The organism is Actinoplanes sp. NPDC049118, from assembly GCF_040648555.1.
GTDB lineage: Bacteria > Actinomycetota > Actinomycetes > Mycobacteriales > Micromonosporaceae > Actinoplanes.
Genome location: NZ_JBEZDY010000046.1, coordinates 1 through 40,700, shown reverse-complemented (window position 1 = coordinate 40,700; position 40,700 = coordinate 1). Strand labels below are relative to the sequence as shown.

At 68.1% G+C, this 40,700-nt stretch carries 30 protein-coding genes, 2 tRNA genes, 1 rRNA gene and 1 pseudogene; 14 read left to right on the top strand and 20 right to left on the bottom strand.

The genetic code is table 11. The features are described from left to right. The 3 genes and pseudogenes from AB0B58_RS40795 to AB0B58_RS40785 form a co-directional block, all read right to left on the bottom strand. Positions 1 to 610: pseudogene (locus AB0B58_RS40795) on the bottom strand (hypothetical protein); the annotation flags it as partial. A 1,509-nt stretch (positions 611 to 2,119) separates the two neighbouring features. Next, complete coding sequence (locus AB0B58_RS40790) at positions 2,120 to 2,566, bottom strand: hypothetical protein (RefSeq protein WP_360236230.1); 447 nt, start codon at positions 2,564 to 2,566, stop codon at positions 2,120 to 2,122. A gap of 41 nt (positions 2,567 to 2,607) precedes the next feature. Further along, positions 2,608 to 4,146, bottom strand: coding sequence for a hypothetical protein (locus AB0B58_RS40785; RefSeq protein ID WP_360236227.1), 1,539 nt, complete (start codon positions 4,144 to 4,146; stop codon positions 2,608 to 2,610). 549 nt (positions 4,147 to 4,695) lie between these two features. On the opposite strand from AB0B58_RS40785, the gene AB0B58_RS40780 reads away from it, so the two are divergent. From AB0B58_RS40780 to AB0B58_RS40760, 5 genes are all read left to right on the top strand, one after another. Beyond that, positions 4,696 to 5,283 carry a hypothetical protein gene (locus AB0B58_RS40780; protein ID WP_360236224.1) on the top strand — a complete coding sequence of 196 codons (588 nt, stop codon included), beginning with the start codon at positions 4,696 to 4,698 and terminating at the stop codon, positions 5,281 to 5,283. A gap of 883 nt (positions 5,284 to 6,166) precedes the next feature. Further along, positions 6,167 to 7,117, top strand: a complete 951-nt coding sequence (locus AB0B58_RS40775; RefSeq protein WP_360236221.1) for an NBR1-Ig-like domain-containing protein — start codon at positions 6,167 to 6,169, stop codon at positions 7,115 to 7,117. A 203-nt stretch (positions 7,118 to 7,320) separates the two neighbouring features. Continuing rightward, positions 7,321 to 8,181, top strand: a complete 861-nt coding sequence (locus AB0B58_RS40770; protein WP_360236218.1) for a peptidoglycan-binding protein — start codon at positions 7,321 to 7,323, stop codon at positions 8,179 to 8,181. 55 nt (positions 8,182 to 8,236) lie between these two features. Continuing rightward, the gene (locus tag AB0B58_RS40765) at positions 8,237 to 9,121 is read left to right on the top strand and encodes a peptidase inhibitor family I36 protein (protein ID WP_360236215.1); all 885 of its coding nucleotides are present in this window, start codon (positions 8,237 to 8,239) and stop codon (positions 9,119 to 9,121) included. Between the two features lie 129 nt (positions 9,122 to 9,250). Continuing rightward, positions 9,251 to 10,162: a peptidase inhibitor family I36 protein gene (locus AB0B58_RS40760; RefSeq protein ID WP_360236212.1), complete on the top strand. Its 912-nt coding sequence runs from the start codon at positions 9,251 to 9,253 to the stop codon at positions 10,160 to 10,162. A 385-nt stretch (positions 10,163 to 10,547) separates the two neighbouring features. Here the strand turns inward: AB0B58_RS40760 and AB0B58_RS40755 are convergent. From AB0B58_RS40755 to AB0B58_RS40725, 7 genes are all read right to left on the bottom strand, one after another. After that, positions 10,548 to 10,639 (bottom strand) — tRNA-Lys (locus AB0B58_RS40755). A 103-nt stretch (positions 10,640 to 10,742) separates the two neighbouring features. After that, the gene (locus AB0B58_RS40750) at positions 10,743 to 11,615 is read right to left on the bottom strand and encodes an IS5 family transposase (protein WP_360236210.1); all 873 of its coding nucleotides are present in this window, start codon (positions 11,613 to 11,615) and stop codon (positions 10,743 to 10,745) included. A 126-nt stretch (positions 11,616 to 11,741) separates the two neighbouring features. Continuing rightward, complete coding sequence (locus AB0B58_RS40745) at positions 11,742 to 12,449, bottom strand: hypothetical protein (RefSeq protein WP_360236207.1); 708 nt, start codon at positions 12,447 to 12,449, stop codon at positions 11,742 to 11,744. A 984-nt stretch (positions 12,450 to 13,433) separates the two neighbouring features. Further along, positions 13,434 to 13,772 (bottom strand): hypothetical protein, encoded by a 339-nt coding sequence (locus AB0B58_RS40740; protein WP_360236204.1) that lies wholly within the window; start codon positions 13,770 to 13,772, stop codon positions 13,434 to 13,436. After that, positions 13,765 to 20,130 carry an RHS repeat-associated core domain-containing protein gene (locus AB0B58_RS40735; protein ID WP_360236201.1) on the bottom strand — a complete coding sequence of 2,122 codons (6,366 nt, stop codon included), beginning with the start codon at positions 20,128 to 20,130 and terminating at the stop codon, positions 13,765 to 13,767. Before AB0B58_RS40735 ends, AB0B58_RS40740 begins: the two co-directional genes overlap by 8 nt. Before the next feature lie 227 nt (positions 20,131 to 20,357). Further along, on the bottom strand, positions 20,358 to 23,531 hold the full coding sequence (locus AB0B58_RS40730; RefSeq protein WP_360236198.1) for a LamG-like jellyroll fold domain-containing protein: 3,174 nt from the start codon (positions 23,529 to 23,531) through the stop codon (positions 20,358 to 20,360). A 167-nt stretch (positions 23,532 to 23,698) separates the two neighbouring features. After that, positions 23,699 to 23,935 (bottom strand): hypothetical protein, encoded by a 237-nt coding sequence (locus tag AB0B58_RS40725; RefSeq protein WP_360236195.1) that lies wholly within the window; start codon positions 23,933 to 23,935, stop codon positions 23,699 to 23,701. A gap of 96 nt (positions 23,936 to 24,031) precedes the next feature. On the opposite strand from AB0B58_RS40725, the gene AB0B58_RS40720 reads away from it, so the two are divergent. The 3 genes from AB0B58_RS40720 to AB0B58_RS40710 all read left to right on the top strand — a co-directional run bounded on the left by AB0B58_RS40720 (position 24,032) and on the right by AB0B58_RS40710 (position 26,737). Then, on the top strand, positions 24,032 to 25,600 hold the full coding sequence (locus tag AB0B58_RS40720) for an Ig-like domain-containing protein (protein ID WP_360236192.1): 1,569 nt from the start codon (positions 24,032 to 24,034) through the stop codon (positions 25,598 to 25,600). 196 nt (positions 25,601 to 25,796) lie between these two features. Next, positions 25,797 to 25,988: a hypothetical protein gene (locus AB0B58_RS40715; protein ID WP_360236189.1), complete on the top strand. Its 192-nt coding sequence runs from the start codon at positions 25,797 to 25,799 to the stop codon at positions 25,986 to 25,988. 101 nt (positions 25,989 to 26,089) lie between these two features. Then, positions 26,090 to 26,737: a tyrosine-type recombinase/integrase gene (locus AB0B58_RS40710; RefSeq protein WP_360236233.1), complete on the top strand. Its 648-nt coding sequence runs from the start codon at positions 26,090 to 26,092 to the stop codon at positions 26,735 to 26,737. On the opposite strand, the gene AB0B58_RS40705 is transcribed toward AB0B58_RS40710, so the two are convergent. Next, a tRNA-Lys gene (locus tag AB0B58_RS40705) sits at positions 26,699 to 26,770 on the bottom strand. The two genes, AB0B58_RS40710 and AB0B58_RS40705, sit on opposite strands and share 39 nt — an antisense overlap. Positions 26,771 to 27,044: 274 nt before the next feature. On the opposite strand from AB0B58_RS40705, the gene AB0B58_RS40700 reads away from it, so the two are divergent. Next, a complete protein-coding gene (locus AB0B58_RS40700; RefSeq protein ID WP_360236186.1) occupies positions 27,045 to 27,713 on the top strand; it encodes a hypothetical protein in 669 nt (222 codons plus the stop codon). A 22-nt stretch (positions 27,714 to 27,735) separates the two neighbouring features. On the opposite strand, the gene AB0B58_RS40695 is transcribed toward AB0B58_RS40700, so the two are convergent. Next, positions 27,736 to 28,356 carry a 3'-5' exonuclease gene (locus tag AB0B58_RS40695; RefSeq protein WP_360236183.1) on the bottom strand — a complete coding sequence of 207 codons (621 nt, stop codon included), beginning with the start codon at positions 28,354 to 28,356 and terminating at the stop codon, positions 27,736 to 27,738. Between the two features lie 25 nt (positions 28,357 to 28,381). Beyond that, complete coding sequence (locus tag AB0B58_RS40690; protein ID WP_360236180.1) at positions 28,382 to 28,900, bottom strand: AAA family ATPase; 519 nt, start codon at positions 28,898 to 28,900, stop codon at positions 28,382 to 28,384. 55 nt (positions 28,901 to 28,955) lie between these two features. On the opposite strand from AB0B58_RS40690, the gene AB0B58_RS40685 reads away from it, so the two are divergent. Further along, the gene (locus tag AB0B58_RS40685; RefSeq protein WP_360236177.1) at positions 28,956 to 29,435 is read left to right on the top strand and encodes a hypothetical protein; all 480 of its coding nucleotides are present in this window, start codon (positions 28,956 to 28,958) and stop codon (positions 29,433 to 29,435) included. A gap of 73 nt (positions 29,436 to 29,508) precedes the next feature. Here the strand turns inward: AB0B58_RS40685 and AB0B58_RS40680 are convergent, their stop codons facing one another. The 4 genes from AB0B58_RS40680 to AB0B58_RS40665 form a co-directional block, all read right to left on the bottom strand. Continuing rightward, on the bottom strand, positions 29,509 to 31,083 hold the full coding sequence (locus AB0B58_RS40680) for a hypothetical protein (protein WP_360236174.1): 1,575 nt from the start codon (positions 31,081 to 31,083) through the stop codon (positions 29,509 to 29,511). 234 nt (positions 31,084 to 31,317) lie between these two features. Continuing rightward, on the bottom strand, positions 31,318 to 32,376 hold the full coding sequence (locus AB0B58_RS40675) for a PIN domain-containing protein (RefSeq protein WP_360236171.1): 1,059 nt from the start codon (positions 32,374 to 32,376) through the stop codon (positions 31,318 to 31,320). A 24-nt stretch (positions 32,377 to 32,400) separates the two neighbouring features. Continuing rightward, on the bottom strand, positions 32,401 to 33,942 hold the full coding sequence (locus tag AB0B58_RS40670; protein WP_360236168.1) for a sodium:proton antiporter: 1,542 nt from the start codon (positions 33,940 to 33,942) through the stop codon (positions 32,401 to 32,403). 18 nt (positions 33,943 to 33,960) lie between these two features. Next, positions 33,961 to 35,490 (bottom strand): calcium-binding protein, encoded by a 1,530-nt coding sequence (locus AB0B58_RS40665; RefSeq protein ID WP_360236165.1) that lies wholly within the window; start codon positions 35,488 to 35,490, stop codon positions 33,961 to 33,963. Positions 35,491 to 35,710: 220 nt separating this feature from the next. Here AB0B58_RS40665 and AB0B58_RS40660 point away from each other — a divergent pair, with 220 nt between their 5' ends. Beyond that, on the top strand, positions 35,711 to 36,040 hold the full coding sequence (locus AB0B58_RS40660) for a hypothetical protein (RefSeq protein WP_360236162.1): 330 nt from the start codon (positions 35,711 to 35,713) through the stop codon (positions 36,038 to 36,040). Then, positions 36,037 to 37,122: a Gfo/Idh/MocA family oxidoreductase gene (locus AB0B58_RS40655; RefSeq protein WP_360236159.1), complete on the top strand. Its 1,086-nt coding sequence runs from the start codon at positions 36,037 to 36,039 to the stop codon at positions 37,120 to 37,122. The genes AB0B58_RS40660 and AB0B58_RS40655 overlap by 4 nt, the downstream gene beginning before the upstream one ends. On the opposite strand, the gene AB0B58_RS40650 is transcribed toward AB0B58_RS40655, so the two are convergent. Next, the gene (locus AB0B58_RS40650) at positions 37,119 to 37,709 is read right to left on the bottom strand and encodes a TetR/AcrR family transcriptional regulator (RefSeq protein ID WP_360236156.1); all 591 of its coding nucleotides are present in this window, start codon (positions 37,707 to 37,709) and stop codon (positions 37,119 to 37,121) included. The two genes, AB0B58_RS40655 and AB0B58_RS40650, sit on opposite strands and share 4 nt — an antisense overlap. Before the next feature lie 148 nt (positions 37,710 to 37,857). Here AB0B58_RS40650 and AB0B58_RS40645 point away from each other — a divergent pair, with 148 nt between their 5' ends. Together AB0B58_RS40645 and AB0B58_RS40640 are read left to right on the top strand one after the other, a co-directional pair. Beyond that, positions 37,858 to 39,243: an FAD-linked oxidase C-terminal domain-containing protein gene (locus AB0B58_RS40645; RefSeq protein ID WP_360236153.1), complete on the top strand. Its 1,386-nt coding sequence runs from the start codon at positions 37,858 to 37,860 to the stop codon at positions 39,241 to 39,243. 100 nt (positions 39,244 to 39,343) lie between these two features. Continuing rightward, positions 39,344 to 39,673, top strand: a complete 330-nt coding sequence (locus AB0B58_RS40640; RefSeq protein ID WP_360236150.1) for an STAS domain-containing protein — start codon at positions 39,344 to 39,346, stop codon at positions 39,671 to 39,673. On the opposite strand, the gene AB0B58_RS40635 is transcribed toward AB0B58_RS40640, so the two are convergent. Beyond that, positions 39,670 to 40,443 (bottom strand): hypothetical protein, encoded by a 774-nt coding sequence (locus AB0B58_RS40635; RefSeq protein WP_360236147.1) that lies wholly within the window; start codon positions 40,441 to 40,443, stop codon positions 39,670 to 39,672. The two genes, AB0B58_RS40640 and AB0B58_RS40635, sit on opposite strands and share 4 nt — an antisense overlap. Before the next feature lie 169 nt (positions 40,444 to 40,612). Then, a 5S ribosomal RNA gene (gene rrf / locus AB0B58_RS40630) occupies positions 40,613 to 40,700 on the bottom strand; the annotation flags it as partial.

The following is a 40,700-nucleotide window of genomic DNA, read 5'->3' as shown; positions in this document are numbered from 1 at the left end:
AGCTCGTCTGACTGGTGTAGTAGTGCGTCACCTGCTTGGTCGTCCGGCTGACCGTGGAGTCCTTGCCGTCTCCCCACCACACCCGCACCTTGCTGACATCGCTCGGAATGTCAGCAAGGGTCACGGTTGCAGGGTCGCCGATCCACACCTGCTTCTTGACGATCTTGAAAGTGCCGGGCATCTTCACCACGGTGACCGTGGCCGTCTCCGCGAAGACCCCGGACGACGAGTTGCCCGCCCGGTCGGTGACCCGGACGGTCACGGTGTACGAGCCGGGGTTGAAGAACCGGTGCCACTGCGACTTCTCGTCGCCGTCCAGGTACGAGAAGTCCCCGTCGCCCCAGTCGACGTACTGGCGGATGTCCTGCTGCGCCGAGACGTTGTCGGACACCTCCAACGCGGTCAGGGTCGCGCCCTGGCCGTCCCAAAGGTTGGTGAAGTCGAGCTGGTAGCGCCCGACCGGCGCAGTGGTGTCCGGCTCGTCGGCCGCCACCACAGTCCTGGTAGGCGATGCGGAGGCCATCGCGGGCGCGCCGGCGGCCATCACCGCGGCGGCACCCAGGGCCACGGTGATCAGCACCGACAGCGCACGGTGATGCAGGGGTCGCATGGTTCTCCCGAGAGCGTCACGAAGGGGATGCCGGGCGGACCTGCCGGGCCACGGCGTCCCGACGGTACAGAGGTCGATCAATGCGGCTCAAAGGGGAGTGGCCCGCTCGGTACCGCTGCTGCAGCGCCATCCTCGGCTGGTTCCTCGAAGCGGTCGGTATCACCACGGCGAGCACGAGAAGCTTGCTCGAACACGCGATCGGCGGGTTCTTTGACGCCACCGGCGACTTCGACCGGCTGTTAACACGCGGGCATCCGCACCTGAACCGTCCGGTCGGGTTGCGCGCACCTGCGCCGCCAACGCGCTCCGTGCGAGGTCAGACGAGGTGTGGGCGGTCGGTTGCGGCCGGCGCGGTTGCTGGCGTTGCTGTACTTCACTGTTGTACTTCGCCTTCACCGCCGCGACGCAGGGGACGCCAGCCCCAACGGTCGAGTGCCGCCAAGGCGCCATGCCATGCGGCCTCGGTGAGTTGCTTCGCGTGGACGTCGCACAACACCAGGCGCACCGCGAGGTCTTTGACGGCTAGGCGAAGCCTGATGCCCTTCTGGTACTGCTCGATCGGCGATAGCGGCTCATCGCTCCAAGCCTGCCCTTGGGTGGCGGGCCGATCACTCAGTATGGATGACTGACTGCCCGCTCGTGCCCGTCCCCGGCACTTGTTGACCACGGTTACTGGCCAGCCAATGGCCCGGATGGCGGGGTGACCCCGCGAGCCGCACGACTTGACGACGTATTAGGCGGCAAACCGTGGGCCGGACTCGTCTGGACCCTGGATCGGAGACCGGGGGGTGTTAATCCCGTGTTGCTCATCCCGCCATCGAGGGTGCCGATGTAAGAGTCATGTCTGCCGCGTGTCGCCTACTGCTCGTCGGAGTTGCCGTATTCGCCGGACTGCCAACGCTGTCGGGCTGTACCGAGCCGAAGCCCGTGCCGACTCCCGCGGTATCCACGTCTCCCAGCGGCTTCCCCTCGCCGTCGGCATGGACTTGGACGGAGTCGCCACCAGAGGGCTCGGCGACGGGTCCAGGGGCAGATGGCACCAATGGAGTGCTGCCGCCGGACAACGTCGTGGTGCCTGACTGAAAATCGGAAGGTCGGCGGTTCGACCCGCCCCTGGCCACCAAGCCTCTCGCCGGGCTTGAGCGTCGCCCACCTGCGGAAACGCACGGTGGGCGTTCTGCTGTCCGGGCATTGCGACGAAGCCTGGCGGAGCCCTGAGATGCAGCCGGCGTCCGCCGGATCACCGTCCGGGATGCCCGGCGCACACAGCGGACACGCACTGTCATCGAAAATGCAATGCGATCTCGATGACACAAGATCGAGAGTGAAGCTCTGGCCTTGCGCTTTGGCAGCTGCCGGTCTGTGACTGCAACCGTTAGTTGGCCAGCCTGCAAAGGATAAGCTGGCGAGCAGCGTCGGCTTGCAACGCTGAGCTGGCCAGAGTTGCAACGGCTAGTTGGCCGCCTTTCGACAATCGATGGTGTCGCCGCCGAGCGTGTGCACCTGCTACTACTCCTTCATTTCCGCGTAGAATCCGCCTTCTCCGTCGGTGATCCTCAGCTCGCCGGACGCGGGCAGGGTCAGGAACCCGCAGCCCTGAATCAGCTCGCCGCCGCCGGTATCGGCTGATTCGAGATAGCAGAGCAGGTGTGCGCCTTCCTTGGCGGGTAGGACGAACTCGCCGTCATCGTCGAGGGAGGCGACCACGCCGCCGGCCTGGGTCACCTGGTCACGACTGACTCGCGCAGATACGTCCTTCGGGTTCTGCTTGTCGATGGGGTCGTTGCCGGTGGTGCTCCACAGGCCGTCGACGGCTGTGGCCGGTACGGCGATGATCCAGCCCTCGTCGATCGGCGACTCGCCGCGCCCGGTGTCGTCCAGGGCGACGGCCGTGCCGGTCAGGCCGTCGGCGGGCGGGTCGGTGCATGCGGCCAGCAGCGGTGCGAGCAGGAGCATTGCTGCCCGCACCGCTACGGATGTCCGGGATCGGGGCCGGCTCATTTCAGGGTGAACTCCGCTTCGTACGTGGACCCGTCGACCAGGGTGATCCGGAAGACCTGGGTGGTTGCCGCCCATGTCTTCGGAGTCTGCACGTTGAGGTGCCAGTGCGGACCGGACTTGACCATCTTGTAGCTCGCACCGTCGGTCAGGAACCTGGCCGACTTGACGGTGCCGGCGTTCACGCCCGGACCGGAGATCGACCACTTGAGCGGGATGGTGCTACCGGCCTTGATGCTGGTCGGCCCCGGAGTCACTACCGGCGACTCGAAGCCGCCGAAGGTGTACGCAGAGAGCACGGTGATCCGGACCGTGGCCGTGCTCGTCTGGCCCGCCGAGTCGCGTGCGGTGACGGTGATGACGTGCTCGCCCACGCTGAGCTGGTCGGCGCGCCATGGCAGCCGGGCGCCGGTGCCGAGCAGGCCGTCGCGGTCGGAGGACCACTGCACGGCGGCGCCGTCAAGGAGACCGTCCTCGACGTCGTTCGCCTGGGCGGCGAACGGAATAGCCTGCGCTGCGGTGAACGATTGTCCCTGGCCGGGGGTGAGTACATCCACCGCGGGCGCCAGGTCGACCACCACCGGCGGCGGTGCCACCCGCTGCACGGTGATCCGGACCGTGGCCGTGGTCTGCTGGTTCGCCCCGTCCTCTGCCGTGACGGTGATGACGTGCTCGCCCTCGCGGAGCTGGTCGGCGCGCACCGGCAGTCGAGAGCCGCTGCCCAGCCAGCCGTCGCGGTTCGAGTTCCACTGCAGCGCGCCGCCGTCGAGGGAACCGCTCTCGACATCTCTCGCCTGAGCGACGAACGAGATGGCCTGCGCTCCGGTGAACAGCTGCCCCGCGCCGGGGCTGAGCACTTCTACCGTGGGCGCCAGGTCGGGCAGCGAGAACGTCGAAGAGGCCGCGGCCGTGCTGCGGACCCCGTCGCTGGCGATCACCTTGAGCTGGGCGTTGGTGCTGCCGGGCAGCGACCACCGCGGAACGGACACCGACGATCCGGTGATGTCGACCGCGACCACCTGCCAGGAGGTTCCGCCGTCGGCGCTGTACAGCACAGTGTTGGCCAGCGCGGGTGAGTCGGCGTCGCGCGACGACCAGGAGATCGTCAGCCGGTCCGTGGAGCCCGAGTTCGGGACACCGACCGAGACCGTCGGCGCGGCCGTCGTGGCCGCGACGGTGGCCAGCGTGCGACCGTCGGCGCGGAGCTGTACTCGGGCCGCGGTGGCCAGGTCCGCGGGGACGACGACGTTGAACAGCGAAGCCTGCGGGCCAGCCTCGGTGCCGTCCGGCCCCGTGTCGGCGTCCTGGTGCCCGGGGGTGAACCGCACGCTGTGCAGCACCGTGCCCGCGGCGTTCTGCAGCAGCAGTTCGTGGCTGCCGTTCGGGTCACTCGGGGTGGGGGCCAGGTCGACCGCCAGGGCCGGCTTGAGCTGCGCGCCGCTTGCGGCCCGTGTCGTCGGCGGCCGCCGCCGGTGTGGCGGCGACCAACGGCGCCGTCGTCGCCAGCGCGCACACGCCGGCAGCAAGCACTCGGGCAAGGCGTCTCTTACCTGTCACAAACCGCTCCGATTCTCGGCAGACACACTGCGGCGAGGAAGCCCGCCGACCAAAGGCGCGGCACACCCACGTCAGGGCACAGCAATCCGCACGAAAAAACGGTACGAGTCGGGCCTATGCATTGGTTCCAGGCAAGCTCAAGGTGACCTCAAGACCCAGCACGTAGGGCTACCACGGGCTGTTGCAGGCCACGGACGCCGACAGCGCCACACTGCGCGAGTACCTAAGGACCGCGCCGTCAGCAACAGGGGCTCTCGCGGCCACAGTGCTGCTGCGGTACCCACCGGCGACTCGATGATCCGCTGCGTGCGACACTCCGCGTGCGGGCGACCTGGCCCGCTTCGTCGAAGAGCCACGCTCTTTCCCATGGCCAACTAAGCGTTGCAGTGGCCGACTAACCGTTGTGGTCACACGGTCGACCGCTCGGGCATGGTGATCATGCCGATTCACAGCGCTCACACGGCCGATTGATCAACCGAAGTCGCATTCGGTCGTTTTTGGGGCGCCCAGGATCCCTATATCGTAGGAATATGCAGCTCACAGCGCTGCGGTGTGTCATCGGCGGGATGTTTGTCTTTTCGCTCACCGCTCTCTCCGGATGTGTCGGGTTCGTGGCCGAGTCGTCCGACATCGACCTAACACAGACATGCGCCCTGACTGCTTTGGAAGCCGCATCCCCGGCTGTGCACGACCCTCAGGTCACGACGGCACATCATGTCGTCATGAAGAGCGGGCAGATCGAGAGCGACGTGAAACTGTCGAACAGCCCCGAGAACGCACACGTCACCTGGACAGCAATGAAGGTCGGCAAGGTTGACGACGTTCTGCGGCTGCTTCCGCCCAAGGTCAAGCAGGCGTTATCTACCAACGCCAGTCCCGGCAGCGAGCAGGTGGCGGCATTCAAATCCAAACAAGGGCTCAAGGACGGCACGTTCATCGCCTATGCAGCGATCCGGCCCGTGACGGTCGAGTTCACGGGGAATTGTGCTGACGGAGACCCCACCAGCGGAACCCTGATCGCCTGGACCGACCCCGACATCGGGGTCGTCAGGTGCGAATCTGCGCCCAGTGCCGAAGCCTCAGCGGGTGGCCGAAACGCCCAGGCCGAATACTGCTGATTCAGCCACGCCAGCTGGATCAGTGACTCGCCGAGCGGGCTTGCCGGTTGGTCGACAAACCTTCGTCGAAAGCTGCGACCTGGTTACGCAGTCTGTAGGCGGCGGGGTCGAATGTCGGTGGCCAGCCACCGTTTCGTCCTTTGCGCCGCCGGTTGGCGATCTGGTCGCGTGGATCGTCGTAGTGATGTGTTTGTCCCGCAGGACCTTGCGGTTGGCCCGTGACGAGTACGCCCGGTCGCGGTTAACGAGATCGGACGCTTCCGCGGCCGTCCGGGCACTGGCGTGGCGACGCGAACCTGTTCGAGCAGCGGGATCAGTTGCCGGGTGTCGGCGGCTTGCCCCGGTGTGAGCCACGAGGCCAGGGATCGGCTCCGACCGTCGGCCAGGGTATGAAACTTGTGGTCACCCGCCTGGGACCGTCCGATGCTTCGCGTGCCTGAGTCTCGGCAACGGTCAGCCCCTTTGGCCGCGACGGCGGCATGCTGGTGGGTGCGCACGACGGTGGCGCCGACCTGGGCGTTCCAGTCGATGTCCGTCTCACCCAGCAGATCGCGTTGATCACCTGCCGGTGATCACGCCTTTGACGGCCCGAACCGGCCGGGCCGGCCGCAGCGGCGCCAGCACAGCCCATTCCTCGCTACTCAGATCACCTCGCGCCACGCCAGGTCCAACGATCGACACTCATGATCGCCACCCATCATCTGCGAGACAGAACCTAGCGGCAGAGATGGCCATAACAAATGGCCTGGCCCGGATCGCTGCGGGTCGGGCTTTCATGATGTGCCGTGCATTCACGCGATCACATCGATGTCCGCTGAGGCCGTTCGGTACCCTCTTACACGCTCTGACAACGCCCGACGACGGCGTCTGACCTGGGGGATGAATGGAAGACCAGCGTGCTGCCGCCGAAGGGTTCGCCGAACAGTTGCGGGACCTGCGGACTGCGGTGGGCGATCCGTCATTCCGGAAGATGGCCGGGCGATCGGGCCGGATTTCGCACACGACGCTGCACGAGGCCGCCGCCGGGACCAGGTTCCCGTCGTGGGAGACCACCCGCGAGTTCGTCCGGGCCTGTGAGGCGGACGAGGCCGAGTGGCGGCGCCGATGGGAGGACGCACAACGCCCGGCGACGGTCCACACTGTCCCGGCCGGCGCCCTGACGCCGGTCGTCACCGACTCCGTTGCCGTGGTGGTGACGGACGTCGCGGCCGCCGAGAAGTCCCCCGCCGCGTCCTCGGAACTCGCGCCGATGGACCAGAGCGCGCTGCGGGCCGCGGACCACACGCAGGCGGCGGACGAGACCACGGGTACGCGACAGCGCCGGTTGCCGTGGCTCGTCGCCGCCGCAGCGGTCGCGGCGATGTTCGTCGTCCTGGGCATCGCCGTCCGCGGCCACTCGGCCCCGGACGGCTCCGGCGCGGCGGCCTCGCCGTCATCCGCTCCGGCGCCGTCACCGGCAAAGTCGTCGGACACGTTGGTCCCCGGGGACTCGAGCAAGTTCATCGCCGACGTCACCATCCCCGACGGCACGAAGGTGAAGGTCAACGCCCGCTTCGTGAAGGTGTGGGCGATCGCGAATGTGGGAACGGTCGCCTGGCAGAACCGCTACCTGGCGCCGATGATCCCCTCCGCGGACGATGACGGTTGCCGGGTGCCGGATCGGGTGGCGATCGGCGACACGCCGCCCGGCGAGCAGGTGATGATCAGTGTTCCGGTCACCGCGCCGAGCCGCCCCGGGAAGTGCTGGGTCCCCTGGAAGATGGTCGACGAGCACGGCCGGGCCTTCTTCCCCAGCCGCCGGCCGGTGTACTTCTTGGTCACCGTCACCGCCTGAGCGCGCCGCAGCGCCGGCCCGGCCGGTGTCAGAGTGCGAACGCTCGATGTAAGTCCAGGGTTCCGCCAAAGCTGACAACGCCGCATCCGTCCAGGTCAGCGACGGTCTGGCGGATCTGACAGTACATCGGGCTACCGAACAGTAGGCCCCTTCTCGCAGGGTTGTGTCCGTTCCCAACGGACTACCTACGAGGAGGATCGACCATGCGCCGTCCCTGGTTAGCCGTCGGGCTCGCCGGGCTCTGCGTGGCCGTCGGCGTCCCGACCCATGCGTGGGCCGCGACATCCGACGCCACAGGGCAGTGGACCGTCGCCACGGCCGCGCGGCCTGTGGTGGACATGGAGGCCACAGTGCTGGCCGCCCAGATCGACCCCCGCCGCGCCGACCACACGCTGACCCCCGGCGCGAAGAGCTCCGTACTCGCCGTCGAGCAGGCGCTCGATGCCAAGAACCTGCTCGACGCCCGCTGGGTCGACGGCTACTTCGGCACCGAGACCGTCTCGGCGTACGGGGCCTACCAGCGCTCGCTCGGCTACACCGGCCTGGACGCCAACGGGCTGCCCGGCACGACGTCGCTGACCAAGCTCGGGCAGGACCGGTACACGGTCACCCGCACGATCGGGACGGGCGCGAAGGTGCAGCGCGACGGGTACGTCGTCAATGCCCGTACCCAGGCGATGCTCACCGAGGCCGAGAGGCTGCTCGGTTACAAGGTCGTACTCGATCAGGGTTCCTACAACCCCGGCGGCGACCCGACCTCGGCCGGCACCCACGACGGCGGCGGCGTCGTCGACATCTCGGTCACCGGCATGAACGCCACCAAGCGCACCGCGGTCGCCAAGGCGCTGCGCCAGGTCGGCTTCGCCGCCTGGGTCCGTGACCCGAGCCAGGGCGACTGGCCGTGGCACATCCACGCCACGGCGATCAACGACACGGACCTGTCCAGCCAGGCACAACACCAGGTCGGCGACTACTACCTCGGCCTCAACGGCCTGGCCAACCGCGGAGCGGACGACGGACCGAAGGTCACGATCCGCACCTGGGAGCAGTACCAGCGCGGGTAGTGACCCGCACCCGAACCAACCCCTCGATCAACAACATCGTCCACGAGAGGACACCATGAACATCCGTAAGGGCCTGGCCGTCGCCGGCGCCGCGCTCGCCGTCGCCACCTCCATCCTGAGCTTCTCCTCTCCGGCGTCGGCGGCCGGCCGGGACGGCAACTGCGACAGCGGCGAGTTCTGCCTCTACTACAACAGCGACAACGAGGGATCGATCTCGGACTTCACCGGTTCGGTCGATGACTACGGCGCCGAGCAGCCCGAGTGCTACGACTTCAAGGGCGACGGCGCCGGCAAGGGCAAGTGCGTCAAGAACGAGGCAGCCTCGGTCTGGAACAAGAGCGACAAGACCGTCCGGATCTACTTCAACAGCGGCTTCGGCGGCTCGTACCAGGACTTCGCGGCCGGCGCGAAGGGCAACCTCAACGCCACGCTGAAGAACAACAACGCCTCGCACGAGTTCTCGCCGTCAGCGCGCACGAACATGTCGTACGCGTTGTACAAGACCAGTGGCGGCTCGGTCACCTGCGCTTTCGACGGTTACGAGAGCACACCCGGCCGGCACGAGGGCATCGACATCGCCCGTAGCGTCGGCTCGAACGTGCACGCCCTGGTGTCCGGAACGGTCACCTACGTCGCCTTCGGGAGCACCGGTGGCAGCGGGCTGTCCACGATCGCCGTCTACAACGCCTCGGCGAACAAGACGGTGATCTACCTGCACACCTCGCCGAAGTCCGGCCTGAGCGCCGGCGATGCCATCTCCAAGGGCGAGCTCCTCGGTGTCGAGTCGTGGCGCGGGGTGTCCTCCAGTTCAGCCGCACACACCCACATCGAGGTCCGGGCCGGACGCCAGACCCACGCCGCCAGGAGCGTCAACGACCCCACGCTGGAAAACGCGGACCCGACCGCGTTCTGGAACTCCCAGGGATACAACGAGAAGTAGAGCGCGGCGGCATGACCGGCCCGAACGATCGTCCGAGGTCGGCCATGCCTCCTGCTGCCCGACCCATCCCCCACATACTTCATTTCTGATCGAAAGCCGTGATTGACCATGTTGAGAAGAGTTCCGGCCGTGCTGGCCGTCCTGATGGCGGCGCTCGTCGGCGTCGCGGTGGCACCGGGCGCGGCGTCCGCCGCCGACCGTGACGGCAGCTGCGACAGCGGCGACTTCTGCTACTACTACAACAGCGACCAGGCCGGCTCGGTCTCCGACTTCACCGACACCCAGGAGGACTACGGCGCGACCCAGCCTTCCTGCTTCGAGTTCAAGGGCGACGGCGCCGGCAAGGGCGTCTGCGTGAAGAACAACGCGGCATCGGTGTGGAACCGCACCAGCAAGACGGTCCGCGTCTACTTCAACAGCAACCTCAACGGGGCACACCAGGACTTCGATGCCGGCGAGAAGGCCAATCTCAACGCGACGCTGAAGAACAACAACGCCTCGCACGAGCTGCTGGGGTCGTCGACGAACCCGACGGGCTGCCAGACCGACGGCACCAACACCACGCTGCCCAGCACGATCCTGGTCTACCGGGCCAGCCAGGGAAGGGTGGACCGGGTGGACTTCAAGACGTACGTCAAGAACGTCCTGCCGAACGAGTGGATCGGCAGCTGGCCGAACGCGTCGCTGGACGCCGGAGCCGTCGCGGTGAAGAACTTCGCCTGGTACTGGGCGCTCCACTCGACCCGCAAGACCTCGGGCGGGCAGTGCTTCGATGTCTACGACAACACGAACTCCCAGGTGTACAAGCCGGGGTCGGCGCAGACCGCGACGTCCGCCGCCGTCGACCGCACCTGGTCGAGCCGGATCACCCGCAGCGGCAAGATCTTCGAGGCGCACTACTGCGCAAACACGACCGCGTGCCGGCCCGGCTGGGTGGACGGGGACTGGATGTCGCAGACCGACTCGGCCAACCAGGCGCGCCAGGGCAAGAACTTCCGGGAGATCCTGCAGTACTGGTACCGCAACGTGGCAGTCTCCTGACCGTCACGCTTCATGGGGCCGCCCGCCGAGAACCCTCGGCGGGCGGCCCGCTCGCGTCCATGGCACGTCTCGCCTCGATGCGGCCCTGGATGTCGGCGTAGGTGAGCGCGAGCGGATCGTCCACGACGAAACGCCCTCGACTGGCTCAGCATTGCCGCCGTGCAGCGCCTTCCCGGCGAGGCGGGCGTAGACGTGGCCGACCTGACCGAGGTCCGCGCACGCAACCGGCTCAGGATGAGCGTCAGCACGGCGTAGCCTGATCCTCGTCGCACCTGCGGCCCGGCTGCGACGCTTCGCCGTCGAGGTGCTGCACCACCCGCGCGATCCACCGACTATGCATCGATAAGACATCGTTCTATATTTGCAGGTCAAAGACCGATTACCGTGGGCCGCCGGGGATTCGAACCCCGAACCTAAGGATTAAAAGTCCACAGAGGACGATCTGCTGAATCAAGGGAGTCGGGTGACACCCGGCCCTTGACCTGCGCGAACGCGAATCCCGCAGCGAGAAGTTCCATCCAATGTGGACTGCAGGTGTTCCGTGGGTGCTCGTCTGTCTGAGTGCCCGTCTGGAAACCGTTCATGGTCGATGGCGGGCCAGTCGGCGGCTCATGATGATGATCATTGACCATTGCACGATCGCGGCGTGGTGTTCGGGTAGGCGTTCGTAGTCACGCACGGTGCGTCGGCATCGGCTGATCCAGGACAGGGTCCGTTCCACGACCCAGCGCCGGGGTAGGACCTGGAAGCCGATCTGCCCGGCGAGTTTCGCGACGATCGTGACGGTGACGCCGAGTGCGGCGGCGAAGTCGACGAGGGTGCCGCTGTAACCGCTGTCGGCCCAGGTCATCGTCACCTTCGGCAGATGGTGTACGGCCCAGAGCAGGATGCGGCCGGCGTGGCGATCCTGCACCGAGGCGGCGCTGACCGCGACGACGAGTAGCAGACCGATGGTGTCCACGGCGATGTGGCGTTTGCGTCCGTTGACTTTCTTGCCGGCGTCGTAGCCGCGGCTGGCCCGGGCGACGGTCTCGGCGGCGCGGACTGACTGCGAGTCGATGATCGCCGCGCTCGGCTCGGGCAGGCGGCCGGCGACGGCGCGGGTTTGGTCGCGCAGGGTGTTGTGTAGGTGGTTGACGGTGCCGTCGGTGCTCCAGCGGGCGTGGTAGTCGTAGACGGTCTGCCAGGGTGGGAAGTCTGCGGGTAGGGCCCGCCAGACGCAGCCGTTGTGGGCGAGGTAGCGGATCGCGTCGACGATGTCGCGGCGCGAGTGCACCGGCCGGCGCCCGCCGCGACGACTCGGGTGCCCGGCCGGTATCAGCGGGGCGATGACCTGCCATTCCGCGTCGGTGGTGTCCGACGGATAACGCCGGACCCGGTTGCTGGGCAGGTGCTCGGTGGACAGAGTGGGGGTCGGGGATGCGCCGGCTCCGCCGACCAGGTAGAACGTCATATAGGGCCTTGAGGGATCGAGCGTGTTTGGTGTGGTTACCTGCGCTTCTACCTCAAGGCCCTACCCATGTCATTCAGACGCGCCGCACCGCCCACCCATCGACAGACTCAAGTTTCCAGACGGGCACTAAGGTTTGACTAGTCCACGTACGAGCTCCAGCAATCGCGCGTTGGCGGACTCGCTAGCCGAGCTCCTGACGCCAGGGCAGAGTAGTAGCTGCTCTTGGCCGCTGCGGTAGTCCTCGTGCAGCACCGCCAGTGTCGACTCCGCGTTGATCCTGACATCCCGCTCGTCCCAGGTGCGCACCACCGCGAACGCCGCGGGCAGAGTCGTCGCCGGGTCCGGGATGAGGACATGCCGCGGGTCGGTCGGCAGCCGCTGCCGGGAGAGATCCACGCCGGCGCGGAAGCTGCCGCCCAGCATCACCGCGTCCCGCAGGTCGTTTCCCACGATCTCGTTGGGCGTCAGGGGCGCGGTGTAAGACCGGTAGCCAGCCCCGGCGATGGTCAGCTCGGGCAGGTCGCCGCTGAACACGCAGTCGACGAAGTCGCCGTCGTTCGAGATCCACTTCCGCATCACGACATTACGGAACGTACAGCGCTCGAAACGCAGCAGAGCCAGCATCGTGCGGGTGAACCGGGAGCCGTCGAAGGAGCAGTCCCGGAATACTGTCGGCGTCGGTCCGACGCCGAGCTTCGCCACGGCGGCTCTGATGTTTTCGAACCGGCATCGCTCGAAGGTGCTGACCCCGACGGTCCATGATGCGAATCGTCGTCCGCTGAAGTCCTCGTCGCGGTGGGTCTCGTCGAGCATGGTCACGTGTTCGCCGGCCATACGGTGTTCCACCTATCCCATCGCTGCTTCGTTCTGCATACGGCCCATCTCACCCAGCATCGCATGGTACTGGGCATTAGACATCCCGTACCGGACATAGGTGGTCCGCAAATAGTCGGGATTCCTGGCCGCACGACCCATGTGTTTAGGGACCTCACCCACGGTCGTGACTTCGATCTTGGCGCCATTCCGCGTATCGGTAAAGTCTGGGTCCGTACCAAGATCGGTGTTTCCGGCTCTTCGGTTAGTAGGTTTCGGCGGCCGGCCAGCGGTCACCGAACGTGATGGCGAAGGCGTTCAGTACGGGCTTCCATCGCATCGTCCATCGGGCGCGGCCAGCCCCGGTCGGGTCCAGGCTGCGGGTCACAAGAGGCGACGAAACTAACGCGGCCTTCACCCCCGTACGACGTCGAGGGCAGACAGAAGAGTCTCTCCGTTGACCCATCCCCAGCCTGAAGGCCAGCTGCCGTGGCCCCAGGCGCCATTTCGATCTCGTGTCGCCGGTCGGCCGGATCGTTGAGTAGTAGCCGATTCTGCGTGGTGTTCAGTGCCAACGCGATTGTGGCAAAATCATCCAAGTCAACACGGCGCACACCCGTCTCGATCTTATTGACGGTAGTCTCCAAGCATTGGTCGCCCCAATGCGTCAAGAAGCGCCGCCAACTGGGCACCGGTAAGTCATGACCCCTCGGCCAGACCACGATCGCGGTGCTGTACCTGCACCGCCAGCGGTTGCTTGCTCCACCGTGGGACGGCCGCAGCCGCTCCTCGGACAGGGACAGCCAGCACTCCGGCCACCGCTTGACCCGTCCACGCCTTCGCCTCCGGCCCGGCAGCTCCAGGACGTCGGCCAGCCCGTCCTCAGCCGCTGCCGGGACATGAATCCCAAGGAGGACTCTCAATCCCAAGAGTCGGAGTTCAACTCCGGCGACCACCAGCCTGCAGTGGCCCACGGTTCGGCGATCTGCGCACATCGTCCAACCGTCAGTCCTCTGGGCCGATGTCGTCGAACGTATAGCTCACTTCGTTGGCTTCGATGAGTCCGCGAACAAGGTCAACGATCTCCACGACCCCGCCCCGCTGCACGATGACGAGATCGTGTGCTTTGAAGTACCGGCCGCCGAGACTCTCCCCAGAGGTCTCGTGATTGCGCATAATACGTTGCACCGCAACAATTGTCATGATGCTGGCGCTGTACCTTGCACCGTCCGGGTAGTTGACCTGGACGTCCAGGTTGTCCACAGTGCGCTCGTCGTCCTCCGCCCCCAGGAAGAGCATGAGCACAACATCGCCGATCATTACCTTACGGATGGCATCACCCACCGTAGAGCTCCTCCAGGCGGCGGATCACCTTATTTTGATTCTTCTTGTCAGACTTTCCGACGATTTGAATGCTGTCGTCAGTACTGCGGAAGTAAAGCCGGCCGCCATTCTGACCCCGCGCATAACTCACATCGGTACCTTTCAGCGCCTCGGTCCCCTTGCCAGGGTTCATGTTGCCATTGCTGAGCTGCTCGAAGAGATGGTCGAAGTCCTTCTGGACTTTCTGGTCCTTGGCGGCCTTCTCCGCCTCTCGGACAAGCATTGAATCCTCATCGATTCTCGAGGACATCTTGTTCACCGGCGTCCGGGAGGCCTTGACCTTTCCGGAAATCCTGCCGCTACCGGTCGCTTGATTGTTCCAGTGTAGATCGTCGAGGTGATCGTTCAAGTTTCTTGCGCCGTGCCCGACGGCCAATGATCCGCCGGCGACGCCGGCGACGCCGAGGGCGAGGGCCGGTACGGCCACTGGGGTAGCGGCGCCACCGGTTCCGCCTGAGACGACGAAGCTTGCGAGGATGACCGGAGCGCCGAGTTCGATGGCAAAGGCCCCGCCTTCGATCATCGCGAGGTCGATGGCGATTTTTGCGAGAGTGTCCTGGTTCTCGTGGACCCATTCCATGGAGCGTTGCCAGCCGTTGCAGACGGGTGCGAACCAGCCGCATTTCTCTTTCTGCTCGACGACCGGTACCGCTTGGACGACATTGCCGCTGGAGGATCCGGCGCCGTTGTTTCCATTGCCCTTGTTCCCGCTGCCCTTTGTCCCGCCGGGACCGCCGGTGCTTCCGTTGCTGGTGCCTTCGTTGCCGGTGCAGGCTACGCCTCCGCCGGTGGCGCAGTCGGCCGAGCCGAGGGTGAGTCCAGATGGGTCGCTGAAGCTGATGGGGCTGTTGTTGGCGTAGGAGTAGGCGTTCCACTGTTGTGGGTCGGCGAGGTCCATGATCGGGTCGGCGGAGATGAAGCGGCCCAGGGTGGGGTCGTATTCGCGGGCGCCGAGGTGGGTCAGGCCGGTGTTGTCCCGGGTTCCTCCGACGAAGCCCTTGTCTCCGGCCCACGTCGTGGGTTTGGTGCCGCGGTCCTCGCCGAACGGCATCGTGCGTCGCCGGTTGACGGTTAGGCTCGCGTCGCTTGTGACGGTGGCGGTGGCGGTGCCTTCGTGGTCGTTGACCATCCAGGTCAGCGCGCTTGGGGTGCGGACTGCGATGGTTGAGCCGGCGTGGCTGTAGTAACGGGTGCCCACCGCGTTGCCGGTCTTGGGCTTGCGGATCTCGAGGCCGCCGGGCAGGTAGAGGGTGGCTCCGGTGGGGTCGCGGCGGATGAGCCGGCCGCCGTCTGTGTCGTAGGTGTAGCTGGTGACACCGGTGCTGTCGGTGCTGGTGCTGAGCTTGCCTTCGTCGTTCCAGGCGAGTGCCTGGCTTCCGGTTCCGGCGGTGCCGTCGGCGGCGCAGACGTTCGCCGCGGTGCCGGTGGGGCGGCAGAGCGTGTTTCCGGACGCGTCGTAGGCGAACTGCTGGGTGACGCTGCTGCCGCCGGTTGCGGCCACGGAGGTGACCGCGTGGGGCTTGCTGCCGGGGCCGCCGCCTGAGGCCGGGTACGCGTAGGTGCGAGTGGTGCTGGTCGTCTGGTGGGCGACCTCGGTCTTGCGGTTGCCGGAAGGGTCGTAGGTGTAGGACCGCCAGTACGACGCCGGTCCGCCTACGGCAGCGGCGGTGACCGTGGCCAGGCATGTCGCGGCCGCCTGTGACCAGGCTTCGGTCAGTTGCTTGAGGTGGTCGTACTGGAAGCACTGGGTGTCGGCGGCCTGGCCGCCGTCGGGGGTGTCGGTGATCGACGTGATGGTGCCGGCGTCGTTGTGGTTGTAGCTCAGGTTGTAGATGTCGTTCTTCAGTTCCGGGACGGCGTTGAACGTCTTCTTGCGGCCGGTCGCGTCGTCGTAGCCGTAGGTCAGTGCGACGCGGGCGCCGTGTTCGCCGAGGTTCTGTCCGATGAGCTGGTCGAGCTGGTTGTAGACGATCTCCTGGGCGTAGAGCTGCTTTCCGAACAGCCCGTCGGGCAGGCCGATCTCGTTGAACAGCGTGGTGACCGTTTCGGCGGGAAGGCCGGCGACGGCGGGGGTGGTGATCTTCTCCAGGGTGCCGTTGGGCCGGTAGCCGAGGGTCTGGGTGTAGGTGCACGGGTTGGCCTCGCCGGAGATGCACAGTCCGCTGTCGGTGCTCGGGACTGTCACCGAGGTGCCCTTGGGCCGGCCCGCGGTGTCGTAGCCGGTGGTCGCGGTGACGTAGGCGGAAGCGTTACCCGCGCCGTCGTATTCGTAGCGGGTGGCGCTGGTCAGCTTGCCGACGCCCTTCGGGAGGGTGTCGTAGACCCATTCGTTGAGCTTGCGGCCGTCCGCTGCGCCCTGCCGCACGGTCTTCTTGCGGCCCAGGTCGTCGTAGGCGTAATACAGAGCCTTGCCGCGTGCGTCCTTGTTCCAGCTCAGCTGACCTGTGGCGTCGTACCCGCTGGTGAAGATGCCGGTGTCAGGGTCTTCGGTGTAGACCTTGTGGCCGCGCAGGTCGTAGCGGTACCTCCAGGTGTTGTTGCCGGGTCCGGTGACCGAGGCGAGCTCGTCGCGGTTGGTGTATCGGTAGGTGGTGCGTTCGAAGAGCGCGGCGTCGTCGCTGCCTACGTTTGCCGGGTCCTTGTACTGACGCAGCTCGGCGAGGTTGCCGCGGGGGTCGGTGATCGAGGTGGTGGCGATGCCGCCGTTGGGTGGGGTGACGCTGGTCCGCTCCCCTGCGTAGCCGGTGTGGGTGCGCCACGCCTCATCACCGGCGATCTTGAAAATGGCGTCGGTGATACGGCCGGCACCGTCGTAGACGTTCGCGGTCAGCGCCGGGATCTCGGGACGGCGTACCGGGGTCACCAACGTGGTGTTCGGGGCCGTGTTGTCGATGTCGTAGTACGCGCTGCTGGCCCAGTCGACCAGGCCGCGCGAGTTGTAGACGGTGTCGACCAGGGCCCGGCCACCGGCGAGGGTCTGCGTCTGGGTCTGGCGCAGCCGCAGCATGCCGTCGTACAGCGCGACCGTCGTGCGGTAGTACCTCGTCCCGGCCGGCATCAGATTCTTCGTGATGACCGAGCTCGGGGCGTCCTTGCTTAGCTTGTAGGCGTAGCTGACCGACGGGTCGTTCTTGAACGTAGCCCGGTCGCGTCCGGGCGCCCACACCGCCAGCAGCCGGCCGTCGCCGTCGAATGCCGACTCGGTGACCAGGCCGTTGGTGTCGGTCACCTTGACGGGTACGCCGAGCGCCGGGTTGAACGTCTGCGTCGCCGTCAGCCCCAGGGCGTCGGTGACCTTGGTCTGGGTCACCGGGCCACCGGATGCCGGGGTGAAGTCGGTCTTGGTCACGTGCCCGAGCGCATCGGTTTGCCGGACGGCGCGGCCGATGGCGTCATAGCCGGTGCGGCTCGCATCGACGAAGACCGGTGTTGTTCCGTCGAACCGGTCGACCTGGACGACGCGGACGGGCAGGCCTCGGGTGGGCGCGGCCCCGTAGGTGTCGGGGTCGTCGTAGTAGGTGCGGATGTCGTTGAGCACGTCCTGGGTCGTGCTGTCCGCGCCGCATCCGACGCCGACGGCGACTTTGCGCTTGACCCGGTCCAGCATCCACGCGTCCGCGTTGCGGGCGTACTCGGTGCGGGTGCAGCGGTCGTCGCCAGCGTTGGCCTCGTCGCCGAGGTCGTTGACCTCGGCGACGAGGTTGTCGTCGTTGACCTTGGTGACGGTCTGGGTCCAGCGGGTGCCGCCGGTCGACAGCTTGGTCCGCCTGCGTTCGGTCTCGACGTGGGTGCGCCAGGCCTTCAACGGCCCGGCGGTGGCTGTCGGCCCCTGCGCCACCGGGGTGCTGAGGGTTCCTGAGATCCACTCGGTGCCGTTAAAGTCGATCTGCTCGCGCAGCATGCCCGTGAAGGCTTCGTGGTCGGTGACCTTGCCCCCGAAGGAGTCCTCGACCTGCACGGCGCGCGGCGTGCCCTTGGGCGGCAGCGCACCATCGACGGGTTGCGGGTCGCCGTTCATCCCGCGGAAGTAGCGGTACTCCGTGCGGGACTGCACCTCGGATTCGAGACCGGTACGGATCTGCACCCGGCCGTAGCCGCGGAACTGACCCCAGGTGCGCTTCTTCGGCTTCACCAGGGCCGAGTTGTCGTACGCCCACGCCGGCGCGTCGAGGTAGTCGTAGTTGGTCTGCTGGTGTTCGAAGCCGCCGGTGTTGTCGTACACGTCGACGCGGGTCACGACGTACTTGTTGAACCAGTCGATCTTCGAGTCTTCGCCCTCGGCGGCGTAGTACTGCGGGAAACACCGCTTGGTGTTCGCCCACGGCTTGGGCAGCGTGATGGTGTCGCACTCGGGCTTGGAGTAGGTGACGCCGATCTGCGCGCCGGACTCGGTGGTGATCGACTGGACCCGGTTGCGGAACAGGCTCGAGTGACCATTCGGCGTGTTCACCCGGTTGGGCATCACGTCGGCGTTGGGGTTGAACACGACGGCCGGGTCGGTGACCGCCGGACCGCCGGCGCTGGTCACGTGGCCGGTGTGTTGGACGCTCTTCAGCCACATCGGCGTGCTCTCGTTACCGCCCGCCTGCAGGTAGGCGTGCTTGAGGGCATAGCTGTCGACGGTGGTGTAGTCGTCGCCGCTGCCGGAGTAGACCTGGGTACGGACCTTGTCCAGGCGCACGTTGGTCCAGAACGTCGGGGAGTACTGCGTTTCACACGGTGCCTTGTCGCAGTACTGGTCCCACGGCGTGTCCGGGAACCGCTTCGCGATCGGCTTGCCCTCGCCGGTGCGGCACTTGCCGATGCAGCGGTCGGCGGTGTCGAACAGGACCCGGTTCACCGGATGCACCGTGGCCGCGTCGTCGCTTCGGCTGCCGTACTCGGCCTTGACCAGGTGCCCGGCCCGGTCGTAGGTGGTCCGCTTGTCCTTGTCACCCTCACGCGCGTACGCGCCGGATTCTTTGGCGTAGAAGTAGGTGATCGTGTTGCGGTTCGGGTCGACCGCGTAGTCGAGGTTCCAGCGCCAGGCCCGGGTCACCCGCGACTTGGCGAAGTCACTGTCGTAGCCGGGATCGCTGGGGTGGTTTCCGAAGACCGGGAGCGTCCAGGTGGACTTGGTGTCGTAACCGGATGAGGTGCCGCCGGTGGCCTTGCCCCGGCCGAAGTAGTACTGGGTGCCGTCGACCGTCGTGACGCGCCAGTAGGTCTTGTCCTCGTCGCCGTTGTCGACGCCGCCCTTGAGCTGCTCGATCCGGGAGCCGTCGTCCGCCACGCCCCGATAGCGCACGTTCGTGTCGCCCGGCCCGCTGTCGGTGCCCGCATCCTTGACCAGCTCGGTCGACGCGCCGTTGAAGGACATGGTCGCGTTGTCGTCGAACCAGCACTGGTCGTCGCCGACCACGTCCTTGTTGTTGGGCGCCTTACCGTCCTGCTCGCCTCGGTCGTCGGAGCACGAGCGGTAGCTGCGTTCGATGTAGCCGGGTTCGAGGGACCAACCGTCACCGATCCACGAGCCCTGGGTGTTGTTGCCCGAGGTTCGGCCGTCGATCGACGCCGACGAGTAACTCAGCTTCAGGTCCGGCGCCATGCCACCGGGCGGCGGCGGCGTCTTGATCGGGTACGACCACGCGAACGCACCGTTCTGCTGCGACACCTGCCACGTCGACGCCGCCGTCAACGTGGTCGCCTTGTAGTCGCCGTTCTCACCCGCTGGCGCCGCCGCCAGCGCGAACGAGGACACGGCGCCAGCCGCGGCCAGCGGAACGGTGGCGGTGACCGTACCGGCGCGCGTGTTGTTCACCGACCGGACGGGCTGACCGTCGGCGAGCCGCACCAACCGCAGCCTGCTCAACGCGTCGCGGCCGAACATGCCCGCCACCGAGCGGTAGTCGACCGCGAGCTTCGCCTGACCGGCCTGCTGGGCGCCGTCGGCACGTGCGACGCGTACGACGAGACCGCGAACCCCCAGCGCGCCCGCCTCCGCACGGCTGAGCGCGCTCACCCGCACCTTGCTCACCGCACCGTCACGACCGGCCACCGCCGACCGCGAAACCGCGGCCGGAGCCGTGACGGAGACCCGCAGCTTGCCGACTTGTACCGGCGCTGCCGACTGCGCAGTCAGCGCGACCGTCTGCGCACCGGCCGGAACCTCCGGATCCGGCGGCAGGTCCGCCTCGGTCAGCTCCCGGGACTCCGCGGTGTACTCCGGTAGCGGCTTCGCCACCACCGGCGCCACCTTGATGCCCTTGACATCCGTCGGGGTCGTGGCGGCCCCGGCCGCGGCCGCCGGGGTGGCCGGCAGCTGCCCAACGACGCCCACAGCGAGCACCACGGCGAGCAAGGCCCGCAGCGGTCGGACGCCTGCGGCGCGGTCACGCCGAGCGGCACGCACATTAGCGAAGTTCGCCGTCACACCAGTCTCCTTCAGCCGCATGCCGCGGCAGTCCCCGTGCACCGGCCCGAACCGGCTCAATCATTCGAATACACGTCGGTCGCGGCGTCACCGGCCCCCATCGCAGACCCGCGACGGGGCCGATCCGGTCAGCGTCAGGCTGCGGGCAGGTCCTCGGCCTGCGCCTTCTCAGCGATCTCGTGTTTCGACCAGACCCGTGGAGTCGCGTGTACTTCGTCGACCTCGCCGACCCACCGGTCACTCGGGCCGACGTTCCAGCCGCGGCCGATCGCGAACCTGCCGGTCGCCTCCCAGGTCGCGGTACCGGCCTTCTCCGCCAGTACCCCGTCAGCCGTCGGGATGCCGTTGACATAGAGCTGGATCCGGTTGAGGGCGGGATTCACGATGCCGACCAGATGCACCCAGGCACCGGCCTCGACATAGCTGGCGGTGCAGGCGTCGGTCGTCGCGGCGGCTGCGACGTCGGCGGCGGCGACCGAGAAGCACCAGGCGGGATCGTTGACGCCGTCGGCGTCGACATCCCGGTCTGTGCGGTAGCCGAGCTTGAACATCGAGGTGTTCACGCCGTCCTGCGAAACCGCCACCTGATTGCCCGCCGGCAACGGCGCGGGCAGGTCGGCCTGCTCATCGTCGGGCGGGGTCTGCTCCTCGTCGGGGTTGTCACCGGTTCCAGGATCCGGTTCCGATCCCGGGTCGGTGCCCGGATCGGATTCGTCCGTGGCCGGCGGCGCGGGCAACCGCACCCAGGCCGCGACGGTGAAGCCCGCCGGGGCCAGCGTGTCGAACACCGTCGAGGATGTGCCGAGCTCGCCGGCACCGGCGAAGGTCGCGGCAGACTCGCCGCGCTTGCCGGCCTCCGACCAGGTCACCCCGGCGCCCGACACGGCGGCGGGACGGTTGTTCTCCGGCGCCGACGCGGCGGCCGTTCCGGCGCCCTCGTCGAGCGACCAGTACCAGGCCTCGCCGACCGGCCGCACCTTGAACACGTAGTCGACGGCTCCGGACACGTTGCCGGCGGTGTCGATCGCCTTCACCCGCAGCGTGTTGACCAGGTCCTTGCTCGGCGTGAGCGTCCGCTCCAGCACACCGCTGGCGGGCGGCGATACCTGCGTCTCGGTACCGCCGTTGAGCGAGTACGAGTAGGTCTTCACCGCGTCCGTGGAGGTGCCGGGCCGGAAGATGAACACGCCGGGCACACCCGGCCCGCCGTTCCAGCCTGTCGTCGGGTACTTCTCGCTGGTGACCGTCGGATTCTTCGGGTTCGCCGTGTCAACCTTGAAGCCGAACCAGTCCGAGTACGAGCCACAGAGGTAGCTGTCGCAGGCCTTACCGCGCCAGTAGTACTGCCCGTCCGCCAGATCGGACTTCAGGGTCCAGCCACGCTGGCTGTTACTGGCAACGCCGGTGACCGTGGTACCCGACGAGGCCTTGCGGGTCGTCTTGTCGGCGGCGTAGACCTCGTACTCGTAGCGCAGCGTGCCGCCGTCGGCGTCCGCGGCCTTCATGCTCAGCGTCGGCCGCTTCGATGAGGTGACCGCGGTGCCGTTACTGCATGCGGCGTAGCACGGGCTGAACGCCAGGCTTCCCGGCTTGCCGGGGGTGTGGTTGTACTCGACGTCGAGGTACGCCGAATCGGGCACCAGCTTCTTCCACTGGTAGTCGTCCGACTCGCTCTTGGCGCGAAACGCGAGGGTGATCGTCCCGAGCCCCGCCCTCGCACCGTTCTGGAAGTCGTCGCGGACTGCGGTCTGGGCGAACCTCACCTCGTCGTTGCCCTTCGGGCAGGCGCTCTTGTTCGCGGTCGCGTTGACGGAGCCCAGGACCTTCCAGGTTTTGTCCTTGGTGCTGTTCCAGGTCACCGCCGCCGACTTGTCGACCCAGTTGGTCCGCCACAACTGGAACGGCGTCGGCGAGCAACTCGCGCTGTGCCGCACGTTGACCAGCACGTGCGCCTTCTTGATGGTCGCGCCCTTGAGCTTGTTCACGTCGAACTGCACGATCGTGCGCCAGTCGTCGTCCGAGGAACCCTGCCAGAGCTGCCCGACCCGCATGTCGCCCCGCGTGGAGCTGTCACTCCAGTACGACTTGGTGGGGTTCTTACGGCTGACGTGCGTCCAGATCTCCTTGCCTCCGTTGAAGCCGGGGTCGATCGACACCGGATACACGGTGGCGGGATCGGTCAGCATCGCCTGCGACGGCACCACCGTCAGCGAGTCACCGTCCAGATGGACCGGCACGTCCTCGATCCGCCGCGGCTCCGGGTCCTGCGGCAGCACCGCTGGCGGCGGATCCGCGCCGAGGACCCGCGCCTTCTGCGCCGCGACCATCGCCGCCTGCTGCGGCTTGTCCCACATCCGGGCGCCGTCGGACACGAAGACCGGCTCACCCGACGGCGTCACCGCCTTGATGAAACCGTCCGCGCCGCTCTGCACCGCCACGCCCTGAGTAGCGAGGCCGAAGCGAAGCGCCCGCAGATCAGGATTGTCCGCGGCGGTCGGGGTCTTGACGACCAGAACCTCGCTGAACGAGTCGACGTAAGCGCTCAGCCGCAGGTCAACGCCGGGAAGCACCTCCCGGTAGGTGGCCGTGCTACCGGAGAGCACGGGCTTGTGCTTGCGAAACGGGCTCGGCCAGGACATGGCCAGCGATCGCCCATCCCGCACGACAGTCAGCAGCGGACCGCCACCCCCGTTGGAGAACCGCACGTCCAACGTCGTCGCCTCCGGCACCACGACACCGTCGACGACCTTCAGATCCGGCTTCACCGGGACCCACTTCGCGCCGCGCCGCACGCGAATCGGGGAGGCGTGCTGCCGGGACCGGAGTGTGCCGTCGGGCAACGCGAAGGTCTCCGACGACTCGGTCCGCTCGCCCAGGATCTCCACCGGCTTGCGGCTCTTCCATGCGAGGCGCATCGCGGTGGCCTGGTCCGCCGCCTCGGTCGGATCCGCCGCGGGCACGGCGACCGGCGGCCGCGCGGCCGACGCCGGCTGTGCGATGAACGCGACCGCGGCCACGATCGTCATCGCGGCCACCGAGGCCGCCAACGGACGAATCACGCCGGTCACGGACAGGGCGAAATGGCGGCCGTACGGCCGCCGGGCGTGCGTCATCAACATCCCCCGTGTTCTCAGCGCTGCCCCGAGGAGACAAACACTCCCCGGCAAAGTCGCCGACCAGCGAAACGATATAGAGGACGGACGATCACCCGCAAGGCGGTTCGCCGCCGAGCCACGAATGTGAACAGACACACGCATCAACTCGGCCGGTCCGGGGCGTGGGTCCGCGAGAAGCAGCGGGCCGCCCACGACCTACCCGCCTACCCGGCGCTTCGTCGACATGGAACCGCAGCCAGACGCCGACGCACCGCACCAGCCGGCTGCAGGGGCGACCGCTCCTCCTCGAGGACCTGGCGACTTGCCAACGCAGCTGACGGCGGAGCCCGCTCGCAGCACCCTTCCCTACCGCCGCCCCCTCAAGCTTGTGAAGCCGCGCCCAGATTCAACCTGAGCCGGGCGCGCGACCGCAGCAATGCCGCCGTCGCAGCGACGGCGCTGTGCGCCAGCTCCCGAAACACCGTCCAATACATGTCCGCAGTCTTGACCGCGCTGGAGTGCCCCAGGTCGTGCTGAATCGCCTTCAGCTCGACGCCCGCCACACCCGCAAGGCTGGCCGCGCCGTGCCATAGCCGGCGGCAGCTCCAGATGCGCACCAGGGCACGGAATCGGTGGGTGAGCCGTCCGGCCGCACCGGCCGCCCATCCTGATGGGTGAACAGGTAGCAGCCGCGGCAGCCATCTCTGTCGTCGGTGAACGAGCAGGTCGGGCGAGCGGGATCGACAGTTGATAATCAACTCACGTATCGTCCGGGCGGCAATCACGACTACGGGGGTCCGGGCGCTATGGGCAGACTTCGTCTCATCACGACAGCCGGGTTGCTCGGCTCCTTGGTCATGTGGGGGCCGGCGCCCGCCTTTGCCGCCGACCCGCCCGTCGACGTCGCCTCACCGGTCGTCACCTCCACCGGTCTCGTGGACGGCCAGGTCGTCGGGCGAGGCCAGCGGCTTCGTCCGAGCTGGGCGGACGACACCGGCGTTACTCGGGTGGAGGTCGTCCTCAACGGCGCGGTCCTGCGGAGCTACCTGCCGGGTCAGTGGGACCAGGGCGTTTACCTGGCGGTGCCCGCCAATCTGCATGACACCGAGGCGGACGTCACCATCCGGGCGTTCGATGCGGCGGGCAACCAGGGCGAGGCGACGAGCCGTGTCCGTGTGGACACCCAGGGCCCGAACGCCACCCTGTCGCCGCCGTTCGAGTCCTTCATCGGCGGGGTGGTCACCTTCACCGCGACCGACGTGTCGAGCGATCTCGCGCAGATCGTGCTGTTTGACCACGCGAGCGGCCGGGAGGTGGCGAAGGCCACGGCCGCACCGTGGTCCATGACGTGGGACACGACCGGGCGCACCGGGGACACCCACGTCCACTTCGAGCTCACTGACAAAGTCGGCAACGTCTCCTTCGCCTACGGCTTCTACGGCATCGACAACACCGGGCCGACCATCTCCGGGCTGCAGTTCCCGCAGCAGGCGGATCACGCCGTCGTGGACGGACGCATCAGCGGCAAAGCCCGGCTGACCGCACTGGTCGACGGCCCCTCACCGCTCGACAGGGTCGAATGGTGGGTAGACGGGACGTTGCGTTCGACGTATCCCGTTCCCTCATCGGGGTCCTACCCGACGCCCTATTTCGACTGGGACACCGGCCTGGCCAACGGCACCGCCCTATTGGAGGTCCGCGCCCACGACATCCTCGGGCACCGCGCGACGGCGACGCGCAACATCGTCATCGACAACACCGGCCCGACGATCACCTCGATCACCCCAGCCAACCGGGCTCTCGTCCGAGGCGGTCAATTCAAGACCACCGTGAAGGGCGCAGACCCGTCCGGCATCCGCGAGGCGTATCTGCTGGATGCCACCGCCGTGAACAATGCGCCCTTCACCGTGTTCGCCTCCGCCGGCAAGGACGGACCGCGCACGCTGACCTGGACACTCACCGACCGACTGGGTAACCAGAGCACCGCCAAGCGGGTCGTCATCGTCGACAACACCAAGCCGAAAGTGAAGATCACCAAGGCACCCGGCAACGGCGCGAAGGTCAGCAAGACGGTCAAGGTCACCGTCTCCGCCACCGACCGCAACGGCATCAACAGGGTCGAGCTGCTGATCAACGGCAGGGTCATCGCCACGGACACCAAGGCGTCATACGCCTTCTCCGTCAACCCGAAGAAGTACGGCAAGAAGATCAAGATCCAGATTCGCGGCTACGACAAGGCCGGCAACGTCACGAAGACCACCACCCGTACCTGGCGCCGCTGATCGCAGCCTGAGGATCGAAGCGTGACGCTTGTGACGGTCCGCGTCGCAAGCGTGATGTCTCCTGCCGCGAAGCGCCGTCGGTCAACGACGCCCGCCCAACGGCAGCACTCCGGCCGGGCTGCCCCGCTCGCCGGCCACCCTGCAACGCATCCGGGCAACCCTGCGCGCCGCCTACAACGCCGCGATCCGCGAAGGGATGATCACCGACAATCCTGCCCGCCGGGTCGAGATGCCGGCCGGGCGCCAGCCCCAGGCGGTGGTCTGGACCGAGGGGCGCGATGAGGAATGGCACGCCGACGGCGTCCGCCCCGGCGTCGCGGTCTGGCTCCCGGCGCAGCTGACGGAGTTCCTCGCGTTCGTCGCAGAGGATCCGCTCTACCCTCTGTAGTGGCTGATCGCCCTCCGCGGTCTGCGCCGGGGTGAGACCGCCGGTCTGCGCTGGTACGACGTCGATCTCGACGCCCGGCAGCTGACCGGCGCACCGTCACCGTGCTCCGCGCCCACCTGCGCCGCCAACGCGCCCACTACCTGCTCACCGGCCGCACCTGGCGGGCCTCCGGGTACGTGTTCACCCGCCCGGACGGTCTGCCGTTCCACCCGAACCACTTCACGAGACGCCTTCGCTTCCTGACCGACCTGTGCGGCCTACCACCGGTCCGGCTGCACGACCTGCGCCACGGGGCGGCCAGCCTCGCCCACGCCGCCGGCGCCGACCTCAAGACCGTCCAGGGCCAACTCGGGCATGCCAGCATCGTGCTGACCGCCGACACCTACACCAGCGTGCTGCCCGCCGCCCAGCACAAGGCCGCCGAAGTCACCGCCCGCCTCATCCTCACCACGGCCCGCAACGCCCACGCCAGGATGACCGCCAAGAACCGGCGCCGTCGGCCCGGACCACCGCCGCGGCTCGCCCAGACGTCCACCACACCACCCCGCGCTAACAACGCTGCCGGCGGCAAATCCGCAGGTCAGGGGGCCTCAACAAGGCAACGCGACACTCAAATGCGTACGAAACGGTCCAAGCGACAACGAGTGACCAACAAGCGTCCACGCACCACACCGGACAGCCGGACGGCGGGAAACCACAGGTCAGCAGGGTGGGCCGCCGGGGATTCGAACCCCGAACCTAAGGATTAAAAGTCCTCAGCTCTGCCATTGAGCTAGCAGCCCGCGGGCATCAGATTACCCGACGAGATCTGCCGGGGCTGGGCAGTGGCGTGCACCTGGACACGCCGGCGCACGCCGCCGTCTTCGGCCTGCACCGATATCGGCCTGGCCGACCCGGTCGACGTCGAGGCGATGGTCCCGCCGTCGGCTCCGGCACCCTCGCGCATTTCGGCGTCATCGCCGGACCTGATCGACTACCCCTCGCCGGGCGAAGCTCCCGCAGGTGCTTGCGAAGGCTGCTCATGTAGGCGCATCGGCCGCCGATGAGCCGTACGACATGAGGAAGCTGTGGATTTGCGCGGGAGCCGCCTGCGCGCTGGCACTCGGCGGGTCGTCGGCGTCCGTACCGCCCGTGACCGAGATCTCCGACGCCCCGAGCTCTGTCGCCCTCGGCGATCCGGCCGCTCTCTTTGATCTAGACGGTTTTCAAGGCCTGGTTGTCTCCGACGTCATGGTCATCAGCGACCCTGATGAGCAGTGCACCCCGCCTCCACCCCGTGCGAGCATCCCGGCGACCGCTCGCCTTGGTGAGGCGATCGCCTATAACAGCTTGCGGTACACGATCAGTTCGATCGGTGTGGCCGGCAGAGACGACGACCGGGTCTGGTTGGTCGTCCGCGCCCAGGTCGTCAGCTCAGGATGCGCAGGATCGGCCAGCCTCTGGGACTTCCTCTTCACCGACGCCGGCGGCGCGAGCTATAAACCGAGTCCTCAAGGCCGACGGGGCGAGTTCACCTCGTACGTCATCCCGGCCGGCGGTTGGGCAACCGGGCTCGTCTTCTTCGACCTGCCTGCCACCGCGGTTCCTGGTGGCGCGGTCGGCTTCCGAGAGTCGATCCTTCCCATCTCACTCACGGGTCGCACACCCGATCGGCCGTACGGCCTCTGGCCTGTTCCGGCGTCCCCTTCCGCAGCCCGAAGCCCAGACACGTATCCGGCGAACTGAGGCGTGGCGCACCGTTCACTGCTCACCCGGTGACCGGCTGTCCCCGGCGGGCGAGTTCGACGACGATTGCGGCGATGTTCCACGCGTCGTCGTCGCCGCGGTGGTGGCGTCCCTCCAGTGGCAGGCCGGCCTGGGCGAGGGCACGACTCATGCCGACCCCTCGGCGTAGGCCGAACGCGGTCGCGAACCGTTCCTTGACGTTGATGTGACGGCTGCCGAACGGATACCCGACGCCACCGACGCACTGGCGTTCGAATTGACGCCGGTCGTACTCGCCCCAGCTCGCCCAGGTCCGGTGGCGTCCGCGCAGCTCGTCTCGGACACTGGCGCACGCCGTGTCGAAGTCCACACCGCCGTCGACGTCGGCCTGGGTGAGCCCGGTCAGCTCGGTGCAGAACGCGCTCACCCGCGACCGGCGTGGCCGGACGAGGATGCGCCGCCGCTCGATCCGTCGCCAGTCATGAGTGTCGACCACGCAGACACCGATCTCGATGATCTCGCTCGACTCATCGCGCGGCGGGCTGTCAGCCCAACAGGTTGCCTCAACATCGACGATATTGAGGAACCGTTCGAGGTCCTCATTCACGGGTGAGGACTTTAACGGTTCGTTCCCATCGACGCGCCCGAATTCGCGGGTCGCCACTTGCCGTAGATACCGAGTGCCCGCCTCAGCTCTTGACGACGTTCGCGATCTGCAGGGCGGCCTGGGCGGGCGTGAGGTGGGTGGTGTCGACGACCTCGGCCTCGTCATGTAGCCACGTGCGGGCCGCCTCGGCGTAGGGCTCGAGGTATTTGAGGCGGAACGGGGAGGGGACGGCGTGTTCCGCCTCGATACGTCCGCGGAGGGTGTCCTGGTCGGCGTGGAGGACGAAGTGCCTCACCGGGATGGCATGTTGGGCGAGGCCCGTGCTGATCTCGCGCCAGTACCGCTCGACCAGGACGGTCATGGGCATCACCAGGGTGCCGCCGGTGTATTCGAGTACCCGGCGGGCGGTCTCGACGACGAGTTGCCGCCACGGTGGCCAGTGTTGGAAGTTGTCCGTCTCGGGCGGCCCCGGCGTGATGTCCATGAGTGTCTCGCCGACCTTCTCGGCGTCGAACACCCGTGAGTCCGGGATCAGTTGCCGCACGATTGCACCGATCGTCGTCTTGCCCGCGCCGTGGGTGCCGTTGAACCATACGATCATGGGCCCCGACGCTAGCGCTTTGCGGGTCGCGGGTCGCCTTGGCAGAAAGGACGCCGTGACGATGAAGCACATGGCACCCCTTGCTGATCTTGCGCGGTGCCTTGATGTGCCGGTGCCCGAGGACACTGACGACGAGCATCAGCGGTGGACCCTCTACCAAAGGGCGATCGGCTGCGAGGCGTGCCATCCGCAGTTGCTTGCCGCCGTCCTTCTCGACCCGGATGACGTGCTGGTCGCGGCCGTGGTGACCCAGATGATGGAATGGGTCGAAGCGCCTGGGCGCGAGCGTTGGATCGCATCGGTCCGCACCGAGAAGGACCGGCGGTATGCCTCCCGGCGCGCCGGCGAGGTCGACATTCTGCGTTTACAGGGCGCCATCCCAAACCTCGACCGGGAGTTGCTGGCGACCTGGACCGACTGGCTTCAGATCAGACTCGCAGAGACCACCACGGTCGTGGGCACCCTCGACCAGCTGGCACGGCACGGCAGAACGAAAAGGATTCGACGGACAGCTGCACAACGGCTAATGGAGTGACACATCAACGTTCGCAGCCGACCGCCACCTGAAGCCCCGGATTTCCCGGGGCTTCAGGTGGTCCGTCGGCAGGTCAGGCGACCGTGTACGCCCGGTAGATCGTCACCTGCGCGTACTCGCCCTTCGTGGTGGTGATCCGGCTGCGCAACGCGACCGCTCCGCTCGCCGGGTTCTTGACCGTGGCCTGCCAGCGACCGCCGACCTTCTTGACGGGTACGGATCGCCAGGTCCTGCCGTTATCGAAGGACACCTGGGCGGTGACCGTCTTGGCAGTGACCTTTCCGAGCTTCAGGTCGGGAGTGTTCCTGCGCCGATCCGGGCGGATGTCGAGGACCGTGCTGGAGCCCGCCTTCGCCCGGTTGTTCATGTCCAGGCCGCCGGGAACCATCCGCGGCAGGATCACGTCGGCGTAGCGGGACTTCGCCTTGGGGTTCAGCTTCATCTTGAAGATCGCCTGGGCGCGCGGCGAGAGCATGTCGGCCGGGTGCTTGATGCCGGGCCGGTACCGCTGAGCGTCGACCTGGAGCCGGTACCAGCCCTTCTTCTTGATCTTCGCGCTGAATTCTGAGCCCTTGCCCTCCCAGTCCGTGCGCCACTGGGCCTTGAGCACCTTGTTCGCGCTGTTGTACAGCGTCACCCGGGATCGCTCGCTGGCCTCGGAGTACAGGTCGTACGAGGGGTCGGTGAACATCAGCGAGGTGTCGAACCTCAGCGTGGTGGAGTACATGCCGGGCAGGTTCCGGCCGGGTCCCCAGGCGGCGTTGAAGAAGCTCTGGTTGTACGACTTGCCCGCGGCCAGGGTGAGTTTGCGGTAGTCGAAGCCCATCATGGCGCTGTTGCCGCCGCTCTCCGTGCCCCACCAGTTGGCCTCCAGGCTCCAGCTGCCCGGGCTGGCATGGATCTTGGTGACGATCGGGCTGATCCCGGAGAAGACGGAGGCGCCGTACCCGGCGTGGCACGCGGCGCGTTCCACCAGGCGCAGGTCGACGTTGTCGCTGCCGGCCGGGCCGCGCTTGAGCCGCCCGGTGACGGTGGCCATCGAGGCGGTGCGGTAGGTACGGCTGACGCCGGAGGGCACGGCGGACTTGGTGGCACCGGAGACCATCCACAGGTTGCCCGTCGACCCATCCGACCAGGAGGAGTTGTAGGCGAACTGCAGGCTCTTCGACGAGTTGGGGATGACGAACATCTTGCCGGGCTCGTTCCATGCCCCGATCTCGGTGCTCGAGCTGGACGACTCGGCGCAGATCTGTGCCCGCACCTCCTGGTAGTAGGCGTCGCCCGGCTTCTTGTCCAGTGCCAGCTTGACCGGCTTGCCGCGGCGGGCGTCGATCGTCGTGCTGGTTCTGCCCGAGACCTTGAGCACCCGTGCCCCGAGCGTGTCGGTGCCGTCCTTGGTCGAGTAGATGTCGGTGAGGACCGCGTACTTGCCCTTCTTCAGCTTCTTGGCCGTGAGGCTCGTGCCCTTGTACTCGGCACCGTTGTCCAAGTTGATCAGACGTAGCGGCGACTTGAGCTTCGCGCCGCTGCGGTCGTACGTGATGACGGTGAGGTACGCAGTCGCGGCCGCGGCCGAAGCGGCCGTGCTCACCAAAGTGATCGGCAGCAGCACCGTGACCGCGGCCAGGACCACGGGAAGTCTTCGCAAAGTCGCCCCCGACGAGATTGATCAATGGGTCGCGATATTAACAACTGCCGAAGTCATCCGTTGCCCCGCCGGGGCCGGTCATGCGAATCCCGTCCGCGCCAGCGCGACGGCAGCGCATCGATCAACGGCGCTGGAGCCTCCGGCCAGTCGTCAAGGGCATGGCAGGGGTGTTCGACAGCTCGGCAACGCGACCAACACGGGCACCCGCATCTGGTACCGGGGCTGAGAATGCGCTCAGGCCTGCGCGTTGGTGGTGAGTAGGTAGTCGTCGGCGTCGGCGCTCCATTTCAGGTCGACGGCGCCGCCGGTCGCCGCCGCCTTGCAGAATTGGAGGAAGCTGCGATAGCCGAGCTTCTTCTCGCTGAAGTCGGGCGCCACCTTGCGTACCTGATTCTTGAGACCGGAAAGGGCCGTCGACCCGTCGCTGCCGGCGAGGTCGAAAACCACGGTGCGCAGCAGCGCGAACGCGGCCTCCCGGTCGCCGTGTTCCGGAAGCGTGACCTCGGGGTCGCCCTTGGCGGAGCTTCCGGTCAGCTCGACCACATTGTTCCCGGAGAGGTGGCGAAGCAACTCGCCGAATGCGCGGAACCCGAAGTCCGCCTCGTTGAAGGTGGGGTCCTTCCGGAGCAGGGTCCGCTTGAGCGTCGAGGCGGTCACCGCGCCGCTGGAACTGCGCTGAAGGCCCGCCACGGTCTGCGCGACCAGGGCGGCGAGCGTGTCGACGTCACGCATGGGCGTTTCCACCGCCGGCTGAGGTTCCGGTACCACCTCGGGTGGGCTTACCGGGCGGCTCGGCCGGGTGCGCGCCGGCGGGATCTCGACGCCCTCCAGGCGGTCGTAGTAGAGGAACTCGTCGCAGGCCGGCGGCAGCAGCGCGGAGGTCGACTTCTCGACTCCCACCCCGATGACGCGCTTGTTGAGTTCGCGGAGCTTGTGCACCAGCGGGGTGAAGTCACTGTCGCCGGTGCAGAGCACGAACGTCGAGATGTACGCACGCTCGAATGCCACTTCCAGAGCGTCGACGACCATTTTGATGTCGGCGGCGTTCTTGCGCGAGGCGCCCATCCGCTGCGGAATGTCGATGAGCTCGACATGCGATCGGGTGAGCATCCGGCGGTCTTCATCGAAGTAAGACCAGTCCGCGTACGCCCGGCGCACCACCACCCGCCCCCGCTCGGCGAGTGCGTCGGCGACGGGCCGGAGCTCGAACGGAATGCCGCCAAGGTGGTCACGCGCGCTGATCGCCAGGTTCTCGTAATCGAGGAACAGGGCGATGCGTTCTTCTTGATCCACGAAGCCAGCGTACGCGCGCCGGGGTCAATCGTGGGTCGGGTGCAGGGTATGCCGGGCGGCCTGGCGCAGGTCGATGTCCTCGATCATCGCGCGGGCGATCTCCTCGGTCAGCCGCCGCTCGGTCACGGCCTTGCCGAGCGCCAGCCGCTGCGCCTCGAAGGAGGCGTCCAGGTCGGCGGCGGGCAAAGCGGACGCGTCGGCCACGATCTGCCGGCCGCGCTGACGGAGCTCCCGTTCCTGGGCCCGCTCGGCGGTCAGGTCGAACCTCAGCCGCCGGGTCAGCCAGCCGATCGTGGTGCCCTGCACGAGCAGCGTGCCGAGCGTGACTAGCAGCGCGATCGCCAGGATCGCGTCCCGGCCCGGCATTCCCTTCGGTACCGAGCCGGCCGCGGCCAGGGTGAGGATGCCGCGCATGCCGATCCAGCCGACCAGCAGCGTCTCCCGCTGCGTCGGCGGGTCGAGCGGCTCGCCACCGCGCCGGGTCCGCCGCTGCCTGCGCATCTCGTAGGCGGTACGGAAGGAGGAGTCCCGCTCGGCCCGCCGCTTGACCATCCGGTCGCGCAGCGTCCACCGGCCGAACAGCAGGTACACCGCCACCAGCCGGAACCCGATCGCCACGATCAGCAACGCGCCGGCCGCCACCAGGGTGCGGACCAGCCCCGGCTCCGCCGAGTCGGCCAGGTCTTCGAGCACGAACTTCAACTGCAAGCCGATGTACGCGAAGACGAATGTCTCCAGCACGAAGTCCACGACCGGCCAGAACGCCTGCTCCTGCAGCCGGGTGCGGTATGCGCCCGGGTACTGGTGTTTCGGGTCGAGGGTCAGGTTGATGCTGATCGAGAACGCGGCCGCCACCACCGCGAGGATTCCCGAGGCCTCCACCTCCTCGGCGACCAGGAACGCGGTGAACGGCACCAGCAGCACGAGCGCCGTCTCCAGCGTCGGATTGCCCAGCCGCTTGCGGATCCAGAGGGTGGCGAGCGCGAACAGGGCGCCGATGCCGACGCCCACCGCCGCGTTCCGCAGCAACTCGAGAGCGCCGTGCCCCCACGTGGTGTGCACGCCGCCGACCACACCGATCGCGATGCTGAACAGGGTGAGCGCGGTCGCGTCGTTGACCAGGCTCTCCCCGGTGAGGATGGAGGTGACCCGTTTCGGCAGCCCTATCTCGTCACCGTGCGAAACGGTGGTGATCGTGTCCGGCGGCGCGAGCACCGAGCCGAGCACGAACGCGGCGGCCCCGATCGTCGGCAGCAGCCAGGAGGCCACCAGGCCGAGCACGCCCGCGGTGAGCAGCACGAGCAGCACGCCGAGCGTCATGATCGCGCGCAGGTTGGCACCGAACGCCGCGAACGACGCCCCACGGGTCGCCGAGTAGAGCAGCGGCGGCACCACGACCGCCAGAATGAACTCGCTGTCGAGCTCGAGCCGCGGCATTCCCGGTATGAACGACGCCAACGCGGCCAGCACCACGATGATCATTCCCGGTTCGAGATCCCGCTTGCGGGCGATCGCCGACACGGCGATGCCGACGCCGATGATGAGCAGCAGCTGCACGCCTTCCACGGAGATCAGGCTATGCGGCTACCGTTCGCAGTCCACGTTGACGTCCGGCTCCCAGGAGGTACAGCGGTCCCCGGCCTCCGTGGCGTTGTCCCCGCCATCGAGCCGGTCCACGCCGTCGTCGCCGGTCAGTGAGTCGTCGCCGGCCTCACCGAAGAGCTGGTCGTCGCCGTTGCCACCGAAGAGCCAGTCGTCGGCGCCGCCGCCCCGGATGACGTCGTCACCGTCGTCGCCGGTGATCTTGTTCGCGGCATCGTTGCCGGTCAGGTGATCGTCGCCTGACCCGCTGAAGATGGTCTCGACGTCGCTGCCGACGGTGTCGCCCTCGCCGGCCTGGCCGTCGTCGCCGCGGGCTCCGTCCAGGTCGACGCTGATCGCGGTGGTGTAGGACCCGTAGCTCACCGCGTCGACCCCGGGACCGCCGAGCAGCACATCGGCCTGCACCGCGTACAGCTCGGGCTCGTCGCCGAGCAGGTGGTCGTCGCCCGCCTGGCCGTCGAGCTGGTCCTTGCCCTCGTCACCCCGGAGCAGGTCGTCTCCGCCGCCGCCGAGGATCGTGTCGTTGCCCTCGTAGCCGCGCAGGTAATTGTCGCCCGCCGTGCCGTAGAGCCGGTCGTTCCCGGCGCCGCCGAAGAGCTCCTCGACGTCGGCGGCGATGGTGTCGTGCTCGCCGCTCGCGCCGTCGTCGCCCTGGACTCCGTCCGCATCCGCGGTGATCGCCACCCGGTACGAGCCATAGGTCACCGTGTCGGTGTCGCTTCCGCCGGCGTAGTAGTCCGCGTCCTTGGGCGCGTCGTCGACGCTGTGCGCGTAGATGAAGTCGTGGCCCGCGTCGCCGTAGACCCGGTCCTTGCCCGAGTCGCCCTGGAGCCAGTCGCCGCCGGCGCCGCCGTAGAGGTTGTCGTCGCCGTACTGGCCGTTGACGTGGTCGATGCCGGTGCCGCCGTAGAGAACGTCGTTCCCCTCGTCGCCGCCGACGAAGTCGTTGTCCCACTGACCGTCGATGCGGTCGTTGCCGGTGCCGCCGCTGATCATGTCGTCGCCGGCACCGCCGTAGATCCGGTCCGCACCGGCGTCGCCGTGCAGGGAGTCCCTGCCGCCGCCGGCCCAGATGGTGTCGGCGCCGTCGCGGCCGCGCAGGGTGTCGGCGAGGGCGCCACCGGTGATCGTGTCGTTGCCCGTTCCGCCATCGGCGGTGATCGCCAGGTTCGTCTTGTTGGAGATCGAGTCGTTACGGTCGCCGCTGTAGACCCGCACCCGGGTCGGTGCCTTCGACGTCTTGCACGTGGCCCTGGTCTTGTCGCCCTTGACCGCCTTGCAGCCCTTGCCGGCCTTGACCGTCACCGTGTCGTCGATGGTGATGGTGTTGCCGGAGCGGGTAACCACGATCTTGTTCTGCTTGCCCGTGGCGGCCTTGTACTGCACCTTCGTCGTCTCGTACACCGACGCGACACCGGTCGCCGCGGCCCGGGCGGGCGCCGCGAGGCCACCCGCCGAGATCGTCACCAGCAGGGCAACACCGACGCGTGACAGCCAGACGGAACGGGACATGTGGACCCTCCTAGGGGGACCCAGCGGACCAGAATGCCGCGAGCAGCAAGATCGTAGGGCTGGGGAGCTACCACCGCCACCCCGCGCGATCAATCACCTCGATCATGCCGAAAACGGATGTAACGACCGCCGACGATCGCGGCCCACCCACCTTCGATATAGGCGGCATTCGGTCCGCGGAGGGAAGACGCGGCCGCCCGGCCATTTCTACGCTGATCTGGTGAACCTTCCTCAGGTACGCCACAGGCATCTGATCCTCGCCGCCGTGGTGGCCGGCGCAGCCGGGCTGGCCCTCTTCGCCCTCGGCTGGTGGATCGTCGACTGGCAGTTCCGTGCCGACTGGGGCCGATGGTCCGAGCCTTCGTGGTGGGCCGGCGGGCTGGTGCGGTCGCTCGGCTACCTGGCCTTCAGCAAGGTCGGCTTCAAGGTGGCCCTGGCGGGTATCGTCGGCGCCGCCGCGTGCCTCGCCTGGCTCCGGGCCCGCCGCCGCGACCAGGCCGGCGCGAATCCCGGCCTCCCGCCGCCTCCGTCCGATGGGACGCTGGAATGAATCAAGTCCACGTCGGACTCATCGGCGCCGGCGTCATCTCCGACACGTACCTGAAGAACCTCACGAGCTTTCCCGACCTCCGCGTCGACATGGTCGCCGACCTGGACCTCGCCCGGGCGGAGGCACAGGCGGCCCGGCACGGCGTTCCCGCCTTCGGCACCGTGCGGGAACTCCTCGAGCGCCCCGCGATCGAGCTGGTCGTGAACCTCACCGTCCCGGGTGCCCACGTCGATGTCGGCCTGGCCGCCCTCGAGGCGGGCAAGCACGTCTGGGCCGAGAAGCCCCTGGCCCTGGACCGGCCGTCCGCCCGCAAGCTCCTGAACCGCGCCGGCGAGCTCGGCCTGCGCGTCGCGAGCGCACCGGACACCGTCCTCGGCGCCGGCCTGCAGACCGCGCGCCGCGCCATCGAGGCCGGGCGGATCGGCGAGCCGCGTTCGGCCCTGGCGCTCTTCCAGTCGCCCGGGCCGGAGAGCTGGCATCCCGCGCCCGAGTTCCTCTTCCGGGCCGGCGGCGGCCCGCTGCTCGACATGGGCCCCTACTACCTGACCGGACTGGTTCACCTGCTCGGCCCGATCCGCAAGGTCACCGCGGCGGGCGGCCGGGCTAGGGAGACCAGGGTGATCGGGTCCGGACCCCGATCCGGTACGCCGTTCGCGGTCGAGGTCACCACGACGGTGAACGCCCTGCTGGAATTCGAGCGGGGCGGCTCAGCCCAGGTGGTGTTCAGCTTCGACTCGGCCCTGTCCCGGAGCATCCTCGAGGTCACCGGAACGCTCGGCACCGCCGTACTCCCGGATCCGAATCGCTTCGACGGCCCGACGGTGCTGCACCTGCCGGACCGGGTCGAATTGGCGCCGGAGGGTCACCTGGCGTCGCGGGGCACCGGCGTCCTCGAGACGGCCCGGGCCATCCGGGCCGGACGGCCGGAACGGGCCTCCGGCGCGCTCGCCTTCCACGTGCTCGACGCGATGCAGTCCATCGAGGAGTCGATCGCCGACGGGCGGCCGGTCCTGCTACGGAGCACGGCCGAGGTGCCACCCGCCCTCCCGACCGGCTGGGATCCGTACGCCGGAACGCTCTAGTCGAGCGGGACGGTCAGCAGGTCCTGCAGGTAGAACCGCAGCGCACCGACCAGATCCAGCGCGCTGCCGTTGGACAGCCACCGAACCTGAAGGCCGTCCATCAGCGCCACCAGGTTCAGTCCCGCGTACTCTGGGTCGACGCCCGCGCGCAGCTCACCGCGCTCGGCGAGCACCTTGAACGAGTCGACGGCGTAGCGGCGGGCCGTCGCGTAGTGCCGTTCGAAGTAGTCGTGCGCCGGGTGGTCGTCCGAGACAGCTTCGGCGGCCAGCCGCGAGTACACGTCCACGATGCCGGGATGCCGCACGTGATAGCCGGCGAGCGCGATCAGCCGGCGCAGCGCGGGAAGGCCGGGGGGCACCGCGAGATGTCCGCGCTCGGTGTCCTCCGCGTCGCGGCGTTCCAGCACCGCCCCGAGCAGCGCCTCCTTGGTCGGGAAGTAGTAGAGGAGCCCCGCGTGCGTGATGCCGACGCGCCGGGCGATCTCCCGCAGCGACGAGGCGTGATACCCCGCCTCGGCATACACACCGACGGCCGTCGTGATGATGTCCTCTCGACGGATCCGGCCCTTCAGATAGCCCTCGGCCACCCGGCAATCATGCCGCACCGCCGGCACGGCCCGCCGTTCGCCACCGACGCCGGAACGGCTTCTGAGCACACGACCGGTGCCCGTCGTAGGGTCGGAGCATGTCGACGATCGCCACCGGCAACGAGGGCCGCGGCCGGAGGGTGACGGCATGAGCGGTTCGCTCGCCGCCGCCCTGCCGGGCCTCGACCTGATCACCGACTCCGAGGTGCTCGACTCGCTCAGCCATGACGACGCCGAGTGGGCGCCCGCCGGCAGACCGGTCGGCGCGATCCGCGCCCGCACGACCGAGGAGGTCGGCGCGATCGTCGCGGCCTGCGCGGCGCGCCGGATCCCGGTGGTCGCCCGAGGCGCGGGCACCGGCCTCTCCGGCGGCGCGAACGCGGTCGACGGCGGCCTCATCCTGGACCTGTCCCGGATGAACAGGATTCTGGAGATCGACCCGGACAACATGATCGCGGTCGTCCAGCCCGGCGTCGTCAACGACGACCTGAAGGCAGCGGTCGCCGAGCACGGTCTCTGGTACCCGCCCGACCCGGCGAGCGCACCCTGGTCGACCATCGGCGGCAACGTGGCGACGAACGCCGGCGGCCTCTGCTGCCTCAAATACGGCGTCACCCGCGACTACGTCCTGGGCCTGCAGGCCGTTGTCGGCGGCCCGGCGGGCCCATACGGTACGGCGGTGCGCGTCGGCCGCCGCACCACGAAGGGCGTCGCCGGGTACGACCTGGTCGGACTCCTCGTCGGCTCGGAGGGCACACTCGGCGTCGTCACGGAGGTCACGCTGCGCCTCCGCCCCGCCCGCACCGCGCCACCCCGTACGGTGGTCGGCGCCTTTGAAAGCGTCGTCGCCGCCGGGAACGCGGTGGCCGCGGCCACCCGCCTCGGACTGCTGCCCACCGCGCTGGAGCTGCTCGACCGGGCGTGCCTGCGGGCAGTCGAGGAGTGGAAGCACCTGGGCCTGTCGGCGACCGCGGAGGCGCTGCTCCTCGCCCAGGTCGACACGCCGGGCGAGGCCGGCCACGACGAGGCAAGCGCGCTGGCCCGGGTCTTCCGGGAGGCGGGCGCGCAGTGGGCCGAGCAGTCCACGGACGACTTCGAGGCGGAGGCCCTGTTCGCCGCCCGACGGCTCGCCTATCCGGCGATGGAGCGGCTCGGCCCGGTGCTGACCGAGGACGTCTGCGTGCCCAGGTCGGCGGTGCCGGCGATGCTCGCGTCGATCGACGCGATCGGCACCCGGCACGGCGTCGCGGTAGCGACAATCGCCCACGCGGGTGACGGCAACCTACACCCGCTGATCCGTACGCCGACCGGCGACGAAGTGGCCCGCCGGGCGGCACAGGCGGCCTTCGAGGAGATACTCACCGCGGCGATCGCACTCGGGGGTACGGTCACCGGCGAACACGGCGTCGGCCTGCTGAAACGCGCGGGCATGTGGCAGGAGCTGGACCCGCCGGCGCTGGCGATGATGCAGGCGTTGAAGCGGACCCTGGACCCGCTCGACCTCTTCAACCCCGGAAAGGTCGTCGGCATCTAGTTCTGTTCCGTGCGAATTCGCGCAAAACACTGGTCGACCTGACAACGGAACCGTCATACGCTGGCCGCTCGGCGAACGCTTGGTGACGGAAGGCAGTCCGATGTCGAACACCGCGGTCGATGTCCGCAGGGGCGCGGACGGAAGCGTGGTGGTGCAGCCGCACGGTGAGATGGGGCTGGAGTGCGCCGTGCACTTCCGCCAGGTCCTGGTGCACACCGTCCGCCGCGTGCGCCCGACGCGCCTGATCCTGGATCTGGGCGACGTGTCCGATGTCGATCCGATCAACCTGGGCACGCTGGCCGCGCTCTGCGATCTGGCCGACGACCACCACGTGGTCGTGTTCATGGACAACTCGTCTGCGGCGATCGCGATCCAGTTGACCGCTGCGGGCGTTCCGCCGCAGCGACTCCGGACCCGCCGGATCAGCTAGCCGCGGGCAACCGTCAGCGACGACACCCCACTGGTGGCGTCGACGTCGAACCGATCGGCCGCGGCGTCCCAGCCCGGTGCGGCGAAGACCGATCCGCCGGACACCCCGGTCCTGGTCTGCCCGTCCACGGTGACGTCGCCCGCGCCGCTTCCGGTGGCAACGCGCACCGGCGCATCACCGGCCAGATGTACGAGGAGCCGGCTCGCACCGCCGCCGAGTGTGACCCGCTGCGTCCCGCGGGCGGCCGGAAGCGTGACCTCGGCTCGGCTGGTACCCGCGGCGAAGTCGACGTCGCCTCCGGGGCCCCCGGTGAGGTCGACGGCCTGGTCGCTGGCCCCGCCGGCGAGACGTACCGCCCACCGGACGTCGTCGCTGAGCACCACGGTGACGATCGCGGGACCGTCGCGGCCGGCGTCCCGCAGCCGGGCGACGATGCTGGAACCGTCGACGTCGACCGTCGGCACGACCGCGGATTCCGCCGGCGTGGACACCTGGTAGAGGTCGCTGCCGAGATCACCGACTTCGATGCGTACGACGTCCGCGGCGTTGACCAGCACGAACTCGGCCGGCTTGCCGGAGCCGACAGAGCCGCCGCGGACGACTTGATCCGGTTCGCCCGGCTCTGCCTGACCGATGCCGGGAAGCCCGAGCCCGGTCCCGCCGCCTGGCCAGGTCGGCATCGGCCCGGGTGCACCCGGGGACTCCCGGTCGGGAACCACATAGCCCGGCTGATGGTCGGGGTTGTAGTCCCGCCCACCGTCATCGGCCATGGAACACCCCGCCATCAGCCCAACGGCGACGGCCAACGCTCCTATCCGGGCGGCCACGCGCACCTGTTACCCACCGCCCGCGCCGGCTACACGATGCATCGAGCCATGATGTCATGCAGACGCAGAAAAGGCCCACCCCGTATGGGGTGGGCCTTTTCTGTCACGTTAAGTCCGGCGGCGTCCTACTCTCCCACACCCTCCCGAGTGCAGTACCATCGGCGCTGGAGGGCTTAGCTTCCGGGTTCGGAATGAGACCG

Excerpts from the sequence above, each read along its gene's own strand:
- AB0B58_RS40750 (WP_360236210.1), bottom strand. The coding sequence starts at position 11,615 with ATGACGTTCTACCTGGTCGGCGGAGCCGGCGCATCCCCGACCCCCACT.
- AB0B58_RS40715 (WP_360236189.1), top strand. The coding sequence starts at position 25,797 with ATGATCACCGACAATCCTGCCCGCCGGGTCGAGATGCCGGCCGGGCGC.
- AB0B58_RS40765 (WP_360236215.1), top strand. The coding sequence starts at position 8,237 with ATGAACATCCGTAAGGGCCTGGCCGTCGCCGGCGCCGCGCTCGCCGTC.
- AB0B58_RS40645 (WP_360236153.1), top strand. The coding sequence starts at position 37,858 with ATGAGCGGTTCGCTCGCCGCCGCCCTGCCGGGCCTCGACCTGATCACC.
- AB0B58_RS40700 (WP_360236186.1), top strand. The coding sequence starts at position 27,045 with ATGAGGAAGCTGTGGATTTGCGCGGGAGCCGCCTGCGCGCTGGCACTC.
- AB0B58_RS40665 (WP_360236165.1), bottom strand. The coding sequence starts at position 35,490 with ATGTCCCGTTCCGTCTGGCTGTCACGCGTCGGTGTTGCCCTGCTGGTG.
- AB0B58_RS40635 (WP_360236147.1), bottom strand. The coding sequence starts at position 40,443 with ATGGCCGATGACGGTGGGCGGGACTACAACCCCGACCATCAGCCGGGC.
- AB0B58_RS40775 (WP_360236221.1), top strand. The coding sequence starts at position 6,167 with ATGGAAGACCAGCGTGCTGCCGCCGAAGGGTTCGCCGAACAGTTGCGG.
- AB0B58_RS40790 (WP_360236230.1), bottom strand. The coding sequence starts at position 2,566 with ATGCTCCTGCTCGCACCGCTGCTGGCCGCATGCACCGACCCGCCCGCC.
- AB0B58_RS40770 (WP_360236218.1), top strand. The coding sequence starts at position 7,321 with ATGCGCCGTCCCTGGTTAGCCGTCGGGCTCGCCGGGCTCTGCGTGGCC.
- AB0B58_RS40745 (WP_360236207.1), bottom strand. The coding sequence starts at position 12,449 with ATGGCCGGCGAACACGTGACCATGCTCGACGAGACCCACCGCGACGAG.
- AB0B58_RS40780 (WP_360236224.1), top strand. The coding sequence starts at position 4,696 with ATGCAGCTCACAGCGCTGCGGTGTGTCATCGGCGGGATGTTTGTCTTT.
- AB0B58_RS40655 (WP_360236159.1), top strand. The coding sequence starts at position 36,037 with ATGAATCAAGTCCACGTCGGACTCATCGGCGCCGGCGTCATCTCCGAC.
- AB0B58_RS40690 (WP_360236180.1), bottom strand. The coding sequence starts at position 28,900 with ATGATCGTATGGTTCAACGGCACCCACGGCGCGGGCAAGACGACGATC.
- AB0B58_RS40640 (WP_360236150.1), top strand. The coding sequence starts at position 39,344 with ATGTCGAACACCGCGGTCGATGTCCGCAGGGGCGCGGACGGAAGCGTG.